The sequence below is a fragment of the Flavipsychrobacter sp. genome, assembly GCA_041392855.1.
GTDB lineage: Bacteria > Bacteroidota > Bacteroidia > Chitinophagales > Chitinophagaceae > UBA5543.
Genome location: JAWKLD010000001.1, coordinates 2,784,531 through 2,842,201, shown reverse-complemented (window position 1 = coordinate 2,842,201; position 57,671 = coordinate 2,784,531). Strand labels below are relative to the sequence as shown.

48 protein-coding genes and 1 riboswitch (2 of these 49 cut by a window edge) are annotated in these 57,671 nt (G+C 40.0%); of the genes, 21 read left to right on the top strand and 27 right to left on the bottom strand.

Translation table 11 applies throughout. The features are described from left to right. The 3 genes from R2800_13060 to R2800_13050 all read left to right on the top strand — a co-directional run. Nucleotides 1–253: the final stretch of a radical SAM protein gene (locus tag R2800_13060; protein MEZ5017981.1), read on the top strand. Its footprint begins 1,151 nt before the window's first position; 253 of the gene's 1,404 nt are visible here — the last part of the coding sequence; the start codon falls outside the window, past its left edge; the stop codon is at nucleotides 251–253. A gap of 213 nt (nucleotides 254–466) precedes the next feature. Next, a complete protein-coding gene (locus R2800_13055) occupies nucleotides 467–664 on the top strand; it encodes a hypothetical protein (protein MEZ5017980.1) in 198 nt (65 codons plus the stop codon). A gap of 267 nt (nucleotides 665–931) precedes the next feature. Next, nucleotides 932–1,897, top strand: coding sequence for a pirin-like C-terminal cupin domain-containing protein (locus R2800_13050; GenBank protein MEZ5017979.1), 966 nt, complete (start codon nucleotides 932–934; stop codon nucleotides 1,895–1,897). Between the two features lie 69 nt (nucleotides 1,898–1,966). Here the strand turns inward: R2800_13050 and R2800_13045 are convergent, their stop codons facing one another. The 4 genes from R2800_13045 to pheS all read right to left on the bottom strand — a co-directional run bounded on the left by R2800_13045 (nucleotide 1,967) and on the right by pheS (nucleotide 6,833). Further along, the gene (locus R2800_13045; protein ID MEZ5017978.1) at nucleotides 1,967–2,749 is read right to left on the bottom strand and encodes a hypothetical protein; all 783 of its coding nucleotides are present in this window, start codon (nucleotides 2,747–2,749) and stop codon (nucleotides 1,967–1,969) included. A 120-nt stretch (nucleotides 2,750–2,869) separates the two neighbouring features. After that, on the bottom strand, nucleotides 2,870–4,600 hold the full coding sequence (gene rho / locus R2800_13040; protein ID MEZ5017977.1) for a transcription termination factor Rho: 1,731 nt from the start codon (nucleotides 4,598–4,600) through the stop codon (nucleotides 2,870–2,872). Nucleotides 4,601–4,802: 202 nt separating this feature from the next. Further along, nucleotides 4,803–5,804: an NAD-dependent epimerase/dehydratase family protein gene (locus R2800_13035; GenBank protein ID MEZ5017976.1), complete on the bottom strand. Its 1,002-nt coding sequence runs from the start codon at nucleotides 5,802–5,804 to the stop codon at nucleotides 4,803–4,805. 3 nt (nucleotides 5,805–5,807) lie between these two features. After that, the gene (gene pheS / locus R2800_13030) at nucleotides 5,808–6,833 is read right to left on the bottom strand and encodes a phenylalanine--tRNA ligase subunit alpha (protein ID MEZ5017975.1); all 1,026 of its coding nucleotides are present in this window, start codon (nucleotides 6,831–6,833) and stop codon (nucleotides 5,808–5,810) included. A gap of 131 nt (nucleotides 6,834–6,964) precedes the next feature. Between pheS and R2800_13025 the strand changes: the two genes are divergently transcribed. From R2800_13025 to R2800_12995, 7 genes are all read left to right on the top strand, one after another. Then, nucleotides 6,965–8,755: a hypothetical protein gene (locus R2800_13025; protein ID MEZ5017974.1), complete on the top strand. Its 1,791-nt coding sequence runs from the start codon at nucleotides 6,965–6,967 to the stop codon at nucleotides 8,753–8,755. A gap of 115 nt (nucleotides 8,756–8,870) precedes the next feature. Then, nucleotides 8,871–11,273, top strand: a complete 2,403-nt coding sequence (locus tag R2800_13020) for a 3-hydroxyacyl-CoA dehydrogenase/enoyl-CoA hydratase family protein (protein MEZ5017973.1) — start codon at nucleotides 8,871–8,873, stop codon at nucleotides 11,271–11,273. A 1-nt stretch (nucleotide 11,274) separates the two neighbouring features. Then, on the top strand, nucleotides 11,275–12,063 hold the full coding sequence (locus tag R2800_13015; protein MEZ5017972.1) for a hypothetical protein: 789 nt from the start codon (nucleotides 11,275–11,277) through the stop codon (nucleotides 12,061–12,063). 25 nt (nucleotides 12,064–12,088) lie between these two features. After that, nucleotides 12,089–13,888: a tetratricopeptide repeat protein gene (locus R2800_13010; GenBank protein ID MEZ5017971.1), complete on the top strand. Its 1,800-nt coding sequence runs from the start codon at nucleotides 12,089–12,091 to the stop codon at nucleotides 13,886–13,888. 42 nt (nucleotides 13,889–13,930) lie between these two features. Further along, nucleotides 13,931–16,006 (top strand): ComEC/Rec2 family competence protein, encoded by a 2,076-nt coding sequence (locus R2800_13005; protein ID MEZ5017970.1) that lies wholly within the window; start codon nucleotides 13,931–13,933, stop codon nucleotides 16,004–16,006. Between the two features lie 61 nt (nucleotides 16,007–16,067). Further along, nucleotides 16,068–17,585 carry a bifunctional phosphoribosylaminoimidazolecarboxamide formyltransferase/IMP cyclohydrolase gene (gene purH, locus R2800_13000; GenBank protein MEZ5017969.1) on the top strand — a complete coding sequence of 506 codons (1,518 nt, stop codon included), beginning with the start codon at nucleotides 16,068–16,070 and terminating at the stop codon, nucleotides 17,583–17,585. Between the two features lie 20 nt (nucleotides 17,586–17,605). Next, nucleotides 17,606–18,184, top strand: a complete 579-nt coding sequence (locus tag R2800_12995) for a GNAT family protein (protein ID MEZ5017968.1) — start codon at nucleotides 17,606–17,608, stop codon at nucleotides 18,182–18,184. Here R2800_12995 and R2800_12990 read toward each other — a convergent pair. After that, nucleotides 18,177–19,127, bottom strand: coding sequence for a UDP-3-O-(3-hydroxymyristoyl)glucosamine N-acyltransferase (locus R2800_12990; protein MEZ5017967.1), 951 nt, complete (start codon nucleotides 19,125–19,127; stop codon nucleotides 18,177–18,179). The two genes, R2800_12995 and R2800_12990, sit on opposite strands and share 8 nt — an antisense overlap. 70 nt (nucleotides 19,128–19,197) lie before the next feature. On the opposite strand from R2800_12990, the gene R2800_12985 reads away from it, so the two are divergent. The 3 genes from R2800_12985 (at nucleotide 19,198) to R2800_12975 (ending at nucleotide 22,789) form a co-directional block, all read left to right on the top strand. Continuing rightward, complete coding sequence (locus R2800_12985; protein ID MEZ5017966.1) at nucleotides 19,198–20,031, top strand: aminotransferase class IV; 834 nt, start codon at nucleotides 19,198–19,200, stop codon at nucleotides 20,029–20,031. 52 nt (nucleotides 20,032–20,083) lie between these two features. Then, nucleotides 20,084–21,607, top strand: a complete 1,524-nt coding sequence (gene gltX / locus R2800_12980; protein MEZ5017965.1) for a glutamate--tRNA ligase — start codon at nucleotides 20,084–20,086, stop codon at nucleotides 21,605–21,607. A 111-nt stretch (nucleotides 21,608–21,718) separates the two neighbouring features. After that, nucleotides 21,719–22,789 (top strand): Omp28-related outer membrane protein, encoded by a 1,071-nt coding sequence (locus R2800_12975; GenBank protein ID MEZ5017964.1) that lies wholly within the window; start codon nucleotides 21,719–21,721, stop codon nucleotides 22,787–22,789. Between the two features lie 633 nt (nucleotides 22,790–23,422). Here R2800_12975 and R2800_12970 read toward each other — a convergent pair. The 10 genes from R2800_12970 to R2800_12925 all read right to left on the bottom strand — a co-directional run bounded on the left by R2800_12970 (nucleotide 23,423) and on the right by R2800_12925 (nucleotide 36,968). After that, nucleotides 23,423–24,160: a T9SS type A sorting domain-containing protein gene (locus R2800_12970; GenBank protein MEZ5017963.1), complete on the bottom strand. Its 738-nt coding sequence runs from the start codon at nucleotides 24,158–24,160 to the stop codon at nucleotides 23,423–23,425. Nucleotides 24,161–24,336: 176 nt separating this feature from the next. Continuing rightward, nucleotides 24,337–26,148: a cbb3-type cytochrome c oxidase subunit I gene (locus R2800_12965; GenBank protein MEZ5017962.1), complete on the bottom strand. Its 1,812-nt coding sequence runs from the start codon at nucleotides 26,146–26,148 to the stop codon at nucleotides 24,337–24,339. Nucleotides 26,149–26,190: 42 nt separating this feature from the next. After that, the gene (locus tag R2800_12960; GenBank protein ID MEZ5017961.1) at nucleotides 26,191–27,240 is read right to left on the bottom strand and encodes a cytochrome c oxidase subunit II; all 1,050 of its coding nucleotides are present in this window, start codon (nucleotides 27,238–27,240) and stop codon (nucleotides 26,191–26,193) included. Nucleotides 27,241–27,310: 70 nt separating this feature from the next. Then, nucleotides 27,311–28,525, bottom strand: a complete 1,215-nt coding sequence (locus tag R2800_12955; GenBank protein ID MEZ5017960.1) for a quinol:cytochrome C oxidoreductase — start codon at nucleotides 28,523–28,525, stop codon at nucleotides 27,311–27,313. Nucleotides 28,526–28,569: 44 nt separating this feature from the next. Further along, on the bottom strand, nucleotides 28,570–29,217 hold the full coding sequence (locus R2800_12950) for a cytochrome c (GenBank protein MEZ5017959.1): 648 nt from the start codon (nucleotides 29,215–29,217) through the stop codon (nucleotides 28,570–28,572). Between the two features lie 51 nt (nucleotides 29,218–29,268). Beyond that, complete coding sequence (locus R2800_12945) at nucleotides 29,269–29,853, bottom strand: DUF3341 domain-containing protein (protein MEZ5017958.1); 585 nt, start codon at nucleotides 29,851–29,853, stop codon at nucleotides 29,269–29,271. Nucleotides 29,854–29,892: 39 nt separating this feature from the next. Next, nucleotides 29,893–31,323 (bottom strand): NrfD/PsrC family molybdoenzyme membrane anchor subunit, encoded by a 1,431-nt coding sequence (nrfD, locus tag R2800_12940; GenBank protein ID MEZ5017957.1) that lies wholly within the window; start codon nucleotides 31,321–31,323, stop codon nucleotides 29,893–29,895. Between the two features lie 61 nt (nucleotides 31,324–31,384). Beyond that, nucleotides 31,385–34,603: a TAT-variant-translocated molybdopterin oxidoreductase gene (locus R2800_12935; protein MEZ5017956.1), complete on the bottom strand. Its 3,219-nt coding sequence runs from the start codon at nucleotides 34,601–34,603 to the stop codon at nucleotides 31,385–31,387. A gap of 54 nt (nucleotides 34,604–34,657) precedes the next feature. Further along, the gene (locus R2800_12930) at nucleotides 34,658–35,890 is read right to left on the bottom strand and encodes a c-type cytochrome (GenBank protein MEZ5017955.1); all 1,233 of its coding nucleotides are present in this window, start codon (nucleotides 35,888–35,890) and stop codon (nucleotides 34,658–34,660) included. A 289-nt stretch (nucleotides 35,891–36,179) separates the two neighbouring features. Then, nucleotides 36,180–36,968 carry an SDR family oxidoreductase gene (locus R2800_12925; GenBank protein MEZ5017954.1) on the bottom strand — a complete coding sequence of 263 codons (789 nt, stop codon included), beginning with the start codon at nucleotides 36,966–36,968 and terminating at the stop codon, nucleotides 36,180–36,182. Nucleotides 36,969–37,220: 252 nt separating this feature from the next. Between R2800_12925 and R2800_12920 the strand changes: the two genes are divergently transcribed. Together R2800_12920 and murA are read left to right on the top strand one after the other, a co-directional pair. Further along, complete coding sequence (locus R2800_12920; GenBank protein MEZ5017953.1) at nucleotides 37,221–37,871, top strand: DUF4290 domain-containing protein; 651 nt, start codon at nucleotides 37,221–37,223, stop codon at nucleotides 37,869–37,871. A gap of 2 nt (nucleotides 37,872–37,873) precedes the next feature. Further along, complete coding sequence (murA, locus tag R2800_12915; protein ID MEZ5017952.1) at nucleotides 37,874–39,181, top strand: UDP-N-acetylglucosamine 1-carboxyvinyltransferase; 1,308 nt, start codon at nucleotides 37,874–37,876, stop codon at nucleotides 39,179–39,181. On the opposite strand, the gene fabF is transcribed toward murA, so the two are convergent. The 7 genes from fabF to R2800_12880 form a co-directional block, all read right to left on the bottom strand. Then, entirely contained in the window at nucleotides 39,178–40,425 is a 1,248-nt protein-coding gene (fabF, locus tag R2800_12910) for a beta-ketoacyl-ACP synthase II (protein ID MEZ5017951.1), read from the bottom strand. The two genes, murA and fabF, sit on opposite strands and share 4 nt — an antisense overlap. Nucleotides 40,426–40,435: 10 nt before the next feature. Continuing rightward, nucleotides 40,436–40,993: a TetR/AcrR family transcriptional regulator gene (locus tag R2800_12905; GenBank protein ID MEZ5017950.1), complete on the bottom strand. Its 558-nt coding sequence runs from the start codon at nucleotides 40,991–40,993 to the stop codon at nucleotides 40,436–40,438. 81 nt (nucleotides 40,994–41,074) lie between these two features. Continuing rightward, nucleotides 41,075–42,070, bottom strand: a complete 996-nt coding sequence (locus R2800_12900; GenBank protein MEZ5017949.1) for a hypothetical protein — start codon at nucleotides 42,068–42,070, stop codon at nucleotides 41,075–41,077. A 127-nt stretch (nucleotides 42,071–42,197) separates the two neighbouring features. Further along, entirely contained in the window at nucleotides 42,198–43,601 is a 1,404-nt protein-coding gene (locus R2800_12895; protein MEZ5017948.1) for an MBL fold metallo-hydrolase, read from the bottom strand. A gap of 24 nt (nucleotides 43,602–43,625) precedes the next feature. Beyond that, nucleotides 43,626–44,309 (bottom strand): zinc metallopeptidase, encoded by a 684-nt coding sequence (locus tag R2800_12890; GenBank protein ID MEZ5017947.1) that lies wholly within the window; start codon nucleotides 44,307–44,309, stop codon nucleotides 43,626–43,628. Between the two features lie 166 nt (nucleotides 44,310–44,475). Then, nucleotides 44,476–46,698 carry a TonB-dependent receptor gene (locus tag R2800_12885; protein MEZ5017946.1) on the bottom strand — a complete coding sequence of 741 codons (2,223 nt, stop codon included), beginning with the start codon at nucleotides 46,696–46,698 and terminating at the stop codon, nucleotides 44,476–44,478. Between the two features lie 120 nt (nucleotides 46,699–46,818). Beyond that, nucleotides 46,819–46,913, bottom strand: a riboswitch (TPP riboswitch). Between the two features lie 28 nt (nucleotides 46,914–46,941). Then, nucleotides 46,942–47,274 carry a hypothetical protein gene (locus R2800_12880; protein MEZ5017945.1) on the bottom strand — a complete coding sequence of 111 codons (333 nt, stop codon included), beginning with the start codon at nucleotides 47,272–47,274 and terminating at the stop codon, nucleotides 46,942–46,944. A gap of 134 nt (nucleotides 47,275–47,408) precedes the next feature. On the opposite strand from R2800_12880, the gene R2800_12875 reads away from it, so the two are divergent. Beyond that, nucleotides 47,409–48,419, top strand: a complete 1,011-nt coding sequence (locus tag R2800_12875; protein ID MEZ5017944.1) for a MoxR family ATPase — start codon at nucleotides 47,409–47,411, stop codon at nucleotides 48,417–48,419. Between the two features lie 6 nt (nucleotides 48,420–48,425). Here the strand turns inward: R2800_12875 and R2800_12870 are convergent, their stop codons facing one another. Next, the gene (locus R2800_12870) at nucleotides 48,426–49,610 is read right to left on the bottom strand and encodes a hypothetical protein (GenBank protein ID MEZ5017943.1); all 1,185 of its coding nucleotides are present in this window, start codon (nucleotides 49,608–49,610) and stop codon (nucleotides 48,426–48,428) included. Nucleotides 49,611–49,708: 98 nt separating this feature from the next. Here R2800_12870 and serS point away from each other — a divergent pair, with 98 nt between their 5' ends. Continuing rightward, nucleotides 49,709–50,980, top strand: a complete 1,272-nt coding sequence (gene serS, locus R2800_12865) for a serine--tRNA ligase (protein MEZ5017942.1) — start codon at nucleotides 49,709–49,711, stop codon at nucleotides 50,978–50,980. A 15-nt stretch (nucleotides 50,981–50,995) separates the two neighbouring features. Beyond that, nucleotides 50,996–51,433, top strand: a complete 438-nt coding sequence (locus R2800_12860; protein ID MEZ5017941.1) for a DUF4293 domain-containing protein — start codon at nucleotides 50,996–50,998, stop codon at nucleotides 51,431–51,433. A 74-nt stretch (nucleotides 51,434–51,507) separates the two neighbouring features. Here the strand turns inward: R2800_12860 and R2800_12855 are convergent, their stop codons facing one another. Continuing rightward, on the bottom strand, nucleotides 51,508–52,356 hold the full coding sequence (locus R2800_12855) for a DUF2715 domain-containing protein (protein ID MEZ5017940.1): 849 nt from the start codon (nucleotides 52,354–52,356) through the stop codon (nucleotides 51,508–51,510). Between the two features lie 88 nt (nucleotides 52,357–52,444). Beyond that, nucleotides 52,445–53,737, bottom strand: coding sequence for an aminopeptidase P N-terminal domain-containing protein (locus R2800_12850; protein ID MEZ5017939.1), 1,293 nt, complete (start codon nucleotides 53,735–53,737; stop codon nucleotides 52,445–52,447). Between the two features lie 210 nt (nucleotides 53,738–53,947). On the opposite strand from R2800_12850, the gene R2800_12845 reads away from it, so the two are divergent. The 3 genes from R2800_12845 (at nucleotide 53,948) to R2800_12835 (ending at nucleotide 56,384) form a co-directional block, all read left to right on the top strand. Continuing rightward, entirely contained in the window at nucleotides 53,948–54,304 is a 357-nt protein-coding gene (locus R2800_12845) for a hypothetical protein (protein ID MEZ5017938.1), read from the top strand. Between the two features lie 693 nt (nucleotides 54,305–54,997). Then, on the top strand, nucleotides 54,998–55,762 hold the full coding sequence (locus tag R2800_12840; protein MEZ5017937.1) for a sensor histidine kinase: 765 nt from the start codon (nucleotides 54,998–55,000) through the stop codon (nucleotides 55,760–55,762). After that, entirely contained in the window at nucleotides 55,728–56,384 is a 657-nt protein-coding gene (locus tag R2800_12835; GenBank protein ID MEZ5017936.1) for a response regulator transcription factor, read from the top strand. The genes R2800_12840 and R2800_12835 overlap by 35 nt, the downstream gene beginning before the upstream one ends. A gap of 3 nt (nucleotides 56,385–56,387) precedes the next feature. Here the strand turns inward: R2800_12835 and ychF are convergent, their stop codons facing one another. After that, nucleotides 56,388–57,485, bottom strand: coding sequence for a redox-regulated ATPase YchF (ychF, locus tag R2800_12830; GenBank protein MEZ5017935.1), 1,098 nt, complete (start codon nucleotides 57,483–57,485; stop codon nucleotides 56,388–56,390). Between the two features lie 50 nt (nucleotides 57,486–57,535). After that, a protein-coding gene (locus R2800_12825) for a lysophospholipid acyltransferase family protein (protein ID MEZ5017934.1) crosses the window boundary here: on the bottom strand, nucleotides 57,536–57,671 show its 3' portion. Its footprint extends 608 nt past the window's final position; 136 of the gene's 744 nt are visible here — the last part of the coding sequence; the start codon falls outside the window, past its right edge; its stop codon occupies nucleotides 57,536–57,538.

Below are 57,671 nucleotides of genomic sequence, written 5' to 3'. Positions count from 1 at the left end.
GAACCAGCTCCTCTGCTGCCTGCCACAGATAAAAGCACCAGGACTTACCTACGACAATCTGTTCCGTATCATCATCATGAGGTTTATAGATGCTTATGATTTTGATGTGCGTGCCATAAAAAAATCTTGCGTGCATATAGTGAGCAAGAGTGGACAGATCATACCTTTTGAAACAATGAACCTTTTTTATAGAGATGAAAAAGAGGCCTATCTGAACCAATTAAAAGAAGGCTTTGAACCAATAAGAAAGTAAGCAATGGCATTCTTCGGTTTTTTGATGTTGCTGTTGAGTTTGTTTTTTATACTAGCTGGGATATTTCAACTAATAGCCGCTACAAAAGATAAAACCCTAATGAAAGGTGCAGCACATGCCTTACTTATAGGCGGAGTACTTTTACTATTGGGTGGCACATTATGCACTCAAGCACCTTATTAGCCGTTGCCTTTTTCGTATCTTCATATCACTATGAACAATTCCCTGTTTGCCATCGGTGTTGTGTTGTTAGTTATTGCTATTCTCATGATAATCGTAGGTGTTACCTTGCTACTCATCTCTATCAAGGTTAAAAACCTGCGGAAACCATCTGCTACCATTCTACTGATAGCAGGTATCAGCTTATTAGTAAGCTTTGGGCTTTGCTCTAGTGGCGGCCTTGGTTTATAAAAAACGAACTATGTTAGAAATTGGCATTATAACCTTAATCATCGCAGCTTTAGCTTTTTTCTTAAGCATAGTCATGCTCATAGCTGGCATATGGATAAAACGTGCTACCAAAATAGGGCTATATGTTATGGCAGGTTGTGGTCTATGCTTATTAGCCAGTTTCGCCTTTTGCTCCAGTGCTATGTACTAACACAAACTGCATTCATGTATAAACATCAGTTATGCTTCTATAAGAACCCTTATAGCTGAATATTGTAATTTCATGTTATGATGAGTAGACGCAAATTCATAAAAGGCTCGGCCATTATAGGGGCTAGTGTTGCTATGCCCTCTGTGTTGTTAGGACAATCAGGAATGTTCTCTTCGCGAACGAACAGGAAGATATATCGTGTGCTAAATGCCGACCGTGTGAATGTGGGAACTCTACCTGTTATGCGCGCCTTTGCAGGCAACCATCTGGATCATGTGTCTCCTTTTGTACTTTTCGACGAGTTTGGACCTATAGATGTAACTCCGGGACAAGATGCATTACGAGTAGATGCACACCCACATGCTGGGGTGATACCTACCACCTATTTTCTTTCAGGCAGTGGGCATCATAAGGATAGCTTGGACTATGATTTTCAAATAGGCACTGGAGAGTTTATGATGTTCAGCTCAGGGCGTGGAGCTATACACATGGAAGAGTCAGGACAAAAGCTGAAGGACGATGGCGGCAACTTACATGGGTTTCAGATATGGCTCAATATGCCTGCTCAGCATAAATATGATGACCCATCGACAATTGTGTACCGCGATCAACACATGCCCACACTAGTAGAGAAAGACTATACCGCCAAAGTAGTATTGGGCGAAATGAATGGTGCTAAATCTACCATAGAAACTTTCACACCCACATTCTACTACTATATCAAACTTAATCCGCAAGGACGTATCGACATACCAGTAGACCCAACACATAATGCCTTCGTCTACCATGTGAGTGGACAAGTAGAGATTGAAGACCAACACGAACTGAAACTACACCAAATAGCCTTATATCAGCGTGGAGGAAACAATATCAATATCTATAGTGAAACAGGAGCTGAAGTATTTGTTATGGGTGGGCAACCCCTGAACGAACCCGTGTTTGCCTACGGACCATTTGTGATGAATAACGAAGAGCAGATACACCGCGCCTATGCCGACTATAGCTCTGGTAAGATGGGCGACCCCAATGAAGTAAACCGCTAGTCTCGCATTACTTTTCGGTAGTCGGCAGAAAGTCTGCAAGGTCGCAGCCCTGTAGGTGTATGGGTTAGCCTACTTTATCCACAACACTCCCGAAAACTGGAATGGCTCACCATTGGCAGTGTATTGTACTTCGTATTTGCCAGTAGCAAAGTCTAGCGTGCCTGCTCCTACTACGTTGTAGTGTTCTCCGTGGTTGCTTATCACGCTTTGCTCTGGTAGGGTTATCTTTTGGGTAATGCAGTCTATTGTTATAGTTACCAGCTGGTCCATATCTGTAGTGGTGTACACATTAGCCCATGGTGCATTGGGGTATACTATTCCTTCTTCTAGCTTCAGGGCTTTGAGATATAGTGCATCACCTTTTTGGGCTATTCTATGGCTGCCAAGGTACAGCACTGTAGCCCCTTCTTCTTGGTGGGTATTGCTACTACTTTGCGGCAGAAAATTGAAGAACGTAGCGGCGCACTCTGTTGCCGTAAAGGGTACTATATGCACGTCAAAGGTTTTGACATCGATATTGTCTCCCGTGTAGCTATAAGCGGTTACTAGCTTCATACGGTGCTGGGCTATTGGTGCGTTTTTGGTAACTAGTAGTACCTCTCTATATAGTGGGTTGTTATCAGTTTGGCTAGTAGTATATATCTCATACTTCATATGCTGCCAAGGGTAGTCTTCTAGGTATACACTTATTGGTTTGGTGCCTTTGTCTTCTAGCACAGTTGGTATTACTAGGCTGTCGAAGGGTTTCATCGTTAGCACAGTATTTGCATTTGTGGTAGGGTTTTCTGTTGGCTTTTTGCAGCTGTATAGTAGCGTTGTGGCTAGTAGTAATATGGATAGGTAACGTGTCATAAGTACCTACAAGGTACTACTTTGTTACTAGTATTTCTCCTGCCTATTGTCATAGTAGGTGCATAAAAAAGCCACCCCAAATAGGAGTGGCTTTGTATATCGTACTCAATGAGTGTCGTATTATTTACCCATCTGTATCAAGAATTCTTCGTTATTTTCTGTACCACGCATTTGCTGACGAAGGAAATTCATCGCCTCATCTGTATGCATATCAGATATATGGTTACGCAAAATGATCATTTTATTCATCACCTCTTTTCCTAGTAACAGGTCGTCTCTACGGGTAGACGATGAGGTAATGTCTATAGCTGGGAAGATACGCTTGTTGGCAAGTCTGCGGTCAAGCATCAACTCCATGTTACCGGTACCCTTAAATTCTTCAAAGATTACCTCATCCATCTTGCTACCAGTTTCTATAAGAGCTGTAGCTAGTATAGTTAACGAGCCACCATTCTCTATCTTACGTGCAGCACCAAAGAATTGTTTTGGCTTCTGCATTGCATTGGCTTCCACACCACCACTTAGCACCTTACCACTTGACGGAGCTACTGTATTGTGTGCACGTGCCAAACGTGTGATCGAGTCTAATAGAATCACTACATCATGTCCTACTTCTACAAGGCGCTTTGCTTTTTGTAATGCTATGGTCGATACTTTTACGTGTTTCTCTGCAGGCTCATCAAAGGTTGAAGCGATAACCTCAGCGTTTACACTACGTTGCATATCGGTTACCTCTTCCGGTCTTTCATCTACCAGTACTATCATCAGGTAACACTCAGGGTGGTTGGCCGCTATGGCATTGGCCACCTCTTTTAGTAGCATGGTTTTACCTGTCTTAGGTTGTGCCACTATCAGTCCACGCTGCCCTTTACCTATTGGGGTAAAGAGATCCATAACACGGGTACCAAGATTGTTTTTATTAGTAAACAGATTCAGTTTCTCAAAAGGGAAAAGTGGTGTCAGGTAATCGAAAGGTACACGATCACGTATCTCATCCGGTAGTTTACCATTTATGGTCTCCACCTTTAGCAAGGCAAAATATTTCTCTCCCTCTTTCGGCGGGCGTATGCTACCCTTTACAGTATCACCAGTCTTAAGCCCAAATAGTTTTATTTGCGATGGTGATACATAGATATCATCTGGAGAACTCAAGTAGTTATAGTCACTACTACGTAGGAAACCATAACCATCTGGCATCATTTCTAATACCCCTTCACTACTCACCACCCCGTCAAACTCAGCGCTGAATCCTGATTGCTCACGCTCTCTGCGTCCACCATTGTTACGACCATTATTTTGGTTTCTTTGGTTTCTGCCTCTGTTGTTATCTCTATTGTCTCTGCCCTCTTCTCTATTGGGCTCTTTTGTAATTTCTTCTTTAGCTATAATATCTACTCCCTCTTCCTCTCCTTCGGCAGGCGGCATTATTATTCCTGAATCCTCCTCATCGTCTTCCTCTTCATCATTATCTGTAGCTACAGGTTTTGGGGTAGGCTTTGGTGTTGGTCTTTCTTCTGCTGTAGGTGCTTCTTCCTTCGGTGTTGCTTTGCGCGTACGGCGAGTTTTAGGCTTTTCGTCTTTAGCTTCCTCACCTGCTGCGTCCTCACTTTTCTCTTTAGCAGTATCTTCCTTTGGTGCTGTTTTAGCACTGGTTTTGCGGGTTCGTTTTGCTTTAGGCTTTTCGTCTTTAGCAGTAGGCTTTTCTGATTCGTTAAGTGCTTGTTGGTCCAGGATCTTATAAATAAGCTCTTGCTTGTCCAACTTCTTAACGTTTTTGATTTTCATTGTATTGGCTACGTCTACCAATTCCGGAACGAGCATGTCGTTCAGTTGTAAAATATCGTAAGGCATGTAAATGTCTTTTTCAAACAGGTGTTATAACGTTATCTCTTATACATCAATCCTTTATCACAGACACTCTTCTTGTTTTAGTTTGAATCAGTAAAAAAAGAATTGGGATTGTTTTTATTCAGTAAACTGAAAAATGAGAGGATGTGGATACCTCTTCTATTGCAAGGATACAAATGTTTTTGATAATAAACTAAAGTTTTTTCTATTCGTTAACTTTCTGTGCCTTGTAGGCCTCTGCCATTCTGCCAATAGTGTCTTCTATAGCAGTATACTGAAAATCAGGTATATACTGCGGCAACTTGGTGTTATTATAGTAGGTTTTACGCTGTGCTGTAGCAGCGGTTTCTTTAGTAATAGTATGTTGTTTCCCCGTAATAAATGCCTGTATTGCCTTCCACCTCCATACCAATTCTGTCATCCACCTACTGGCATGTATATGCGGCGGACGTACTCCTAGTTGTCTCGCCATTAGGGTGAATATCCTTTTATACGGGAAATTGCCTGCACTTAGTATAAAGCGTTCGTCCTGCACATCGCCTTCCATAAGTAAGTACATGGCTTTGACAACATCTTTCACATCTACAAAAGAGTTGACCCCATCAGTATAAAAAGGAAACTCTTGAGCCACCACTTTCAATAAGTTGGCAGACCCTACCTCCCAGTTGCCCTCACCCAATATCACACCAGGACACACGATATTGGCATGTAACCCTTCACCTACACCACGCCATACTTCTAGCTCTGCACGATGTTTACTATAGGCGTAGGTAGAGTTGTATTTACTCTCTTCCCACTGTTCTTCTTCGGTTATTTCTTTAGCTTCGGCATTTCTACCTAGTGCAGCTACAGAGCTGACATATACAATACGGCTGATGCCACGCTCTATACACTCGTTTACTATATGCTTAGTAGCTTCTATGTTGAAGTGTACCATGCGCTCTTTATCCTTAGGGGCAAAAGACACTATGGCAGCACAGTGATATACCTTACTAACACCCTCCATCACACGCTCCACGTCAAATATATCTAGCAGATCAGCCTGTTGCCAGTCTACACCTTTGAGTTCGCGGAGCTCATCGCTTGGTAAAGTGCTATTATATAATGCCCTTACCGAATGCCCTTGAGCAGATAGATGGCGCACCAAATGGCTACCTAAAAAACCACTTGCTCCTGTAATGAGTGTGATATGTGCATCGTCTACCAAAATCTATAAAGACTGAAATTGCTTGAGGAATCTTACGTCGTTCTGTGAATATAGTCGCAAATCATTCACCTGAAACTTGATCTGTGTGATACGCTCTACACCCATACCAAAGGCAAAACCTGTATATACCTCAGGGTCTATACCAAAGTTGCGTAGCATGTTGGGGTGTACCATACCACAACCTAGTATCTCTACCCAGCCAGTGTGCTTACACAAGCTGCAACCATCGCCACCACATACAGTACAAGAGATATCCATCTCTGCACTTGGCTCTGTGAATGGGAAATAAGATGGACGGAAACGAACTTTGGTTTTTTCACCAAAAAGCTCTGTTACGAAGTAGTAAAGTGTTTGCTTCAAGTCGGCAAACGATACATTTTTATCTACATACAGACCTTCTACCTGATGGAAGAAGCAGTGTGCACGAGCTGATATGGTTTCGTTTCTATATACACGCCCTGGGCATATTACACGTACGGGCAGTTCTTTCTCTTCTAATATTCTTGCCTGTACGCTTGAGGTATGGGTACGTAGCACCCAGTCTGGGTTTTGCTGCACATAGAATGTATCCTGCATATCACGTGCAGTATGGTCGGCAGGCATATTCAACGAGGTGAAGTTATGCCAGTCATCCTCTACTTCAGGCCCTGTAGCTACGCTAAAACCTATCTTTTCGAGTATGGATACGATCTCATTTTCTACAATACGCAACGGATGGCGTGTACCTAAAGCTTGTGGTGTACCTGGTAGGGTAATATCTACATTAGCAGCTTTCTTTCCACCACCACCTTGCAGATATTTAAACTCTTCAAACTTGGCCTCAGCAGCTTTCTTGAAGGTGTTAAGCATTTGCCCTGCTTCTTTCTTCATTTCCTTAGGCACATTCTTCATTTCACTGAATATCTCCTTCACAATACCCTTGGTACCTAGAAACTTGATACGATATTGCTCTAGCTCATCCGCGCTGGCGAGCATTGTTTCTTCTATCTCTGCTTTTAGTGCATTTATCTTTTCCTGTAGCGATTGCATAGCCGCAAAGATAGAGAAATGATGGATAGGTGGTATTTCAGTGCACTATTTAATTTGTGACAATAAAAGGACAGTAAAAGTATAATGAGGGATTAATACTAGACGTTTTATTGGAAATACTGATACCTATAATGCGCTCTAGAATTGCCTATATCCTATCTGTTGTTGTATTGCTATATACGTCTTTTTTCTTCTATCCTAAATGGACGCATGAAGATGTAGAGCGTGTTATTGAATATGACGTAACATCATACTACTGGTACCTACCTGCCGCATTTATATATGACGATATAGAAGGCGACAAGCCTCTACCCCCTAATGCTGTTAATGACCATAAAAGAGCCAAAAGCCAACTGGTGCACGATGTAGAGAGCAATCATTATATACCAAACTACAGTATAGGCATGGCTGTAATGTACCTGCCATTTTTCACAATTGCGCATATTTTATCAGTCCCTTTGGGCTATGCTGCCAACGGATTTTCAACCCCATATCAGCTAGCATTGCAACTGGGCAGTGTATTTATGGCATTGCTTGGTATGTGGTACTATAGAAAGCTTTTGCTAAGGCTTTATTCGGACAAGGTAACAGCAGTAATGCTACTACTATTAGTCGTAGGCACTAATTATCTAAACTATACCGCTATAGATGGCGCGCAAACACACAATTGGTTATTTACACTATATGCACTGCTACTGCTGAATACAGATAATTTTTACAAAACGCCTAAACGCAAGTATTCTTATAGAATTGGTGTATTGCTAGGGTTGATGATATTGATTCGCCCTACAGAAATCATTGCAATACTCATACCTATACTATGGGGAGTAGAGTCTCCATCTATAAAAGCTGCTCGAGAAAGATTACACTTCTTTGCACGGCATAAGAAACACTTGATAATAACAACTGTAGTTATCTTGTTATTAGGCAGTATACAGCTTGCATACTGGCAGTATACCACTGGAAAACTTTTAGTATACACATATGAAGAAAAGGGGTTTTCTTGGTTGGCACAACATGTATATAATTACGTTTTCAGTGCACGCAGTGGGTGGCTGTCCTACACACCCATGTTAGCACTTTCTTTTGTAGGCATAATACCGTTCCTCAAGTTTGGGAAAAACAAAATAGCTGTATTGCTCATTTTCATACTTAGTTTTTATATCACCACTGCATGGGATATATGGTGGTATGGAGGCTCAGGAGGTAGGGCAATGATACAAGTATATCCTGTTATATTACTTCCTTTTGCCTCATTACTATCTTATGCTTTCGAGAAAGCTACTATGTGGGTATTACTTCCGTTCTTATTGCTTTTTTCTTACATAAATATTTGGTTTACCTATCAGGCTCATACCAAAGATGGGCTGTACGATGCGACAGGAGGAATGACCAGTATGTATTACTGGCATGTAATAGGAAGGTACAACGTGCCTAAACACACAAAAATATACAAGGATATTGATGAATACTTTGATGGAATACCCAAGAACCTGACCTTAATTCATACTAACGATTTTGAACAAGATACTTTGGAAAACAATACACACGTAATAGATGGGGAACGGTCTTTGTACATAGATAGCAATAGAAAATATGCTGCACAGACAGCTATTTCATATACAAATACAGGTGCAGATTGGGTAAGAGCACAGCTAATTGCTAAACCCATTTTTACAGAATGGGAAGCATGGAAAATGATACAGTTTACCATTAGGTTTTCTAAAAATGAAAACCAGATAATAAAAAGCAAAATGATTAGACTAAACAGATATACTGAAGCCCAAGAAATAAGTACTATACATTTTGATGTAAAAATTCCCAAAGATGAGTTTGACACCATAGAAGTACTGCTATGGAACCCCTGTAGTATAGTTCCTGTTATTGTAGATAATATCAAGGTTTATACTTTTGAAGTATAACCACATTTGGCTTTTCTCTACTATAGCAACAGCCATTGTTAAGATTTGTAAAAGCATGAGGTTGGCGTCAATGTTTTTCAGTAAATTGTAGTAGTTATGTAAAGCACAGGTTTTTATGAATAGAGCCATCCAAAAAATAGCCATATTGGGTAGTGGGGTAATGGGTAGCCGTATCGCAGCGCATTTTGCAGGTATTGGCGTGCAGGTATTATTGCTGGACATTATCCCTCGAGAGCTATCTGAAACAGACAAAGCCAAAGGACTAACTGAAGAGCACCCTATATGGCGCAATAGTATTGTGAATAATGCTATGGCGGCAATGTTAAAATCTAAACCAAGTGCCGTATATACTAAAGACATTACGAAAAATATCACTACAGGCAACCTAACCGACGACTTACACAAAATAAGCGACTATGATTGGGTGATGGAGGTTGTTGTAGAGCGGCTAGACATCAAGCAAAAAGTATTTGAACAGATAGAGCAATATCGTAAACCGGGTACGTTGGTCACTTCCAACACATCGGGCATACCGATACATATGATGAGTGAAGGACGTAGCGAAGATTTCCGCAAACACTTCTGCGGGACGCACTTCTTCAACCCTCCTCGTTATCTAAGACTACTTGAGATCATTCCTGCACCCGATACAGACCCTAAGATCATCGACTTCCTTATGGAGTATGGTGATAAGCATTTGGGTAAAACAACTGTATTGTGTAAAGACACGCCTGCATTCATAGCCAACCGTGTGGGTGTATTCGGTTTCATGGCGGTATTTCATGCCATGCAGCAGCTGGACATGACGGTAGACCAGATAGACAAACTTACAGGCCCTGTGATGGGTAGACCTAAGTCTGCCACCTTCCGTACCGGCGATGTGGTAGGTTTGGACACATTGGTACACGTAGCAAAAGAGCTACCTAAGAATGTACCTAACGACGAGGCTAAGGACATCTTTAAGATGCCACCATTTCTAGATAAAATGGTGGAGAACAATTGGCTGGGCGATAAAACGGGACAAGGTTTCTACAAGAAGGTGAGAGGAGAAGGCGGTAAGTCTGAGATATTGACGCTAGACCTAAAGACGATGGAGTATGCTCCTAAGCAGAAAGTATTGTTTCCTACGCTAGAAGCTACTAAGCCCATCGACGACCTGAACCAAAGACTTAAAGCACTATACGCAGGTAAGGATAAAGCGGGTGAATTCTACCGCATATTCCACCACATGATATTTGCCTATGCCGGCAATCGTATCCCTGAAATAGCCGACGAGCTATACAAGATAGACGATGCACTGAAAGCAGGTTTCGGTTGGGAGATAGGCGCGTTTGAAAGCTGGGATGTATTAGGTGTAGCCAAAGTATTGGAGCAGATGGATGCCGCAGGTATCAAAGCTGCCGATTGGGTACGTGAGATGTTGGCAAAAGGTTTCACCACATTCTACAAAACAGAGAACGGACAGAAGAAGTATTACGACATCCCGAGCCAATCGTACAAGGCAATACCAGGTACCGAGTCCTATATTATACTAGAGCATTACAATGATAAAGTAGTATGGCAGAATTCTGCCTGCACACTATATGATATTGGTGATGATGTGGTAGCCCTAAGCTGGAACACTAAAATGAACAGCATAGGCGGTGAGGTATTGGCAGGTGTACAAAAGGCTGTAGCAATAGCCGAAGAGCAATATAAAGGTTTGGTCATTGCCAATGGCGGTGACAAGTTTAGTGCAGGGGCTAATGTGGGATTGATATTCATGTTTGCCGCAGAGCAAGAGTATGATGAGTTGGATATGGCAGTACGTCAATTCCAAAACACAACCATGCGTTTACGGTACAGCAGCATACCGGTGGTAGTAGCGCCTCATGGCATGGCATTAGGTGGTGGTTGTGAAATGTGTTTGCATGCAGATGCGGTACAAGCAGCGGCAGAGACTTATATCGGTCTTGTAGAGCTGGGCGTAGGGTTAATACCAGGTGGTGGTGGTACTAAAGAACTAACCCTACGTGCTGCCGACAGAAATATAAAAGAAGATGTAGAGCTCAACTATTTGCAACAACTATTCATCAATATAGGTACTGCTAAAGTAGCCACTTCCGCACATGAAGCATTTGACATGTCTATATTCCGCAAGGGTACAGACAGCATCTCTATGAACATGGACAGACGCATTGCCGATGCTAAACGAAAAGTGTTACACCTTCATGAGCTAGGTTATACACAACCTACACCTCGTACCGACATAAAAGTGCAAGGGCGTAGTGGACTGGGAGCACTCATGGCAGGTATACATGGCATGTGGCGCGGACAGTACATTAGCGACTATGATAAACTAATAGCAGAAAAACTAGCTTATGTAATGTGTGGTGGTGACCTATCACAGCCTACAATGGTAAGTGAACAATATTTACTGGATCTGGAAAGAGAGGCTTTTCTTAGTTTATGCGGGCAACGTAAAACATTAGAACGATTACAAAGTATATTGCAGACAGGAAAGCCCTTGAGGAATTAAGATGCGTTGTAGCAAAGCCATACTCATAATTATACTACTGCTTAGTAATTACATTATAAAAGCACAAACAATTGCTGAAGCAGAGCAACAGATGGCATCTTATCTACACGCCATGAACTTTTGGCGCTATGTTGATAGTGATTCTATTGATTTAGACACGGTAGATCAATACGATTCTATTATTGCTTATAACGAAAAACTTGGTAGCTACTTAACGAGCTTAATAAATACTCAACCAGAAATACTAACTGCTAAACTAGCAGTGCTGCAAGATGCTGGAATGGATATTGTGACTGCTCCTGACAGCAAAGTACGCTTGTACTCTTGGGACACCCAAATGGGCGGGACCATGAGAGACTATGCAAATATCATACAATATGCAACTCAAAATGGCACGAAAGCTTTTGAGGAAACAGAAGGAGGTGTATCTTTTTACAGCATATATCACATAAAGGCCCAATCTAAAAAAAACTATTACTTAGCTATTTATAATGCTCGCTTATCTACTAAATTAATAGAGGAGGGAGTTAAGGCCTATATAATTGAAGATAATGAGTTGAAACCAGCTAATATCTTTCATACTCCTTCAAAAACATACAATACAATTAGCTACAGCTACGATTTATATACTGCAATGAACGATGACGAAGTAGAAGGAACTGATATAGCATTGAGTGATGACTATAATAAACTATATATACCAATAATCGAAGGAGAACATATGACGAATCGCAGATTGGTATACGTTTTTGATGGAGAAAAATTTGTATTTGACAAGCATGCTAAATAAGGCAAAATCATATAAATGCATAATAATGCTATTGGGTATATTTTGGATGACTATACAAACATCCGTTGCCCAAGAGGAGGCATTAACCAAAGCACGTATACATGTACTTTCGCAAGAGTATAAAGAAGCAGAAAGTATTTACAAAAAGCTGTACAAGAAAAACCCGCTTAATAAAGAAATATACACGGAATATTTTCAGCTGCTATTGAAAACCAAAGAGTATAAACGTGCTGAAAAACTGGTTACTGAACAGCTTACTATACGCCCCAACCATTCACTAACTACTATTGACCTCGGACTACTTTATAAAGCACAAGGCAAAAAGAAAAAAGCAGAAGAGTTATTTGAACAAGCAATAACTGAGCTTACTGGTGACGACTTGCTCACCCAAGAAGTTGCTAAAGCCTTTTTAGCTATTAAAGAAAAGGAGCTGGCATTAAAAACCTACGAACGAGGAAAAGAGATGCTGCACAATAACTATATCTATAGCGGGCCTATAGCCAGACTGTATGCAGAAGCAGGCGATATGGAAAAGGCCGTATATACTATTATAGATGCAGGATCAGGCTATTATAGTGGTGGCATACAAGAGGTAAAAGCAAGCATTATGGACTTGCTGGAAGATGACCGTAAGAAGATAGTTAAAGCCCAAAAAGCGATTATTAAAAAAATAAACGAGCAGCCTGACAACCTAGACTATTCTGAGATATTGGTATGGCTATATACCCAAAAAGAAGACTGGGAGGGCGCCTATATTCAAATAAAAGCATTAGACCTAAGACTAAAGGATGGCGGTGAACGCATACTCAACTTTGCACGCTATGCCGTGAAGGAAAAAGAATATGAGTATGCAAGAAAAGCTTACGAAGAAGTGATTTCCAGAGGTGAAGATTACTCCTTTCATACCTCTGTAAAGAATGAATATCTGCTAATGCAGTTCAAAATGCTGGAGGAAAATCCTGACTATACAGAGGAGGACACCAAACAATTAAGTGCTCAATACGCATCTTTTCTACAGGAAAACCCTTTGTACATAGCACAACTTATATCGCTAGACTATGCCAAACTACTAGCACAGTATATTGATAGTGTGCATAAAGCCATACAGATACTCGAAGAAGCTATAGAGCACCCTAACTCTTCAAGACAATTTAAAGCACTGGCAAAACTTCAACTTGGCGACTATAAGATCCTTGTTGATGAAATATGGGAAGCATCTCTGCTTTATAGCCAAGTAGACAAAGCATTTAGAGAAGACATGCAAGGAGAAGAAGCCCGTTTTCGCAATGCCAAACTAGCCTATTACAGAGGTGATTTTGAATGGGCAGAAACACAACTATCCGTACTCAAAGCCTCTACTACAGAGCTAATAGCTAATGACGCATTATACCTATCTGTGCTCATTACCGAAAACATACCACCCGACAGTAATTATGTACCACTTAGGCGCTTTGCCTATGCCGACCTACTTCAGTTTCAAAACAAAGATGAGGAAGCAGCGGCTTTACTAGATAGTATCAATACCGCCTTCCCCGATCATCCACTAAAAGACGACATCCTTATGCAACGCGCTAATATTGCGCAAAAACATAGGCAATACAAAGAAGCGTTGGAGTACCTCACAACTATATACGAGCAACACGGCGATGATGTACTAGGAGATGATGCACTTTTTAAAATGGCAGACCTCTACGAAAACAAACTTGACAACAAAACCAAAGCTGCGGAGCTTTACGAGCAACTCATACTACAATACCCTGGCAGCACTTATGTACAAACAGCTCGTGATAAGGTGAAACAGATAGCACCCAACAAAAGTTCTTAAACTAAATATTTATTGTACTTTTTGTGGCTAATAACCTAACCGATGAAACGCTGGCCACTAAAAGAAAGTTACTTCTGGGAAAGAGCACCTTTCTTTCGTTTATTGCTACCATTAGTGGCAGGCACTGTCAGCTATAGTTATTTTTATAACACTGAGTATGCGTTAACCTTAAGCATCACCTTAGTTCTACTTATCAGCTTATATGGCATTAGCCTTTACCTTTCACAGCGTACAATAGTCAAGGCTGTCCAATTTTGTTTGGCGCAGCTAGCATTAATAACTATTGGTTGGCTATCCTTTTACCAAACAGATATAAAGAATAAAGCAGGATGGTTTGGCAACACTATTGACAAAGGGCAACAGTACGAAGTGCTTATAACCAATGCTGCCGAAGAGAAAAATAAAACATGGAAGTATGAGGTAGAAGTACTCCATGCTTTTCACAACAAAGAAAAACTCAATACTGTCGGGAAGGCTTTTTTATACGTTTATAAATACAGCGCACCTGCGTATAAAGAAGGAGACAAACTTCTACTACCCGACCGGTGGCAAAGGATAAAAAATAGTGGTAATCCATTCGAGTTTAACTACGAGCAGTTTTGCGCTAACAACAATATTTATTACCAACAGTTTTTGTCAGGAGAAGACATTGAGCTGCTAGAATTTGCCGATGAAAATTCTCTTAGTCCAATAAGGCAAATACACAATTGGTGTGTGGCACAACTGGAGACATATATCAGTGATAGAGCCACTTTAGGATTATTAGAAGCAATACTGGTAGGCGAGCGCAGCTCGCTGGACAGTACAACAACTCAAAATTATGCCAATACAGGTATTGTTCATGTCATTGCCATATCAGGTGCGCATATCTCTATTTTCTTTTTTCTGATACTATTTCTAATGAGTGGTATAAAGCATAGGAAATACCGTTGGGTAAAATACCTAATGGCATTACCGCTCATCTGGCTATATGTATTAGTAGCAGGGGCTCCAGCCTCCGCTGTAAGAGCAGCATCCATGTTTTCCATTCTCGGTATCGGCTTTGCTTTTCAAAAGCAACAAAATGGCATTAATCAACTTTTAGCAACAGCTTTTATTTTGTTATTGGTACAACCCTCATGGTTGTTTGCCGCTGGGTTTCAGTTATCTTTTCTAGCAGTCCTATCTATTTTCTTATTCTACAAGCCTATTTATAGATTATTCTCTGTACCCAATAAACCATTACGTACACTTTGGGGAATAATTGCAGCAAGTATATCAGCAGAGCTACTTATTGCACCACTGGTCATTTATTACTTCCATCTTTTCCCTGTGCAATTCATTATAGCCAATATTATAGCTTACTTCTTCATGAGTGCTATACTGATACTAGGCATGGCTATTATTGCCTTTAGCTCTTTACCTGTCGTAGCTGGTTTTCTTTCAACCATAACTGTGGCACTTGTTAGTTACTTTAATAAAGCTATTGAAGTACTAGCACCTCTTAACATTGAAGCTTTTCAGTATCTACAAATTAACGAACTTGAATTACTGCTGATCTATTTAGCAATTGCAGCATGTGCTTCCTTTATACTCAGAAAGAAAAAAACAGCGTTAATGCTGAGTATTGCCAGCACTCTAATATTAGTAGCTGTACTTATTTATCAGAGCAACAAGGCCTTGCAGCAAGAGCGACTAGTAGTATATAATATCAATAGAACAGGATACATAGAATACATTTCGGGTAAAAAGACCTATGTAGTGAATTGCAGCAAAGAGCTTTCTGAGCAAAGTGAATATTATGTATTAAGACCAGCACATACACATTGGCATGCTTGGAAGACTGGTGACAGCAGTCAAGAAAAATATTCGTTCACCATCAATAACCGAAACGTATTGATAGTAAATGATAAAAAACAAATACTACCGGACACTACTGTTCAGATACTTATCATCAACTACAATATAAAAGAAGCTGACCTTCAACATTTAATAAATAGATATGCCCCACAGCAGCTAGTTTTTAGCAGTATACTTACACGAAAAAAGGCTGCTATATGGGCCGAACAAAAAGAACTCTTACAGATACCTACCCATATAACAGGTGTAGATGGTGCATTTATATTAAGCAACAATTAAGGCTATTTGTAATAACCTTATTATCTTCGCGCCTCAATCCGTACTTATTAAACGTTTTTATATGAATCGCACGATTAAATCTGCATTAGTATCCGTATTCTACAAAGATGGTTTAGAGCCTATAGTTCGCAAACTACACGAGTTAGGAGTTACCCTATACTCTACAGGAGGCACTCAATCTTTTATAGAAGGCCTTGATATACCATGTGTTGCAGTAGAAAGTGTTACCAGCTACCCTTCTATTCTTGGAGGTCGTGTAAAAACGTTACACCCAAAAGTTTTTGGTGGCATTTTGGCTCGTAGAGACAATACGCAAGACCAAGAACATATTAATGAGTACGAAATTCCTCTATTCGATCTAGTGATCGTAGATCTTTATCCTTTTGAGGAAACAGTGAAAAACACAAGTGAAGAAGCAACTATCATTGAAAAGATAGATATAGGCGGTGTATCTCTGATACGTGCTGCAGGTAAAAACTATAAGGACGTTAATATCATTTCTTCTCGCAACCAGTATGATTACTTACTAAACCTACTCAATGAGAAGAGCGGTGAGACAAGTATAGAAGACCGTAGAAAAATGGCAGCTGAGGCATTCACTGAATGTGCGCATTATGACGTAGCCATTGCAGACTACTTCAACCAAACGGAAGAAAACGTTGCGGCATACCAACTTTCCATCAACAACAAAAACTCTTTAAGATACGGCGAGAACCCTCATCAAAATGCAGCCTTCTATGGTGCTATCGATGAGTTGTTTGACCAATTAAACGGTAAGGAGCTATCCTACAACAATCTTGTAGACGTAGATGCTGCCTGTGGCATTATAGCAGAATTTGCTAAGCCTACTTTTGCCGTTATCAAACACACAAACGTTTGCGGTATAGCAGAGCGTGATAACGTGTCAGATGCATGGGATGCTGCTTTAGCAGGCGATTCAGAAAGTGCATTTGGCGGCGTACTAGCTACCAACCAAACTATCAACAAAGAAGTAGCAGAAAAGATAAACGAGCTTTTCTTCGAAATTCTTATTGCACCAGCTTATGATACTGATGCTTTAGAGATACTAAAGAGCAAGAAAAATCGCATTCTACTCCTACAAAAAGAGCAGCACGTTCCTAAACGTGAATTCAAACGTATACTTAACGGTGTATTAGCTCAAGATAGCGATAGCACTAACTATGCAGAGTGGACAAACGCTGCTGACAGAGCTGCTACAGAACAAGAAAATGAAGACCTGCTATTTGCCAACATAGCTTGCAAGCACTTAAAATCAAATGCTATTGCATTAGTAAAAGGCAAGCAATTAATAGGTAAAGGCTGTGGCCAAACTAGTCGTATAGATGCACTAAGACAAGCAATAGAGAAAGCGAAGCAATTTGGCTTCTCACTTGAAGGGGCTGTTATGGCTTCTGATGCATTCTTCCCATTCGACGACTGTGCCCGCATGGCACATGAAGCAGGTATTACAGCAATTGTACAGCCAGGTGGTTCTATCAGAGATAAAGACACCATACAATACTGTAAAGACCACAATATGGCATTAGTAATGACGAAAACACGTCATTTTAAACACTAATTGCTTAAATTGAGCTTCTTATGGTGTCTATACTGATAGACGAAAATATATTATTACGCTCCTATGAACTGGATGATGCAGCTATGCTATTTAAAGCCGTAGATGCCTCACGTAGTCATTTACGCAAATGGCTGTCATGGGTAGATAGCACTACAAAGCCTGAACATTCCATTCAGTTCTTGCAACAATATATCAGTCACCAAAACAAGCAGGAAGCATTAGCGCTAGGTATCTTTCATAAACGTGAGATAATAGGCGGTATAGGTATGCACGCTTGGGATCATACCCTCAAAAAAGCACAAATAGGTTATTGGATCAGTAAAGAATATGAAGGGAAGGGCATTATATCAGCATGCCTACTTAGGTTTGTCGATTTCCTTTTCAATAAAGTAGGGCTGAATAAAATCGAGATCCAGTTTATACCGCAAAACGAACGTAGTGCAAAAGTAGCCGACAGGCTTGGTTGCAAGCTAGAAGGCGTAATACGTGACGGCACCATTGTAAATGGCAGATTTGAAGACCTTGTAATTACAGGCCTACTCAAAAAAGAATGGAAAAAACTCCCTGAAAATCCAAAGAAAGAATTTAAAGCTACTTAGTCAAGGCCATCAGCTTTTCCCATATTTCAGGTAATCTCTTAGTGAAGTTGAGTTCTCTCATCTTAGTTCTGGCTTCATCTACCGGACTACCAAAATAGTTTTTACCCCCCTCTATACTCTGCGGAACACCACTTTGCGCATATACTATAGCTCCCTTACCTATAGTTAGGTCCTTACTTACACCTACTTGTCCCCATAGTATCACTTCATCTTCTATTATTGCCTTACCTCCTACACCTACCTGTGCTGCAAATAGACAGTTTTTGCCTATCACAGCGCCATGCCCAATATGTATATGATTATCAAACTTTGTACCCTGTCCTATAATAGTATCTCCACTCACTCCCTTATCTATAGTGCAGCCTGCTCCTATTTCTACGTCACTATGTATGATCACTCTACCACAACTTTCCATTTTGTCATACTGCACATTACGTTCTTTTCTACGTTTAAAATAAAAAGCATCCGCTCCAATAATAGTACCTGCATGTATGATAACGTTATCGCCTATCACACTATGGTCATATATAGTCACATTTGGATGAATAATACAGTTTTTACCAATTGTAACATGATTACCTACAAACACATTGGGCTGCAAAATGGTTCCTTCTCCTATTTGTGCTGTATCGCTTATCATTTTGTTAGCCTGCTCAAAAGGCCTGAAATGCGTCACTATTTTGACATAGGCGCTAAAAGGGTCGTCATGAATAAGTAAAGTTTTACCCTCAGGGCAGTCTACTTCTTTATTTATTATTATAATTGTAGCTGCAGAAGTTAAACATGCATTAAAATATTTTTCAAAGTCTACGAAAGATACATCTCCATGAGTAACTTTATGTATCTCGTTAATGCCTGTAGCCGTATTTGCCGTATTGCCTATAAGCTTAGCACCGATAAAGTCAGCGATCCATTGTACCGAAACAGGTTGTTCGAAAATCATAGAAGAATGTTTGGAGTAAAAATACAATGATTGTTTGAAGTAACTAGAAAATTTAAGAAACCCAGTAGTATTGAGATATGTCAATGTAAATGGGCAGATAGTAAAAGAGACTTCTGCTAAAGTTCCTTATAACAACCGTGCTTTCAGGTTTGGCTATGGTGTGTTTGAAACTATGCTTTTCAGAGGTGGTGTTATCCAGCTTAAAGAATACCATTGGAAAAGACTATTTGGTGCCGTAGAGCAGCTAGAGCTTATTATGCCGGAAATAATGGATGCTAACTGGCTGGAAGCAGAGATAAAAAAGACCGTAAAGAAAAATAAACTAGAAAAGCTCTGTAGAGTACGCCTGCAAATATATGCCGGGCAAGGAGGCTTATACGATGGCCATAATGCTTGGACAGAGTTTGTAATAGTGGTTACACCTGAAAAGGAGCAGATAACAGAACTCAACGAAACAGGTGTAAGATTATCAATAGCTGAAGGATTGCAAAAAAGTAATGACTCTCTTGCCAATCTTAAATCTTGTAGCGCCCTCATTTATTCTATAGCAGCAAGACAAGCCGACAAAAAAGGATTTGACGATGCTCTTATTTGCAATATCAGTGGAAACATTATTGAATCTACAATAGCTAACATCTTTTGGATCAAAGGAGATACTATTTATACACCACCACTTAGCGAAGGCTGTATTGCAGGTGTTATGCGACAATACTTGCTCGAGCAACTTCCAATGGCTGGTATCAACATAAAAGAAGAGCCGCTTACAAGAGCACAACTTAAAGCTGCGGACGGTATCTTTCTTACCAATGCTATACGCAAAATAAAATGGGTAAGTACTATTGATGATATGACCTTTAAGAAGGACAAAGTAAAGGCGCTGCACGACAAAATTTTCACTCAATAAATAGCTTCATTAAAGATTGGCTAAAAAGCGATAAAACTTACTTTTGCAGTCTATGACTAACGAAGTAAGAGTAAGATTTGCGCCTAGCCCAACCGGAGGCCTACACTTAGGCGGTGTACGTACCGTTCTATACAATTACCTTTTTGCTAAACACAATAATGGCAAATTCATATTACGTATTGAAGATACCGACCAAACCAGGTTTGTAGAAGGTGCCGAAGATTATATTTTCAATTGTTTGGACTGGTGTGGTCTAACTCCCGATGAAAGTGTAAGACATGGCGGAGATTACGGCCCTTATAAGCAGAGTGAAAGAAAAGAGATATACAGACCATATGCTGAGCAGCTTATAGCAGAGGGGAATGCATATTATGCTTTTGACACGCCAGAAGAGCTTGAGGCTATGCGCAACAAGCTACGCAGTAAAGAAAATCCAAACCCTCAATACGATAGACATACTCGCATGCAAATGCGTAACTCACTTTCTTTACCAAAAGAGGAAGTAAATGAACTAATAAAAAATGGCACACCTCATGTCGTTCGTATAAAAGTTCCGGAGAACGAAACCGTACGTTTTACCGATATGATTCGTGGAGACATAGCTCATGATACTAATGTGGTAGATGATAAAGTAATTCTGAAGGGTGATGGCATGCCTACTTATCACCTAGCCGTTGTTGTAGATGATTACTTAATGAAAATAACGCACGCTTTTAGGGGAGAAGAATGGCTGCCAAGTGCTCCAATACATATCCTTTTATGGAAATACTTAGGCTGGGAAGATGCTATGCCTAAATGGGCGCATTTACCATTGATCTTAAAACCCGATGGTAATGGCAAGTTAAGTAAAAGAGATGGTGAAAGACTAGGATTCCCTGTGTTTGCTATGAACTGGGGCAGCAAGGAAAAGGGGGACTTTTCTGAAGGTTTTAAAGAGAAAGGGTTTTTACCGGAAGCTTTTGTGAATATACTAGCAGTGTTGGGTTGGAACGATGGGACAGAACAAGAGCTTTTCTCTATGGAAGAACTTATAGAGAAATTCAGTACAGACCGTATTCATAAAGGCGGTGCTAAATTTGACTATGAAAAAGCCAAATGGTATAACCAACAATATATATTAAAGTCAGACAATCATATATTGGCTCAACTGGTAAAGCCTTACTTTGTAGAGCAAGGTATAACGGTAGATGAGGACTATCTAACAAAAGTAGTAGCATTGGTAAAAGAACGCTGCCACTTGTTGACCGACTTTTGGCAACAAGCCCATTTCTTCTTCAAAAATCCGGAAACAGTTGACGTAGAAACTATTAAGAGCAAATGGAGTGATGATCACACCAACTTTTTTAATAGCTGGCTAGCGCAAATAGACAATATAAAACAGTGGGATGCTGGTAGTATTGAAGAGAACTTTAGTGAAATGGCTACATCCTTGAATATTAAGAAAGGCAGTTTAATGCTACCATTACGTATAATGCTAGTAGGAGGTAAATATGGACCTGGTGTATTTGAGATAGCTGAATATATTGGCCTAGAGGCTACAAAAGGTAGAATAGAGGCTACTATAAGCAATTTATAAATATCAAAGAAAAACTTATAAAACCTAAAATAAAATTGGCTATATCGTTAAAATATTATTATATTTGGTAACTACGATAACATTAATTGTCAAATTCTTAAAACTTAAAGAATGAAAAAATTACTTCTACTTTTATTAGCTGGTGCTACATTATCTAGCGCTGATGCACAAACTCCTGAGAAGAAGAATGTATCTATGATCGGTAAAATGACTGCTACATGGTGTGGTCCTTGCGGATCTTGGGGTTGGACATTATATAATGATGTGATTACTGCTGGTGCTAACAATGCATTCCCTGTTTCTTACTACTCTTCTAGTAGCTCAAGCTGGGATAACACTGATTTCTACAACCAAACTGCTGCAAACTTTGCAGGTGTAATTGGTGGTAGCGGTTACCCTACTTTCTCTGTTAACTTCTTTGACCACAGTAAAGCTAACACTTCTGGTGGTAGCGTTAATACTGCTGGTACTAAAACTGACGTGAATGCTGCTGTTGCTACTCACGCTGCTGCGCCTGTTGTTGCTGCAACTGGCATGACTTACAAGATCACTGGTAACGATGTTGAAGTAGTTACTAAAACTATGTTCTACGCTGCTGCTAGTGGTACTTACAAAGTAGCTGTATACTTAGTTGAAGATGATGCACAACACATCCAAGCTGGTCAAACAGGTACTGTAGGTCACCACAACGTATTAAGAGCTAGCATGTCTTCTACTACATGGGGTGAGCAAATCGCTACTGGTACTATTGCTGCTAACAGCGATTACAGCAAAACTTTCAACTTCACTGTTACTGATACTAAATGGGACAAAACTAAGTTGAAGCCAATTGCTATCATCTACAAAGTTAACGGTACTAAGCATGACTATGTAAACGGAACTGAGCACTACTCATTCCCTACTTCAGTTGCTACTGTAAACAACGTACAAAACGTAGCAGTTTATCCAAACCCTGCTACTACTCAAGCTACAATATCTTTTGACGCTGCTAAAGCTACTACAGCTTCAGTTATCGTTACAGATGCTATGGGTCGTCAAGTTTACAACTCTGGTTCTCTTAACGTATCTAACGGTAGAACTATCCACACTATCAACACTGCTAACATCGCAGCTGGTATCTACAACGTTACTATTGCTAGCGAAGAGGGTACTTCTACTCAACGTTTGTCAGTTACTAAGTAATTCTCCTACTAGGATACTTACTTTAAGTATATAAATTATAAATAAAGCCTAGCGTAATCGCTAGGCTTTATTTATTTTGATTATTATCTATTCACCAATTCCATTTCTCTCCAATTTTAAGTCTCCAACAACACAAACTAGCCTTCTTTTCTTACCTATATGGAGCAGAGGCGACTTAAGGAATATAAGTCACTTACTAGAGGGAATAAGAAAACTTAAATTGATAGATATATATCCCCTCTCAACGCAAACAATACTATCTAATTATAGCATCAACCCATAAGCATTCCTTATGCTCAGCTTAGCAACACAAAAGGGCTAGAAAAGATCCCCAAGGGCTATTAAAAACATAATCTTCTTACCCAAGGAAGCCTATTTTATTGGCAATAACTGTTGATAGCCTAACCTACTATTTATACAAGTTGGTTAAAGCTTAAGTATTCTTTAGCTCAAGGAAGTTTTATTAGCTAGGGAAAAAGAGAGTATAGAAAAGACGTGCTTTTAGATTATATGAATAATAAGCAGTAGCTCTCAAAACACTGAAGATAAAACAGACTAAAGACGTTAACTGATAAGCAATAAAAAAGGCTTAGAAAAAATCTAAGCCTTTAAAATATATTCAAACAACTAAGATTACATATGTGTAAATCTACGAGTTGTAACGATATTACCGTTGCTATCAGAAAGTCTGATAAAATATACACCTGTTGGTATTTTTTCAATGTTTAGTTTAGCTTCAGAGCTATTAGACGAAACATTGTAAGAAGCCATCTTTCTACCTACAAGGTTATAAATAGATACGTTTTCAATGTTTTTATACTTACCAAATTGTACGTTAATAACGTTGTTAGCTGGGTTTGGATAGATATTCACTCTATCACTGGCTTGGTTAATATTACCGACACTAGTAGTCCACTTAGAGAAGATGAACGTTACATTTTTATTGTATGTACCACCCTTCTCTTTCATGTTTACAGTGATGTAGTAAGTACCAGGTATTATAGTACTAGCATCATAATCTGCCAACTGAACGTGGAAGTCGCCCTTTACATTTGGCGCATAGTCGTTAGATGTAAACGTAGAACCATTCAGTAATTGGTTGTTACTATTTTGTCTGCAAAGAGCATTATCACAAATACCAAGATTCATACCACCACTCCAAGAAGCTGGGAAATCGTGTGCAACTACCTTCCATTCAATTTGAATGTTAGCGCCTGTTTTATTAGTGATGTTATTATGTAGATCTAGATTTTTGTAAACAGTACCGCGCACAGTATCACCTCCCTCTGTCTCAAAAGACTGTGCTTGAGCTGTAGAAATTCCTACAAATAAACTAGCAGAAACTAGTAAAGAGTATATGTATGGCTTCATAGACATGATTTGTATGCAATATAACGAAAAAATACTTTTAAATCAAATAGAAAATTAACCTAACAAAAACATGACAATAGTATTGATAATCAGCTTTGTAAGGTCGATATTATACGCACTAAAAAGGCTACATAAAATGTAGCCTTTTTGTTTATTGAGAATGTTATAAATGAATATTAATGCGCTTCTTCACCGTCTTTTAAAGGAACTGTTTGAGCGATGAAATCGTTTCCATTGCCATCATCCTTGTAGTCATAAGCCCAACGGTGAACAGTTGGTATCTCTCCTTCCCAGTTACCATGACCAGGGTTAATAGGAGTCGTCCATTCCAATGTAGGAGAACCCCATGGGTTTTGAACAGTAACCTTACGTCCTCTCCATATACTTGCGAAGAAGTTAACAACGAATAGTAGTTGTGCAAAGAATACCACAATTACCACTATACTTATAAATCCGTTCAGGCTATCAAACTGTTTGAATGATTCCCAAGCGCTATAATCGTAATAACGACGTGGCATACCAGCGATACCTTCGTAGTGCATTGGCCAGAAAATCAAGTAAGCACCAATGAACGTTATAAAGAAGTGGATGTAACCCAACGTCTTATTCATAAACCTACCAAACATCTTAGGGAACCAGTGATAAATACCGGCAAACATACCAAAGAAGGCAGATACACCCATTACAATGTGGAAGTGGGCCACAACAAAGTAAGTATCGTGTAGGTGGATATCTAGAGCAGAGTTACCTAAGAAGATACCTGTAAGACCACCTGAGATGAATAACGAAACGAAACCTAGAGAGAACAACATTGGGTTAGTGAAACGGATGTTACCTCTCCAAATAGTTGTTAACCAGTTAAATACCTTAACTGCTGATGGTACGGCGATTAATAACGTAAGTAGTACGAATATAGACCCTAAGAAAGGACTCATACCTGTTACGAACATGTGGTGCGCCCATACCAAGAAGGCAAGTACTGTAATACCGATCAATGATATGATCATCGCCAAGTAACCGAAAATAGGCTTACGTGAGTGGTTAGATAATATCTCTGACGCCATACCCATACCAGGAAGCATAATGATGTATACCTCTGGGTGACCTAAGAACCAGAATAAGTGTTGGTAAAGAATTGCAGAACCACCTACATGTGGTAGCGCTTTACCAGCAATGAATATTTCTGATAAGTAGAAGCTTGTTCCGAAATTACGGTCAAATATAAGTAGTACGAAACCTGATAATAATACAGGGAAAGATAATACACCTAATACCGCTGTGAAGAACAATGCCCATATAGTAAGTGGCATACGAGTCATCGTCATACCCTTAGTACGCATATTAAGGATAGTAGAGATATAGTTAAGACCACCTAGTAATGACGAAACTACGAATAGTGCCATACTAGTCAACCATAGATCCATACCTAAGCCAGAACCTAAAGAAGCTTCTTTCAATGCACTCAATGGAGGATATGTTGTCCATCCACCTGATGCAGGACCAGTTTGAACAAATAGAGAAACAAACATTAAAATACTAGCTAAGAAGAAGAACCAGTAAGATAACATGTTCATGAATGGCGACGCCATATCACGTGCTCCAATTTGAAGTGGAATGAGCAGGTTGGCGAATGTACCACTCAAACCTGCCGTCAATACAAAGAATACTAATATAGTACCGTGCATTGTTACCAATGCATAATAAAATTCTGGATCTAGTTTTCCGCCTTTAGCCCACTCGCCAAGGAAGCTTTCCATAATAGGGAAAGTTTGCTCAGGGAAACCTAATTGCAAACGGAAGAATACAGACATTAATGCGCCTATTACAGCCCATATAATACCAGTTACAAGAAATTGCTTAGCAATAATCTTGTGATCTTGGCTAAAGATATACTTCGTGATGAAGTGCTGCTCATGGTGGTCATGACCATGATCATGCGCATCGTGTGTGTGCGCTGTATTAGTTCCTTGAATGATAACGTCGCTCATTTTTTACACTTTTTTTGGTCTTAGCTTGTTTTTTTGACCGATTTACTTCATCGTTATTGCGTTAACACTATCAGTTTTTTCTTCTGTAGCTTCAGTTGCAGGTTCTTCAGCAACCTCAGCGCTATTTAATGCTTTATAGCTTTTTTGCTCTGCCATCCAAGCATCATATTCTTCTTGCGTATGCACTATCACAATACCCCTCATAGAGTAGTGTCCTTTACCACACATTTGGTCGCAAGAGATCTCGTAAACGAAATCAGGATTATTAGTCATGCTCTTCATTTCCTCTGTTGTATACTGAGGAGTGAACCACATTGTTGTAATAATACCAGGTACCGCGTCCATCTTAAGACGGAAATGAGGTAAACCAACATCATGTATTACGTCCCTTGAACCTATAATTAGTTTTACCGGCTTACCTTTTATAAGGTGAAGCTCATTTTGTATCACTACATCATCATCATTGCTCTTATCTTCCCAGTCTAAACCTAGAATATTATCAGCATCGTTGATGTTTCTAAAGTCTCTTTTCCCTAAAACACCATCAGCACCAGGGTAACGCATTATCCAGTTGAATTGCTTACCAACAACCTCAACTACTTGTGCATCCTTAGGAGCTTCATCAGTCATTGTCATCCAGTTCTTCAAACCAAAAGCCACAAGAATTGCCATTGCAATAGCAGGGATAGTAGTCCATACTAGCTCTAGCTTGTTGTTGTGCGGGTAGAAGAAAGAAGTATTACGTTTCTCACTGCTTTGGTATTTCCATGCAAACCAGAATAGAATAGCCTGAGTTACAAAGAATACGATACCTGTTACCCAAAGTGTCATCTTAAGCATGTTATCATACTGAACACCATGCTCTGATGCTGAAACAGGAAGCATTTTGTCAATCAACATTTCATGACATTCCCAAATACCCCAAAGGCCAAGGAAGAAAAAGGCTACCAACAATATCGCTATGATACGGTTGGTTCTATGCTTTACATTTTCCTCACCGCGAAGAACAGCTGTTAATTCGCTTGCTTGCGCTATTTGGTATATGATAATGAATACCAGCGCTACCAATAATGTTAAAATAAGTCCCGACATAGTCAGTTTATCTTGTATTTACTTATTAATGTTATTCAATTTCTACGCTCCGCTTAAATACACTTCAGTATTAACTTTCGTGTATTACAGCTTCTTTCAGCAATGGGTTATTCAGTGGTACTAGATTATGCTTAGCAAGTGAACGTGTCACACTAAATATCAATATACCTATGAAACCTGCAAACACACCTAATTCATACCAGTTCAAATGCCAGTTTTTACCTAATGGGCCAGGCATTGTCATTATATAAAAGTCTAACCAGTGACCGAAAATGACAATCATTGCCATAAACGTCAATGTGAAATAGTTACGTTTACTCGGACGAGACATCAAAATGATGATCGGCATACAGAAGTTGATGATGAATACAGAGTACCATATCAAGCTGTAAGGTCCTTGTTGACGGATCTTGAAGTAAGTAGTCTCCTCAGGAATGTTACCGTACCATATCAACATGTACTGTGCAAACCATACATAAGTCCAGAATACACTAAATGCAAAGATAAATTTACCTAGATCGTGTATGTGCTCTTTATTAACTATAGATAATTGACCATTGTTCTTCAACATTACAACGAATAAGAAGATAATAGCCATACCACTTACGAAGGCACTAGCGAAGGTATACCAGCTAAACATTGTAGAATACCAGTGCGCATCTATACTCATGATCCACATCCAAGGAGCAGTACTCATTTGTGTTAGTGCGTATACTAATAAGAAACCTGCACCCCACTTAAGTGTAGTGAAATATATTTTAGTGCTATTAGTCGGCGCTTTTTCCATTGATAGAGAAAGCGTTCTAAACTTAATTCCGAAGTAAGACCAAAGACCAATTGTTACTACCGTAAAGATGGTAAACATTGTTGGGTTCAAAAATGAAGACTTACCTTCTAAAATTGCATCACCTTCAGGGTGTACCCAGTGATATATAGGGTTATGGCCATGTACATCAAGACCAAAAGCGATGAAAAGTAGTATAACAGCTGCGATAATACCGAATACCCATACATTGGCACCAATAGCCTCAGGTACTCTTTTGTAAGCAACTATCCATCCACCGTGCGCCAAAGACGCCGCAGCTTGAATGAAGACACTTGCTACTGTTATCAATAAGAAGAATACACTGTTGTGCAACAACACTGTCCAAAAACGTGTTTTGTCAACATGGAGTGCGCTATCGGCTGGCAAAAGAGCGCCAATAAGTAGTACCAAAACACCTACTACCATTAGTATGATGCTGGTATTTCTTAATCTTGCCGGTATCTCAAAACGTTCGTTCATTGTAATATTATTAGAAGTACGCTTACTAATTGCTAATGTTAAAATTAATGTTCCGCATGTTCATCATGAGCCTCTTGACTCATAGCTGTCATTGCTTCTTCTTTCTTACCTAAAGTGAATGGGTTACCACCATCTTCTGCTTGTACACTTTTGATGTAAGCAATAACCATCCAACGTTGTTTCTGGTCAAGTTGGCTAGCATACGAGCCCATCATGTTTTTACCAAACTTGATAGCTGCATACATAGTACCCACTTTCATATCCTTATACTTAGCATCTTTCAAGTTGGCTGGCATAGAGGCAAACTTACCGCTAGTGTATAAAGGACCTTGACCATCTAATTTATTACCATGACAAATACCACAGTAAATATTATACAAACGGCCACCTTCTGCTACTTCATCAGGAGTAAAACGTAGGCTCGTAGTATACGATTTGTACGCTTCTTCATCTCCTTCAACCAAATGGTCTGGCAACTCATTGCCTCTTGCTACTGTACCCATTACTGGCGGACGGCTAGTTTGGCTATCCGTAAAGTTTGGATTCTCGGTGTAAGCATCATAAGCACGTGAGTAGGTCATATCCGGTGCATATATCTTACCGGGATTACGACGAGTATCATCGCTGCTACAAGCCGTAAGACCTAGACCTATCACTAAAGTCGCAATTACTATGCTTTTGGTCTTATTCATAAATAATTTAATATTCAATGTTCAACAACTAAGGTTACCTAATGCTAACTACTAGGTTGCCGGATTTAATTTTTCGTATTCTTCTTCTTTATCAAAACGTCCGTACCACCACTCGCTCTCTGCATATTGTACTGATGTTTCCATAGCACCAGTAGACTTCAAGAAGTTGATAGCTTCTTCGCCTGCATCATCGTCACTTATTTCCAACGCTACAACAAACAAATCATCAGTTTGGCGTGGGTGGAAAACGTGCTTCTTAACACCTGGCATTATCTGATTCAAATAACAGAATGTCAATACCATACCTACAGCAGCAAATAATACTGTAAGCTCGAACGTAATAGGAATAAATGCAGGTAATGAGAAGTGAGGTTTACCGGCAAAATTGATTGGCCAGTCGCTCAAAAATATCCATGACATAAAACCTACTGCTGTACAAGTACCAGTGATACCGTATATAAAACCAGCAACGTGTAGGTCTGTATCTTTTTGACCAAGCGCCTTATCCAACCCGTGAACAGGGAAAGGTGTATACACATCATGTAGTTTGAAACCACTGTTGCGCACCTTATCTATTGCGGGAAACAATACCGCCTCATCATCGTAACACCCTACTGCAAATTTCTTTATAGCCATTGTTTAAATAATTCTTTATTACTTAAAAGCTGTTTATTATTAATGATGGTTTTGTTCTTCAACAAATTGCTCAATACTCTTCTCATCTTCTTTCGCCATTTCTCTCTTATAGTTGTCACCTGAAGTTTTCAATACGAACTTGATCTCAGCAACTGCAATAACAGGGAAGTATTTAGCAAATAAGAAGTAACATGTAAAGAACAAACCAAATGTACCTAGGTAGAAACCTAACTCCGGCCATGTTGGGCTGTAGTAAGTCCAGCTACCTGGTAAGTAATCACGATACAATGAAGTAACGATAATTACAAAACGTTCAAACCACATACCTATGTTCACAATGATAGACATGAAGAACGTGAATGGAATATTACGACGTAGCTTCTTGAACCAGAACAACTGTGGAGAAACCACGTTACAAGTCATCATCGCCCAATAGCTCCACCAATATGGTCCAAAGATTCTCCAGTGGAATGCAGATTGCTCATACTGAACGCCACTATACCATGCTATGAATAGCTCTGTTAGGTATGCCACACCAACAATAGAACCTGTAAGTACAATTACTTTGTTCATTGCTTCAATGTGACCGATAGTGATATATTCTTCAAGACCTAAGATCTTACGAGTAATAATTAATAGTGTTTGTACCATCGCGAAACCAGAGAAGATCGCACCCGCAACGAAGTATGGCGGGAAGATGGTAGTGTGCCAACCAGGTATTACTGATGTAGCAAAGTCAAACGATACGATAGTGTGTACTGAAAGTACTAGCGGTGTACTCAAACCTGCCAATACAAGTGCTAATGCTTCTTGACGTTGCCAGTTTTTTGCAGTACCAGTCCAGCCAAAAGAAGCTAAACCATACATACGCTTACGGAACTTAGTTTTAGCGCGGTCACGTACTGTTGCAAAGTCAGGTATTAGACCAGAGTACCAGAATAGTAATGATACCGTGAAGTATGTAGAGATCGCAAATACGTCCCAAAGTAGTGCCGAGTTAAAGTTAGGCCATAGAGGACCACGACCATTCGGGTAAGGCAGTACAAAGAAACCATCCCATACACGGCCCATGTGGAATATCGGGAACTGACCAGCACACATTACGGCAAATATTGTCATTGCCTCTGCAGCTCTGTTCACCCCAGTACGCCAACCTTGACGGAATAGTAGTAGGATTGCCGAAATTAGTGTACCAGCATGACCGATACCAACCCACCATACGAAGTTGGTGATATCCCATCCCCAACCTACAGTGCGGTTAATACCCCAAACACCAATACCATAGTAAACCTCCCAGAACACTGAGAAAATACCGAAACCGAGGAGAATCAATGAGAAGAAGAAACCAACATACCACATACGACCCGGTTTTTTCTCAATCGGGCTGATGATATCTTCGGTTACTTGGCTATAGGTTTTATTCCCATCTACCAGTGGTTCTCTTACAGACGATTCGTACTTTAAATGCATAGCACGTTATTAGAATAGTTCTTTTAATTTATTTATTTGCTAGGCTCACCTTATAGTATTCTTAGAATACTATAGGGTTCATCATTTTATCTTTGTCCTCATTACCAGCTATTATCTCATCCGTATTACGGATCTTAGATAAGTAGTTGATGTTTGGTAATGTATGTAGTGGCTCTAATACATAGAACACACGCTCTTCTTGGTTCTTTCTTCTTAGTTTGTATATCTCACTATTCTTATCATTCACGTTACCAAATACAATACTATCAGAAGGACAAGCTTGCTGACAAGCAGTTCTAGCCTCACCATCTTTCATTGGGCGACCAGCTTTCTTAGCAGTTAGCTTAGCATCTTGTAAACGCTGTACACAGAAGCTACATTTCTCCATCACACCACGGCTACGAACAGTCACGTCTGGGTTCAATACCATACGAGTTAGGTCATCGTTCATACCATCACGACGGTAGTCTTCATACAAGTTGTCATCGAAGCAGTCTGCACCATTCCAGTCCATCCAGTTGAAGTGACGTACTTTGTAAGGACAGTTGTTCGCGCAATATTTAGTACCGATACAACGGTTATAAGCCATTTGGTTCAAACCTTCACTACTATGGTTGGTTGCCGATACCGGACAAACGTTCTCACAAGGAGCGTTGTCACAGTGCTGACACATCATAGGCTGGAATACAGTCTGTACGCTATCCGGATCTTCAGGCTGTCCGCTGAAGTAACGGTCGATACGTATCCAGTGCATCTCCTGCGCTTTCAATACGTGTGTTTTACCTACTACAGAAACGTTGTTCTCTGCTTGGCAACCCATCACACAAGCACCACAACCAATACAGCTACTCAAGTCGATAGACATACCCCAGTGGATACCAGGAGACTCATATACAGGGTATAATGTTCCGTTTTTACGGAAATCATCTTCCCAATACGCAGCTGGTTTGTGCGCCATAGGAGCTTTACTATGTTCAGGTTTAGCACCATGCGCGTCTCCGCCGTGTGCTGCACCATGCTCATCATGCTCCCAAGGTAATGTGGTATAGTGTGCTAGCTCTTCCTTACGCTCATTCAACAGCGCTTTAGGATCTTTACTGAACTCATCTAGTGTATATTCATGAATGATCGGACGACCTTCATAACTATGGTGAGTTTGTGTAATAGCTACACGATAAGTTTTTTCTGTTTTCTCAATTGTTGCTTTCGATGCATAATCGAATGTAGTACCGTTATACGCAACGAATGGATAAGCATTCTTACCACCTATTTCGTCACCAAACTTATCTACACCGCTACGAGCAGCCATACCTACACCCTCACTTCTACCATATCCTACTGCTATAGCAATAACATCATTATTCATACCCGGCACTACAACTATTGGTAGCTCTACTGACTTACCATTAGCTTCTACCTTCACTACTAGCTTCTTATCTACTACCTCTGTGATAGAAGTAAGCTCGGCATCCATGTTTTTAGCTCTCTCCGGAGATACACATACATAGTTGTCCCAAGTAGCTTTAGTGATCGGATCAGGCATTTCTTGCAACCAAGGGTTGTTACTCCATGCACCACCTTGACCAATAGATATCTTAGGATATACTACTAGTTCAACACCGTCTACAGCTTTTCTTGAAGAGATATTGCTAATTGCTGCATCTACATTTCCACTAAAGCTTGCAGCTCCCATTGCCATATCGCCTGCTGGCTCTACAACACCATCTTGTAATGCTTTATCAAAGTTGCTTTGACCACCTAGTTTGTTAGTCCACCATGCTTTCCAAAGATCTCCGTAAGACTCAGAAGAACCTGCCCATGTAAGCAAGCTGTCTTGGAAGGCACGTGTCTTAAATAATGGTGCAATACCTGGCTGCATCAAGCTATAGTAACCTGTTTTCGGCTCAGCATCACCCCAGCTCTCTAAGAAATTATGATCAGGAACAATGTACTTACAAGCTGAAGCTGTTTCGTCCATACGATCTGCAAATGAAATCGATACAGGAACTTTCTTCAAGCCAGCAGCAAACTGCTCACTATTGTAATAATCATATACAGGGTTTACACCTTGCATCATCAAAGCACCTACTTTACCTGCATTCATCGCTTCAGTAAGCGCTACCATGTCAGAGTCGATACCTTGTTTGTAGTTACTAGTTACTGCCCAGTTAACTATAGTTCCATTAGCACCTACTTTGTCGTTAATAGCATTAACAACAGTTTGTATGTGCACATCGTTTGAACCACAAACAACTAGACCATTACCTTTCTTAAGGTCAGCAGCAGCATTAGCAACGAGCTTGTTTAGATTATCGCTAGCTAAAGCCGGAGCTGCACCATTTACTACAGCATTATATAACGCAACAGCTACAGCACCCATTTGAGATGGTTTGCAAGTAGCTCTTTTATCAGCCGCAGCACCTGTGATAGTGTGCGTAGCTTCTACTTGGTAGTGCTTCGACATTGTCGGGTTAGCAGCACTTACCTTACGGCCTTTAGCGTATTGTTTAGTAAACTCAACAGGAGCCAACCAAGTGCCTAAGAAATCAGCACCAAGACCCACTATTGTTTTTGCTTTGTTGAAATGATATGAAGGCAATGTACGCTTACCATAGCAAGCCTCATTAGCCAATAACATACCTGAATACGAAATAGCATCATAAGTGATGTGCTTCGCGTTAGGATATGCAGCGATAAAACGTTTAACAGCCTCTTTAGTAGTAGGGCTTAATATTGTTGAGGTCAGTATATAGGCCTCACCGCTATTATTTTGCAAGCCTTCTTTGATGCTACGGTCAATAGCCTCAAATGTAGCTTCTTTCCCATCCGCGTATGGCTTACGCAAACGTGCTTTATCATAAAGATTCAACACAGACGCTTGCACTCTTGCAGAGGTAGCACCCTCAGTTATAGAAGACAACTCGTTACCTTCTAGTTTTATAGGACGTCCATCACGTGTTTTAATAACTACAGGGCAATAATCGCCACCATCAACAAATGTTGATGCATAGTAATTAGGAACACCAGGAACGATTTCTTCAGGCTTAATAGCGTAAGGGATCACCTTACGTACTGGCATCTCACAGCTAGCAGCCAATGCAGCAGCAGCGGTACTGAAGCCTAAGAACTTTAAAAAGTCGCGACGAGGAGTATTGGCACCTAATAAATCATCGCTAAGGTCTAGAGGCAATTCCTCTTTAAACTCATTATCGACAACCTCTTTGTGTGCTGCAGTAGCCTGCAGTTCTTCCAAACCCTTCCAATATTTTTTCTGACTCATATTGTTCAACTCGGTATGTTAAGTTTCCGAATATATTTAACTGATTATCAAGAATTAGTAGTGACACTTTTGACACTCTGTTCCACCAATATCATTAACTGTTACACTTGTACGCTCTCCAGACTTCATCTCTTCATGATACTTCTCGTAGATAGAGTAGTAATCATTCTCTGCAAACTTCACCTCTGTTTGACGGTGGCAGTTGATACACCAACCCATTGTCAATGGAGCGAATTGCTTCACCTCATCCATATCTTGTATCGGGCCGTGACAACGTTGACAAGCCACCTTACCTACAGCTACGTGCTGAGAGTGGTTGAAGTAAACGTGATCTGGTAGATTGTGAATCTTAGTCCACTTTATTGGTGTTGCTAAGATGTTACCTTCAGCATCTGTTTTGTAAGTTTTAGTTGCAGGATCCCAACCAGCATGTTTGTATAGCTTTTGGATCTCAGCAGTACCGTCAACCTCTTCTCCTTCTGCAGTAAATAATGGATATGTATCTGCACCTGTGTATTCTTTGATCTGCTTGTGACAGTTCATACACACATTTGTAGATGGTACCATAGCATGCTTACTCTTTTCAGCACCTGCGTGGCAATATTGACAGTTAATTTGGTTGATACCAGCGTGTACTTTGTGCGAGTAGAAGATAGGCTGCTCTGGCATATAACCTTTCTGACGACCTAGACCCAATGCACCGTTCACTAAAGTATAACCTACACCGATGAACAGTAGTACTAAAGCAATTGCAATGAATACTTTGTTACGGTAGAATGGAATTTCTTTTTGTACAGGAATGCCTTCTTTCTCATGAGCAACACGACGCAAGCCGCTGTTGACACGCCAAAGAATGATCATCAATAACAACAGCACTACTGTTATCATTGAATACAACCATGTATTGTCGCTAGCAGGTGCAGCAGCAGTAGTGTCACCAGGTCCTGGCTCAGGCCCTGCAGGCTTAACACTGTTTACATAAACAACAATGGCATCGATATCTTCGTGAGACAACTCTGGGAAACCAGTCATCGCTGTTTTTCCCCAAGTATTGAAGACATCGTTAGCATATTTATCGCCACTAGCGATAACCTTAGCTGAATTGTTTACCCAATCGTATAACCACTCTTTGCTTGGCACACGTCCGTCCACACCTTGCAAGGCAGGACCAGTGGCATCGTTAAGCGGATGGTGACATGTGGCACATTTCGACTGAAATAGTGCTTTACCATCAGGCTGGGCTACAGCAGATACACTACACGCAAATAACGCTATAATTAGCGCCATTGTACTGTGAGCAATTTTCCGTAAAGTCGGCTTAATTGTTTTTGACACAGGAATAAATTTGAAAATTAACGTTCCTTTTAGACAAAGCGTTGACAAAACTACAACAACAAGACGAAAGTTAATAGCCATTTGCAAAAAAATGTTTTTCAATACTGTAGCAGGTTTCAAAGGATATTTGAATTTAAAAAATGTATCAATGTCATTTCAGTGTCATGAAAGCAGGGCGTTTTTTAACCCTCTATTAATCCACTGTTCATATTAGTTAATCAACGCTATATGGCTCAACGCTTTATATAGAGCCTGTTCTACCACCATCAACAGGTATACTTACCCCATTTACATAGGCAGCTGCAGGGGTTGCCAAAAAGGCCACTACGGCAGCTACTTCTTCAGGCTTACCAAAGCGTTTGGCAGGTATTTCTGCCAACATATTTTTTTCAACCTCATCTGTTTCTACGCCTGTTTTAGCAGCTTTATTATCGATTATTGATGATAAGCGCCCTGTAAGTGTTGCACCTGGCAAAACATTGTTCACCGTTATGCCAAATGGCGCCAACTCGTTAGACATGGTTTTAGACCATGAAGCAACAGCTCCTCTTATTGTATTCGAAACTCCTAACCCCTTCAATGGGATCTTAACAGAAGTAGAAATGATATTAATGATCCTTCCATACTCTGCGGCTTTCATACTTTCCATTACTGCGGTTGTCAGTATATGATTGCAAATAAGGTGCTGTTCAAAAGCTGCATAGAATGAGGCTACTTCTGCCGCAGCTATCATACCTGCAGGAGGTCCACCACTGTTGTTGATAAGGATATGTATTGGATTTTGAGCCACAAAATCTGTAGCTACCTGTTTCACCTCATCGGGCTTTGAAAAGTCTGCTACTAAATAACTGTGTTGCTGCCCATCATTTGCCGGCAAAGCGGCAACGGCTTCTTTCAGCTTTGTTTCATTACGGGCTATCAGTACACAATCGGCACCCAAACTAGCCAGCTCTCTTGCACAGGCAAACCCAATACCTTGTGTACTGCCTGCTATCAATGCTCTTTTACCTTTAAGACTCAATGCTAACATCACGTTTTTTTTGATGAGCGAATATAGTAAAGCAAATTAAACTGCCCTAACCTCCATTTATTTAAAATGGCCGAAATAAGGTTTATTATTTGCTTTATTCTTTAATGCCTATATTTGTAGATAGTAGTGCGCGTAGCCTCGGTAATATTTCTATCCCGTCTCTTTCTAGAAAGACTTACCACTAAGATCATCCTGATATAAATACGCCACTTACTGAATACTTTTTTACTCAAGATTTTACATAATTCTTATATGGAATATAATACTACGCGCAGCCAAATGCTGATGCCTGAATATGGTAGAAACGTGCAGCGAATGATAGAGCACTTGATGACTATCGAAGATCGTGATAAAAGACTTAAAAGCGCTGCAGCTATTGTGGAGCTAATGGGTACACTAAACCCCTCTTTAAAAACCGTTGAAGACTATGAGCACAAGTTGTGGGATCACTTATACTTAATTACAGACTTCAAACTAGATGTAGAAGGGCCTTACCCTAAGCCATCAAAAGAGCAGATGATGCGTAAGCCCGACCCTATTCCTTACCCTCAAAGCAAAATATCTCATCGCCACTTCGGTAAAAACCTAAAGCAATTCATTGCTTTAGCTATGGAAGAGCAAGACGATGAAAAAAGGCAAAGCATGACCCAGCAAATAGGCTATTACATGAAGCTTGCCTATATCAACTGGCATAGAGAGCCTGTACACGACGACATGATCAAAAATGAATTGTCGGTACTTACAAAAGGCAAACTCATTTATGAACCTGGAGGGTATAAAGTATACTTTGACAACAATAGGAACAATTACAAAAACCGTCGCAACAATAATAACAACAAAGGTGGTGGACGTAACTATGGTGGCAAAAACAAAAAGTATAACAAAAACAGAAATAATAGATAAGCATGAGTGCTTTTGAAATAATAGGAGGCAATACACTTAGCGGGACAATAACACCTCAAGGTGCAAAGAACGAGGCACTACAAGTGCTATGTGCAGCATTGCTTACCAAAGAACCTATTACTTACACCAATGTACCTGATATACATGATGTAAATACGTTAATTGATGTTTTAGCAGACATTGGTGTTACTGTTAGCAGACCTGCTCCTAATACGGTCGTACTTGAAGCTAGCAACATTAATGGCGACTACTTTAGCGACCCCAGCTTTAAAGATAAAGCAGGAAGGCTACGTGGTGCTGTAATGCTGGCTGGCCCTATGTTGGCAAGAAATAAAAAAGCTCACATCCCTCAACCCGGTGGCGATAAGATAGGTAGACGAAGATTGGATACACATATACACGGCTTTGAAAAGTTGGGTGTAAAAGCTAGTTACGATGTAGAGCAAAACCTCTTTACACTAGATGGCAGCTCTACGCATGGCAATACGATCTTACTTGCAGAACCATCTGTAACAGGTACTGCCAATATTATCATGGCAGCTGTCCTCACTGAAGGAGTTACGACCATATACAATGCCGCTTGTGAGCCATATCTACAACAGCTTTGCCGTATGCTCAACAACATGGGCGCAAAGATAGATGGCATAGGCTCTAACATGTTGAAAATTGAAGGGGTATCCTCCCTTAGTGGCTGTGAACACAGAATGCTTGCAGACATGATCGAAGTTGGTTCTTTCATCGGCCTTGCCGCTATGACACAGAGCGAACTAACTATTAAAGATGCGGATGTTGAGCATTTGGGTATTATCCCCGAAACCTTTGAGACATTAGGCATACAACTGGAAATAAAAGGCAACGACATCTATATCCCCAAGCAGGAGTCTTACCGTATTAAAACCTTTATCGACGGTTCTGTTCTGACCATATACGACCACCCTTGGCCTGGCTTTACTCCCGATCTTATCAGTATAGTTTTAGTAGTAGCCACACAAGCAAAAGGCACCGTATTAGTACATCAAAAAATGTTTGAAAGCCGCTTGTTCTTCGTCGATAAATTAATCGATATGGGCGCACAGATAGTACTATGCGACCCACACCGTGCTGTAGTTATTGGCCTAAACAGACAGGTTCCGTTAAGAGGCATTACGATGGTATCGCCTGATATACGTGCAGGTGTTGCTTTGTTAATTGCTGCGCTTTCGGCCAAGGGCAAAAGCACGATACAAAACATCATGCAAATAGACCGTGGCTACGAACGTATTGATGAACGTTTAAATGCATTAGGAGCTAACATAAAAAGGGTAGACTAGCCTTCCCATTTTTTAAAAACCAACATAGCATTATGACCTCCGAAACCTGATGTATTATTCAGGCAAATTTTTATGTCTTTTGTTTGCGCTTTGTTGGCAATAATGTTGATGTTAGCAGGAATATGCTCATCTGCATCCTCCAAGTTTATTGTTGGAGGTATAATACCTTCTTGCAATGCTTTTACACAAGCAATGGTCTCAATAGCACCCGCTGCTCCTAAGAGGTGACCCGTCATCGACTTTGTTGCACTTACATCCAGAACCTTATCAGAGCCTGCCAATATTTTTGCCATAGCATTCAGCTCACTGGCATCTCCTACTGATGTAGAAGTGGCATGCGCGTTTACATAATCAATATCCTGTATGGTTACCCCCGCGTCTTCCATTGCCAGTTTCATAGCACGATATGCACCATCTCCCTCAGGGTGCGTAGCAGTAAGATGATAGGCATCAGATGTCATTGCAGCTCCTATTATTTCACCCAGTATCGGTGCGTTACGAGCCATAGCATGTTCATACTCTTCTAATATCAGCGCTCCAGCACCCTCTCCTAATACAAAGCCATCCCTATTTTTATCAAAAGGTCTTGATGCTCCTGTAGGGTTTTCGTTATTAGTAGACAACGCTTTCATAGAACTAAAACCACCTACTGAAGATACCGTCACTGCAGCTTCCGAGCCACCTGTTACCATTACATCTGCTTTATTCCAACGTATGTAATTGAAGGCATCCATTATGGCATTATTAGAAGCCGTACATGCAGATACTGTCGCAAAATTCACTCCTTGAAAACCATATTTTATAGAGATCAAACCGGGAGCAATATTGATGATCATTTTAGGTACTAAAAAAGGATTGAAACGTGGTGTGCCATCACCTTGGGCAAACTCCATCATTTCATGCTCTAACGTACTAATACCTCCATTACCCGATGCCCAAATAACACCTACACGCTCTTTATTAAAATCGCTCTCTAACAGTTTTGACTGCTCAACTGCCTGTGTTGCCGTTACCAAAGCAAACTGAGTAAACCTGTCATATTTCCTAGCATCCGAACGAGAGAAATGTGCTAATGGATCAAAGTCTTTTACTTCGCATGCAAACCTTGTTTTAAACTTCTCTGCATCAAATTGTGTGATCGGTCCTGCACCGCTTTTACCACTGATCAGTGCATCCCAATAGTCTGCTACATTATGTGCTAATGGGTTTACTGTACCCATACCTGTTATTACTACTCTTCTCATTATTTTTCTTTTACGGGTTTGTCAGCCCTTCTATTACTGCTTGTTCAATTTTATTGTAGTCTTCTTGACCTGTTACCCTTGCTACTTGCAAGGCAGCTATCATATTAGTTATTATTAATAATGCCTTGGTTCTTGGTTTTTCTTTGAAAAAAAACGCTCCACTATTTCGTCCCTCTTTAAGTATATTTTTTACCGCCGTTAGTATCTCATCCATTACCAACTTCAGCTCTTGGCTCACTTGCTCATCAAGAGTATTATAGTCTGTTATCATAGCACCTACCAAACATATTTTATGCTCTTCACTACTACTCTTATAGATATCAAAAAATGCCCTCAACTTTTCTGTAGCAGTAGCTTGTCGATGGTCTTCCATCAATTCATCAAATTTCACCCTTGTATCTCTTAATACTTGTGCCGCAAGCATCGATTTTTTAGGGAAATGATAATGCACTGCAGCATTTTTGATAGACAACTTACCCGAGATATCTTGATAACTAAAAGCATTGTAACCTTTATCTCTTATCAGCAGTTCTCCTAAGCGTAGAATTTCTTCTTTTGTATCAGACATATACAAATTTACTTACTAATAAGTAAGTAAACAAACTATAAATATAGGGTAGTTGATACTACCCTATAAATCAATAAGTTATTAAAATAATATTGCTGTATTATTATTAGCAAAGAAATAAGTGAAACGTGGCATAAGCATCCAAGAACGGCCAAGACCATCAGGTTTTACATCACGCTCAACCACTGGTACAGAACCTGATAGATCGAACTTATATGAGCCATAACGACCTAGGCGGATGTAGATATTAGTTTGCAAGTTGACCGTTAAGCCGCTTGAACCATTTATTTCTCTTACATAACCCGCACGGTCTGTATATAGATCATTAGCTAAGTGATAAAATGCCAAACCACCACCTGAAATACCTGCACGCTTACCACCGTAATGTCCTTCCAATCTAGCCATTAGGTCTCCTTGACGGTGCAGCTTACTAGATACAGTATAATCGTTTCTGCTATAGCTTAGATCGTTTATAGGATCAGAAGCCTGATAACCATTCTCATTGTATCTATATACTGGTTGTTGGTAACCCACAGCAGCGGTAAAATATTGTTTCCAAGTAGCACTAACACCAAGAATAGCATCTGTACTTCCCAAACTGTTTTGGTAAGACATAGGTAGTGAACGAGTTTGACCATCATTAAGGTCAGCTGTAGTTAGTCCTATTTTTGTACCTAATGTAGTTTGTATCAACCAATCCTGTATACCTGGGAACATATGTGTGTAAGAAATAGACAGATCGCCAACACCCCATGCATCCCAAAGCTCACCTTTAGCAGAATAGATAGGTAGCTTTACATCAAAGTAACCTTCAGTAGTCCAACCTTTAAGCGGTATCCTTACTTCTACTTGTGGGATATTCAATACAATATCTCTTTCGCCTTTGGCAAAAGTATGCCCAAGACTAAAATGCCCACGCATGTTTTCATTGTCTTCATCACCGATCATCAATGCCGGCGAATTGCGTAGTGCACCCAGCGTAGACATGCCCGGATCAGAATCGCCCTGAGCCATAACATTTACGCTACCTGCCATAGTCATAGCAAGAGATAAGCATATTGCAGAAATATATCTCATGTTCAATTTTTAATAGATGTGTCTCAAATATACTTTTATAAACGTAAAAATGCATATAGATCGACCACTTTTTTAAACAAAAAGCCCCTTAAATAAGGGGCTTTTTACTGTTTATCTTGTCTTGTTGCTATGCTTGTTCTGCTTTAGGTACTACTATTGGCATTCCTTTTACCTCTTTTATCTGCCCAAAACCTCCCAAGACGTTACGCACATTACTATATCCTTGACGTTTTAATAACGATGCTGCTATTACGGAACGATAACCTCCCGCACAATGCACATACAGATTATTATCTTCATCTATTAACGCAATATTCAAAGGATCTATGAGTGTGTCTAATGGTGCATTTTGCGCTCCTTTTACATGACCAGCTTCAAACTCACTAGGTTTACGCACATCTATTACCTCTAATTTATTATCATGAGGAATGTCCATTGCTAATTCATCTGCCTCAATATCTATGATCATATCTATCTCTTCTCCTGCACTTCTCCAAGCATCAATACCACCATCAAGATAGCCTACCACCTTATCCAATCCAACTCTTGCTAATCTGGTAACAGACTCCTCCTCTTTTCCTTTGTCAGCTACTATCATTATTGGCTGATCGAAAGGCAATAAACTACCTGCCCACTCTGCAAACCTTCCCTCTAAACCTATGCTGATAGACCCTGGTACAAACTGTAAAGTAAAGTCTGTAGCCTTACGTGTGTCTACCACCCATACATTGTTGTTCTGCTGTTCTTTAAACTCATTGACAGAGAATGGCTTTAATGCTTTATTCATCACCTCATCCAAGCTTTCATACCCTTCGCTGTTGATCTTAGCATTGATAGGGAAATAAGCTGGCGGTGGTGTCAGCCCTTCTGTTACTACGCTGATAAACTCCTCCTTGGTCATATCCTGCAATGCATAGTTTGTCTCCTTTTGTGCACCAATGGTACTAAAGGTTTCTGAACCTAAATTTTTACCACAAGCGGAACCTGGCCCATGTGCAGGATATACAATTGTACTATCTGCTAGTTGCTTCACTTTATTATGAAGAGAATCATATAGTAATCCCGCTTGTTCTTCCTGACTCATATTGCCACTAAACAAGTCGGGGCGGCCAACATCACCTACAAACAAAGTATCTCCTGTAAATACACTATGCTCGTTACCTGCCTCGTCGTGCAATAAATAGCAAGTGCTTTCTAGTGTATGCCCCGGCGTATGAATGGCTTTCATTTTTAGCTTACCAATAGTAAACTCTTCTCCATCTTCAGCTATATGTACTTTAAACTTTGTACTTGTTTGCGGACCATAGACTATAGGTGCGCCCGTTTTTTTAGCAAGTTCCAAATGACCACTAACAAAGTCGGCATGAAAATGTGTTTCAAATATATATTTGATCTTCACACCTAAGTCTTCTGCTTTTTTAATGTAGGTATCTACATCACGCAAAGGATCTATAATAGCTGCCTCTCCATCGTGGGCAATAAAATATGCCGCTTCACTAAGGCAATTGGTATATAATTGTTCTACTATCATTATCTATTTCTTATATAAAAATGTTTAGTCTCTACGACCTAAAAATATCATTACAAAATATAGCAGGTTGGCTACCGACGCTAGCGCAGCTACCAGATAAGTACGTGCCGCCCATTTCAAAGCATCTTCTGCCTTATCATGCTCTGCACCTGATGTCAAGTGGGTATTATTCATCCATTTCAAAGCTCTGTTGCTCGCGTCATATTCTACAGGTAAGGTTATTAATGAGAAGATCGTAGTTACAGAGAATAAGATGATGCCTATCAAGAGTAGCATCTGATTGCCCCTACCAAAAAACAAACCTAAACCTGCAAATATCACCCACTGAGCCAATGAGCTACTTACCTGCACTATAGGCACTAGCTTACTACGCAGTTGCAACATACTATACGCAGTAGCATGCTGTACAGCATGCCCACACTCATGTGCCGCCACAGCTGCTGCTGATACATTACGCCCATTGTATACATCAGGGCTTAGGTTCACTGTCTTATCAGCAGGATTATAGTGGTCTGATAAAAAACCGTTTGATGTGGTGACTTGCACATCATATATGCCATTCTCCCTGAGCATCCGCTCCGCCACTTCTCTACCGCTCAAGCCTGCACTTAGCGGCACTTGACCATATTCTCTAAACTTGCTCTTCAACCTATTGCTCACATACATACCTATGAACATGAACAACATTGATATAAATATATATCCCATCGTCTATTTGTATTATTTGTACATAATACTCTATCAAAATGCTTACCAATGTAAAATTGGCAGGCAGCAAAGGTAAATATTCACTTTTACCTGCCCTTTATGCAGCTATAAACAAAAACGCTACCTATAAAAGGCAGCGTTTTAACAATTAAACTTAAAACAGTCTTTAGAACTTCATACTGACACCTAACAGCCAGTTGAAGCCTGCTTGAGGATAATAATAGTTGACAGTTGTATTAGCACCGCCATATCTATAGCTATAAGTATAGCCGTTGCTTTCATATTTATTATCCAATATATTATTCAACATCAGGTTCAAGCCCAACTCACGAATCACGCTGGTACGGATAGTGTAACGTACTCTAGCATCTAATAAACCATAAGAGCCTACGCTTCTATCATCATTACTCGTGTTATCCAAATATTGCTTGCCAATGTATCTTGACAATAGGTCTAGTTCCAAACTTTGCTTCTTCAAAACACGTTTCAAAGGCATAAATGTCACCCCACCTGCAGTAATAAAGTTGGGAGAAAAAGCAATATCTGTGTTACTATGAGCAATAGCTACTTGATTACCACTTGGGTCGTCGTAGTTATCATAGTATTCTATAAAATTCTGGATCTTGTTTTGAGACAAAGTAGCATTTGCAAATAGCTTCAACCAGCTCTTAGCCAACACTGCACCTTGTAGTTCTATACCCATTCTATAGCTATTAGCCACATTGGTACGTGTATAAGCACCTACATCATTTATCTGCCCTGTAAGAACCAATTGGTCTTTGTACATCATGTAAAAGTAGTTGGCACTAACATTCCATTTGCTTCTATTCAACTCATAACCTGCTTCTATATCATACAATTGTTCTGCTTTAGGCAGAGTTTTTACTCCCGCTTCAAAGTCATTTCTATTCGGTTCTTTATTAGCCACTGCTATTGAAGCGTAGAAACGTTGCTTTTGTATCATATCGTTGCGTAACAGATAAGAAACACCCGCCTTTGGATTAAAGAAGTTGTAACTAACCGAAGGGCTCAATGTAGGGTTGTCTCTAAAACCGCTGATGTCATACTGCACATTTCTATACTGTAGATCGGCAAACAATATCAACTTATCCTTGATGGTATGTTGTGCCTTGGCATATACATTCGCATCATTCTTCTGTGCGTTATTCAAGTACCATCTATAGTTATTAGGCACATTGTTCATTGCCCAAGTGATATGGCCATAGTGATCACCTTCATAACGATTCCAACCACCACCAAAAGTTAGTTGTGTATTTTTCTTATCGTACAATAGAGAGAAAACACCACCATAGTAATAGTTATCTAGCCACAGCTGACGGATCAGATCTGTAGACGTAATAGTATCATTCTTAGCTGTGATAAAATCAGGCAAGCCGTATTTACTATACGATTGACCTAAGCGATACTCCTCATAATACCCTTTGCCTCGGGTTAAGAAACCCGCTACGTGACCTGTAAGGTGTTTGGAGAACTTATGATCTAGGAACAACTGATAATAATCTTGTTGGTAATTATCAGTTTGGTTATCGTAATAAGAGCCATCTGCTTTTACACCCAGTTCGTTATATGTTCTGTTGGTTGATAAGGAGTCCTGTGGCACACCATTCCAAGCTTGCTGTGTTTTTTCCTTACCCGTCATTACCATAAAACGCAAAGAAGTCTTGTCACTTGCTTGCCAGCCTGCAATAAACTGTAAGGATTTCATATCACTAGCAGAACGATCGATATAGCCGTCTGAAGATATTTTTGATAGGCGAACATCAAAAGAAAGTCCACTTTTTAACAAACCCGTTCCTGCACGCAACGTATGCCTTCTTGTATTGAAAGAACCGATACTGTTTATGATCTCTGCACCTGCTTTTTCGAACTGCTCCAGATTGCTGATACTCATGGTAGCGCCAAAAGCTCCTGAGCCGTTAGTGGACGTTCCCACCCCGCGCTGCAATTGTATAGAACCTGTAGAAGAAGCAATATCTGTAAAGTTGACAAAGAAAGTACCCTGACTTTCTGCATCATTCACAGGAATACCGTTTAGTGTTACATTGATACGTGTACCATCTGTACCACGCACCCTAAGACCTGTATACCCCACACCCGCACCTGCATCTGACGTAACTACCGTAGATGGTGTGTATTGCAACAAATAAGGAACGTCTTGACCATTGTTGGCCTTCTGTATATCCTCTTTGTTCAGCTCCGTTTTTGCAAACGGGGAGTTTGATGTTGCTCTGAGTGAGCGAACTTCAATAGGTTGTAATTCTTGTTGTTTGAAAAGTGTACTGGTGTCTTCGTTTTTTGTTTGCGCATGTACACCTACCGCTGTTACGGCTAACAGTGAAGTCAGCAGGTATTTTTGATTTAATCGCATAGCATAAAAATTCATTCGTTAAATAAATGAGGGGGCTTATGCTTTACCGCTATTTATACCAATCATGAACAGCGCAGGCCTTAACGCTACTACATAAGTAGGTACAAACAGAGGTATGATCGTGCTGATTTAAATTATCCCTAACCAACATTACTCGGTCTAGGTTCAGCGGGTATGATCTCAGCCTTAAATATTAGGCACCCCGTTATCCTTTTTGGATGCTGCAAAGGTAGTGAAGACCTTTTACTGTTCAAAGTATTCTATAACACATTCTTTCAAGAGTCTTTCTTGACTAAAAAACTCTTCAGCCTCTACATCTTTGGTTTTGCTGAAATGTGGCCACCCCTCATCATCTAGTCCCGTCATTTCAAAATAACCTCTTCTAGTTAAAAGTGAACATACCGCGACATGCATCAAATCTTGCTTTTGTTCCTTAGTATATTTTTTCTCAGTAGGCCACCTTCCCAATTCGTTGATACCTATCAGGTATAATATGCCTTCCATGTCAGGGGTCTTACCAAAGCGTTCTCTTAGCAAGAACTCTACATCTATCCAGCGTTGTTCAAAATTTTCCATAACTCGTCTGATCAAGCAAAAGTAGTCGAATTTGGTTTAACGGAGTTTTAACAGCGGGAATAAATTGTACATGATAATTTTGAAGCAGATAGTATAGTTTCATTTTTTGTAATTTGACATCTGATATAACTAATATGGAAACACCTACTTCTACATCGGTAGATATTCGTGAATTAAATGAACGCATCCATCAGCATAGCGCTTTTATAGAGCTATTGAACATGGAGCTGGGCAAAGCTGTTGTTGGGCAGAAACAAATGGTGGAAAGATTGATGATCGGCATGCTGGCCAATGGCCACGTGTTGCTTGAAGGTGTACCCGGCTTGGCGAAAACACTAGCTATTAAATCATTAGCCTCTGCTATACATGCCAATTTTGCCAGAATACAGTTCACACCAGACCTATTACCTGCCGATGTATTGGGTACTATGATATACAACCCTCAAGAGCACAAGTTTGAAGTACGTAAAGGACCTATCTTCTCCAACTTCATATTGGCCGATGAGATCAACCGTGCCCCTGCCAAAGTACAAAGTGCCTTACTGGAGGCAATGCAAGAGCGTCAGGTAACCATTGGTGATAGTACTTACAAATTGGCAGAGCCTTTCCTTGTACTGGCTACACAAAACCCCATAGAACAAGAGGGTACTTACGAATTACCAGAAGCGCAAGTAGACCGTTTTATGCTGAAAGTGGTGATCACCTATCCTGAGCAGGAAGAAGAAAGACATATTATCCGTACCAACCTGAACCCAGGTGGTATGGCCAAGATAAACCAAGTGGTTAGCCCCGAGGAGATATTGAAGGCTCGTAGCCTGGTACGTGAAGTATATATGGATGAGAAAATTGAGCAATACATATTAGATATTGTATTTGCCACTCGTTTTCCAGAGAAATACAACCTCAACAAACTGAAACCACTTATTGCCTATGGTGGTTCTCCACGTGCTAGTATCAACTTAGCATTGGCAGCTAAGGCTTATGCCTTTATCAAACGCCGTGGTTATGTAATACCTGAAGATGTACGTGCCGTGTGTCACGATGTGATGCGCCACCGTATAGGTATTACTTACGAAGCGGAGGCGGAGAATATCACCAGCGTGCAAATACTCAATGAAATTCTTAATGTGGTAGAAGTGCCTTAGTAGGATCTAGGCTTCATACTTTATATGTGGTGGTAGTTTATCGTGCCATCTAATTATAGATACACATGCTTTTTTAAGAAACTCATTTAATAACGGCAAATCATCTATTGAGCATTCTTTTGCATCACTTCTATAATTGAGTTTAGCATGCACTATTGAATTTCTAGTACTATAGAGAACACTTCCAATGTATTCTGTAAGTTTTTGTAATATTTCTTTATTACTCGAATAGCTTAAATCAGCCACTTTATGATGAATATGCTTAGACGCCCTTTTTTCTATCTCATCAGGTATATAGTTTAACAGGCTCACTATATCAATAGCTTGTAAAAGGATAGTTTTTGCAAGCTCTTTATCGCTTTGTGATATTTTGTAATTATCTGCTATTGAAAAAATAGCATCCAAGTCCTTACTATTAGCAGCTTTATATCTTAAGCTATCTACTTTTTTTGATAAATTATCATATGCTAATAGTTTAGAAGCAATTACAGAGTAATATTCAATTATTTTATAAAAATATAAGAACTTGATCTCATCGTCAGATGATTCTAATGCTTTACGAAATAAGTCCATCCCTTCACTATACCCTGTTATTGATTCAATTTTTACGGTTTTTTTTTCAACTTCCTCATAATCTTCAAATAAACCGCTATCACTTATAGATGTAAAACCAATATACACATTGCATAAATGTGATAATTCAAATAAAAAGGATTTCAGGACTTTCATTTCTTCCGATTCAGATAAACGTATCTCAGCTCTCTGATATTCAATCTCAATAGCTACATATGCAGAACACGGAAGAGCATATTTATCATATAAGTCTAACTTAGTGGCTGCAACACCTATTAAAAAAGGGTTTTCTACTAACCTAACAGTATAACCGTCTTTATGTTCTAAGCAAAAATTTATTTCACTCATCAACACTTCTATAGGTTTTTCATAACAGACAACTGGCATCTGTGTGAACCTAGGAGATTCAACCCTCTCACTTGACATATTTATATCATATTCTCCAATATATTTAATTAATATACTAGCCGAAATGAAAATATCATCTCTTGGGAAAAATATGTGTACGCTCTCTGATTCTGTACTTATATCCTCTATACCTATGTCATATTTATCTGTTGGATTTATCTTTTTAAATAACTCTTCAATATTTTCTATATCCTTTTTCGTTGGTTTCATGATTTAGCATTTATTTCATTACTCAAAATACCACATTTCTTACTTAGCATCTATATACTCCATAGTGTTGACTATATTTGCCCCAACAAATAAGAATTATGCTGCCGATACAATTATTTAGGGAACAAAAAGACCTAATACTAGCGGGATTAGAAAAGAAGAACTTTAAAGAACCCGAACTGGTGGATGCCATTATATCGCTTGATGAGCAAGTGCGTGCTGTAAAAGCTGAGAATGACAATCTACTGGCTGCTATCAACTCCGCATCCAAAAGTATTGGTATGCACATGGCTAAGGGAGAAAAAGAAGAGGCAGAGCAGAAAAAAGCAGAAGTAGCCCAGCATAAAGAGCAAACTAAAGAACTGGCACATAAGCTTTCCGAGCTAGAAAATGAGCTGCATGAAACGATAGTAAAGCTACCTAACCTACCTCATAGCAGTGTACCTTTTGGTAAAACACCAGAGGACAATGAAGTAGTACGCGAAGGTGGCGCTCAACCACAGCTCCCTGAAAATGCAAAACCTCATTGGGAGTTGATGGAACAATACAATCTCGTTGATTTTGAACTGGGTAATAAAATAACCGGTAGTGGCTTCCCTGTATATATAGGGCAAGGTGCAAGATTGCAGCGTGCACTTATCAACTACTTCCTCAATTATAATATTGATGCAGGGTACAAAGAGTACTACCCACCATATATGGTGAACGAAGCGAGTGCATACGGTACTGGTCAGCTACCAGATAAAGAAGGACAGATGTATCATGTAACTGCCGATGAGCTTTTCCTGATACCTACTGCCGAAGTACCATTGACCAATGTGTATAGAGATGTGATCGTACCAGAGCAAGAACTACCTGTGATGATGACGGGCTTTACACCTTGCTTCCGCAGAGAGGCAGGCTCTTATGGTAAAGATGTACGCGGGCTGAACCGTGTGCACCAGTTTGATAAAGTAGAGATCGTACAAATAGTAAAACCTGAAACTAGCTACGATGTATTGGAAGGCATGGTAGCCCATGTAGAAAAATTATTACAATCGCTGGGACTACAATACCGCATACTACGCCTTTGTGGTGGTGATATGAGTTTCACCGCTGCTATTACTTACGACTTTGAAGTATACAGCGCAGCTCAGGAGCGTTGGCTGGAAGTAAGCTCTGTATCTAACTTCGAAAACTTCCAAACCAACAGGATGAAGATCCGCTACAAAGACGACAAGAAAAAAACACACCTGTTGCACTCGCTCAATGGTAGCTCTCTGGCACTGCCTCGTATTATGGCTTGCCTGCTAGAAAACAACCAAACAGCTGATGGCATTAAGGTACCTGAAGTATTACAACCCTTCTTAGGAAAGGATATGATCAACTAAAAAGAACAACTACTCATGATACAAAGAATACAAAGCGTATGGCTATTGTTAGCCGCCTTAGTTAATGCAGGATTATTTTACTTGTCTTACTACAAAGCAATATTCCTTACTAATGGTGAGGAAACGGTGAAATACTTACGCGCTACCAGCTATTTACCTTCTTTAGTTGTACTAATCGTTATTACAATACTGCCTTTGGTAACTATCTTTAGGTTCAAGGATAGAAAAAAGCAAAGCCGCATGGCGGTATTGAGCATGATCGCGTCAATAGGGTTTCATGCATTAGCTATTATGCGCATTGGCAACATTAACAATAGCGAGCCTTTACCATCCGACGGTAGCTACCAAATAGGATTCTTTTTGCCTACCATTGCTATCATCTTTTTACTACTAGCTATAAAAGGCATTAGAAAAGATGAGAAGCTAGTGAAATCTCTAGACCGCTTGAGATAAAAAGTAAAACCTCATTATACTAAACGGGGCTGCCATTGGCAGCCCCGTTTTATTTGTATGCAGTTATTTATTGTTTAGTTCAAATCCATTGACAAGCCTACATTGAAACCAAAGTTGCTGAACGGATAGGCAAAACTTATATCATTGCCACCAGTGTTAGAATTACGCTTATAGGTAGTAACACGTGCTGATGGTAACACCTGCCCTATAACATTAGCTCCTCCTTGTGTTAATGAAGTCAGCTCTCTCTCTTTTGCGTAAACCGACATAGACTGTAATGCCAACTCTCCGAACACTCTTACTTTCTCTACCACTTTAAGGCTAGCGCCCAAAGCACCAGAGTAGCCTATGCTAAACATGGTTTTGGTTTCATAAGCACCTTCATATTTAGTTTTAGCAGTAGAAGCTATATGCGTGTGTGTTTGCGTAAATGTTTCTTTTATCCTTACACTGATAGGCAATACTATACCTGCTCTGGTATAGATATAGGCCTTTTGTCCCTTGCTGCGCAACACTAGCGATGGTGCTGCTAGTATCGGCGTAGCCGCTTTCAAATTTTGTACTTGAGTAATATTGATACCTGCCTGAGTGCTACTCGGGAAGGTAATGCTGGAAGTATGCTCCTTAGTACCGGCACCAATGATCACGTTCACCTCCAAGCCTATGTTCTTGGTAAAGAAATACCCTGCCCCTATAGATACAGGCACAGATGGCGCAAAAGATATTTTCTTAGCTTCAAAGGTGGCTGGTGTTGTACTGCCACTTACATACTGCGCCTTACCACTGTAAGGAATGCCTGATTCGGTAACTGCCTGCCCCGCATGAGGGAATGCGTAACCCACACCGGCTTTAAGATAAAACTCCTGTGCTTGAAGGGTCATAGTTGTTGCTAACAACAAGAAAGAGGTAAATAGTTTTTTCATTTTTATTATTTAAGCCGCAAATATAAACGCATTAGGCGTTACATACCCTGCAACGCCTAATAATTCATTATTCAATAACTAAGAGTTATTATTTCTTCTTCATATACGCTTCTATCTCCTCTACAGTAATAGGGAAATCTTTGAACAGATCAATATGACCATTTCTTGTTAGCCATATGTTGTTCTCTATACGAATACCCATTTGCTCTTCTTCTATATACAAGCCCGGCTCTACGGTAAACAACATGCCTGCTTTTACAGGCTCTGTTCTTGTGCCTAGGTCGTGCACATCAATACCCATATGGTGAGAGATACCGTGATATAGATATTTGCGATAAGCAGGATTAGCTGGGTCTTGGTTTTTGATATCCGCTCTAGTGATCAACCCTAGCTTCAGGCATTGCTTCTCTGTATACTTACCTACTTTATCTGTATAGTCTACTACCGATATACCTGGTTTCAAAATGCTCTTTGCATAGTTGTGGGTATTTAGTACGGCATTATATACTTCTTTCTGGCGATCAGTAAACTTACCATTTACAGGTATGGTACGGGTCATATCCGATGCGTAGTTGCCATACAAAGCACCAAAGTCCATCAGTACCAGGTCGCCATCATTACATTTTTGATTGCGCTCTACATAGTGCAGCACTCTGGCGCTATCGCCCGATGCTATGATACAATCGTATGCATGACGGGTAGCACGGTTACGCAAAAACTCATGTGTTACCTCTGCTTCTATCTCATACTCCATCACACCCGGCTCTATAAACTTCATTACTCTTAAGAAGGCCTTGCGGGTAATGTCTATCGCTTTTTTTACTACTTCTATCTCCGCAGCGGTTTTTATACCACGTAGCTCTTTCATAATAGGAGCCGCACGCATATAGTTGTGTAGTGGGTAGCGCGCCATCAGGTCTTTGGCAAACAATAGGTCTGTTCTCAATACCGATGTATCCAGTCTGTCATTCTCGTTACTGTTCACATATACATTATCGGCATGGTGCATCATTACATGTAGCATAGCGTCTATGCTATCCAGCCACTGTATGTTTTTGATGCCCGATATTTTTGTAGCCTCATCTTGGCGCAGTTTGTGGCCTTCCCATTTTTCCAAATGTTCGTTAGGACGTAGCAGTACCAACACCTCGCGCGCACTTTGATCTGGATTGTCGGGATATAATATCACCATCGACTTCTCTTGTATGATACCCGATAGCCATACCACATCAGAGTTAGGCTGATAGGTATAAAGTGCATCTCCGTTGGTCGTCAATAAGGGGTTGCCCGGAAAAATTGCAATGGAGTTGGGCTTCATCTTTTTGATAAAACGCTTACGGTTATCGGTGTACAACTTGGAAGGAATTGGTAAATATTTCATCTCGTAGTCTTTAAAATTTAAGAATGGTGAAGATAAGGAGTATTCTACAAAACAAAATCCCTCTGTTTATCACCACTCATACAAAAAATAAAACTATTCAAAGGGGGTGTTTTAACGGTAGGTGACAAATTTCTTCCTTATATCTTTAGGCTGTTACATATATATAATACTCTACACCATACATTTATTAACTTCAAAAACTTTTAAACTATGCCTACAATTGGTGGAGAGATCACTGTGTCTGATGCAAACTCACACATTAACGCTTTTATCAGCAGCTATTTTACTCCCGGAGACTTCCCAGTAAAATCTTTTATTTTCGATGCTGGCTTACTAAAGAGCTATTTAGACAATAACCCAAGTATCGTGAACATGAAATTTATGCTAGCAGAGAAAGAATTTTTAGTAGATGGTAACACTAAAGTAATGCCTACAATGGTTCTTGTGGGTTATGACTCTAGTGGTAACTACGTTAAATTATCTAATGGTAAAGTTCTTAATAGTGCCGAACCATGTCCAACAATGTGCCCTACAGTAGGAGCAGCAGCAAATGATAATATCAGCTAATGTCTGCTTGGTGGATTAGAATAATATCCTATACATTAATATTGCTTTTAGCAGTTATTATATGCCTTATCCGGTTTAAAAAGCTGGATAAGGCTTCTAAGTATTTTGCAATCGCATTATATCTTAATTTCATTGTCGAAATTATTGCAGTTTGGGCTGCCTTAGAATTTCAACAAAATAACATCATTTATAACATACATAGTCCCATTAACTTATTTCTTACGTCTCTATACTTTAATACTATAGTTGATAGTTTTAAAAAAAGGAATATTGGTATAATAATCGGGGCATCGGGCCTAGTTGCTGCATTAATTAATAGCATTTTCTACCAAAGCATCTGGATACTCAATACGTACTTCATCGCTATTCAAGCTATACTAGTTGTCTTCATGTGTTTGTACTACTATTATGACTTTTTAAAAAGTGATACCTACACAAAAAAGCTACCTATACACTTTTGGTTTACTAGTATCTTATTAACATACTGGAGTTTTACCTTATTTCATTGGATATTAGGTTATAGTACATATTTATCCAATAAAGGGTTATCTATTCTCACTTATTACATCATATTTATTATCAATCTTTCCAGTTACATAGGCTTTACTATATTGTTCTATAAATACAATAATTTTAAGCCTAGTGGGGGAGACTAATTCATTTATCGTTTTGTTATTTGGCTCATTACTGTTTATGCTATTTGCCATCTTCGTTATTCTGTACATCGTAGTACAGAAGCGCAAGCAAGTACGCCATATATTGGAGAAGGAGCGCATGAAGCACCAGTTTAGCAGCGAGCTACTACAAAGTAAGCTAGAGGTGCAAGAGCAAACCTCTCAAAACCTATCGGAAGAGATACACGACAACGTGGGGCAGTTGCTTAGTCTAGCCAAAATAAACATCCACAACATAGAAAAACACGCAGAGAACGACAGGGCTAAAAACCATGCTGAAAAAAGTAAAGAGCTGCTCACCAAAGCCATAAGCGACCTGCGCACCATTAGCCATACCCTTAATGGAAACTATGTGCTACAGATGGGGTTGGCAGAAAGCATACAAAAAGAAGTGGGCTATGTATCGTCTGCTAAAGAAATAAATTGTAATTTCAATATCAACGGCGAGCAATACTCGCTGGGAGAGGATAAGGAGTTACTTATATTCCGGATAATACAAGAGTCGATAGCGAATGCTATCAAACACGGAGACCCTGAGAACATCACTGTAGCTTTAGACTATCAACCAGAAACGCTCTTAGTTACAATTACAGATGATGGTAGTGGTTTTGAAACAGATGTGAAGAAAGAAGGCAGCGGTATTGGGCTCAACAATATAAAGGTGAGAACAGAGCTGCTGAGGGGAAAAGTAGACATATCTTCTACACAGAATAAAGGAACTGTAATAACGTTAAGCATACCATTCATTCATGAAAAAAACAATACGAGTAGCCTTAGCCGATGATCATTCTCTTTTTCGTAAGGGACTAATTGAGATACTATCCAGCTTCGACGAAGTAGAAGTACTCTTTGAAGCTAAAAACGGGAAGCTTTTCATTGAGCAGCTATCAAAAATGCCTGCCAAAGAGCGCCCCGACGTTTGTATACTAGACATCAACATGCCTGTGATGAGTGGCTACGATACCGCCAGGCATATACGCAACTACTATCCTAAACTAAAGGTTCTAGCCCTATCTATGTATGGTGAGGAAGACATCATCATCAAAATGATAAACTGTGGTGCCAATGGCTATATCCTAAAAGACACTGAGCCCGAAGAACTATTGAATGCCATTAAAGGCGTGCATAGTGCCGGTGTATACCACTCAGACCTTGTGAGCAACAAAGTGCTGCGCGAGGCCAAGCTTACGGAAGAGGACGATGTGGTCTTTACGGAAAAAGAACTTCGTTTTCTAAACTACTGCTGCTCTGAGATGACCTATAAGGAAATAGCAGAGGAGATGGGCATCAGCCACCGTACTGTAGATGGCTATAGAGATAACCTCTTCTCAAAATTAAACCTGCACTCGCGTACAGGTTTAGTATTATATGCTATAAAAACAGGCGTAGTAGCCGTTTATAAATAGAGGTTATACATTGAAGCGGAAGTGCATTACATCTCCGTCTTTCACTACATATTCTTTACCTTCTATGCGTAGCTTACCATTTTCGCGGCAGGCTGCTTCGCTACCTAATGCCACAAAGTCGTCATAGGCAATGGTCTCTGCTTTAATGAAGCCCTTCTCAAAGTCGCTATGGATAACACCCGCAGCTTGTGGTGCCTTCCAGCCCACATGTATGGTCCATGCACGCACTTCTTGTACACCTGCTGTGAAGTAGGTGATCAGGTTCAATAACTTATATGCTGCTTTGATAAGTCTGTTCAAACCCGGCTCAGTCAACCCATACTCACCTAAGAATAGTTCTTTATCCTCATCACTATCCATTTCAGATATCTGTGCTTCAATGGTGTTGTTCATTACGATCACCTCAGCACCTTCTTCAGTAGCTACTTTTATCAATGCCTCCGAAAACTTGTTACCTGTCAAGATAGAAGCCTCATCCACATTAGCTACATACAATACAGGCTTGCTCGTTAGCAAAAACAGATCTGCTACTTCTTCCAGTTCAGCACTATCCAAGTCCAGCCCACGCATATTCTTACCTTCTGATAGATGGTCGTAGCATTTCTTCAACACCTCGTAAGAACGTTTTGCCTTAGGGTCGTTCTTAGCCAGCTTTTGCATACGCTGCATTTTCTTCTCCACGCTCTCCATGTCTTTAAACTGCAACTCTGTGTCTATGATCTCTTTATCACCTACAGGGTTTATCTCTCCCTCTTCGCGTAGTACATTCTCATCTTCAAAACAACGGATAACGTGTACAATAGCATCTACCTCACGTATATTGGCCAAGAATTTATTTCCCAAACCTTCTCCCTTACTTGCCCCTTTTACCAAGCCTGCGATATCTACAAACTCTATAGTAGTAGGTAGTACACGGTCAGGGTTTACCAGCTCTGCCAGTTTATCAATACGCTCATCCGGTACGTCTACCATACCTACATTAGGTTCAATAGTACAAAAACGATAGTTGGATGCCTGTGCTTGGGCATTATTACTTACCGCATTAAACAAGGTTGATTTACCAACATTTGGAAGACCGACGATACCTACTTGAAGTGCCATATTAAAGAAAAAAATTTGCGCAAAGGTAACTCGTATTTACGACTTATCCTTTACGAATTGCCATTGTACGCAATAAGGGTGGTTTCCATCCTTTTATATACCTCATTTTTTAAGGCTGGGAGGTCGTTTAGTGTTAACCCTTCCACAGCTACGGGCTCTAGAAACACTACTCTGTTTCGGCCAGGC

What these genes read in the sequence shown, in the direction of transcription:
- serS (MEZ5017942.1), top strand. Translation starts at nt 49,709, where the DNA reads ATGCTGCCGATACAATTATTTAGGGAACAAAAAGACCTAATACTAGCG.
- R2800_12975 (MEZ5017964.1), top strand. Translation starts at nt 21,719, where the DNA reads ATGAAAAAATTACTTCTACTTTTATTAGCTGGTGCTACATTATCTAGC.
- R2800_13005 (MEZ5017970.1), top strand. Translation starts at nt 13,931, where the DNA reads ATGAAACGCTGGCCACTAAAAGAAAGTTACTTCTGGGAAAGAGCACCT.
- R2800_12965 (MEZ5017962.1), bottom strand. Translation starts at nt 26,148, where the DNA reads ATGAGCGACGTTATCATTCAAGGAACTAATACAGCGCACACACACGAT.
- R2800_12860 (MEZ5017941.1), top strand. Translation starts at nt 50,996, where the DNA reads ATGATACAAAGAATACAAAGCGTATGGCTATTGTTAGCCGCCTTAGTT.
- R2800_12880 (MEZ5017945.1), bottom strand. Translation starts at nt 47,274, where the DNA reads ATGGAAAATTTTGAACAACGCTGGATAGATGTAGAGTTCTTGCTAAGA.
- R2800_12840 (MEZ5017937.1), top strand. Translation starts at nt 54,998, where the DNA reads ATGCTATTTGCCATCTTCGTTATTCTGTACATCGTAGTACAGAAGCGC.
- R2800_13020 (MEZ5017973.1), top strand. Translation starts at nt 8,871, where the DNA reads ATGAATAGAGCCATCCAAAAAATAGCCATATTGGGTAGTGGGGTAATG.
- R2800_12970 (MEZ5017963.1), bottom strand. Translation starts at nt 24,160, where the DNA reads ATGAAGCCATACATATACTCTTTACTAGTTTCTGCTAGTTTATTTGTA.
- R2800_12925 (MEZ5017954.1), bottom strand. Translation starts at nt 36,968, where the DNA reads ATGTTAGCATTGAGTCTTAAAGGTAAAAGAGCATTGATAGCAGGCAGT.
- R2800_13015 (MEZ5017972.1), top strand. Translation starts at nt 11,275, where the DNA reads ATGCGTTGTAGCAAAGCCATACTCATAATTATACTACTGCTTAGTAAT.
- R2800_12875 (MEZ5017944.1), top strand. Translation starts at nt 47,409, where the DNA reads ATGGAAACACCTACTTCTACATCGGTAGATATTCGTGAATTAAATGAA.
- R2800_12935 (MEZ5017956.1), bottom strand. Translation starts at nt 34,603, where the DNA reads ATGAGTCAGAAAAAATATTGGAAGGGTTTGGAAGAACTGCAGGCTACT.
- pheS (MEZ5017975.1), bottom strand. Translation starts at nt 6,833, where the DNA reads ATGCAATCGCTACAGGAAAAGATAAATGCACTAAAAGCAGAGATAGAA.
- gltX (MEZ5017965.1), top strand. Translation starts at nt 20,084, where the DNA reads ATGACTAACGAAGTAAGAGTAAGATTTGCGCCTAGCCCAACCGGAGGC.
- nrfD (MEZ5017957.1), bottom strand. Translation starts at nt 31,323, where the DNA reads ATGCATTTAAAGTACGAATCGTCTGTAAGAGAACCACTGGTAGATGGG.
- R2800_12950 (MEZ5017959.1), bottom strand. Translation starts at nt 29,217, where the DNA reads ATGAATAAGACCAAAAGCATAGTAATTGCGACTTTAGTGATAGGTCTA.
- R2800_12850 (MEZ5017939.1), bottom strand. Translation starts at nt 53,737, where the DNA reads ATGAAATATTTACCAATTCCTTCCAAGTTGTACACCGATAACCGTAAG.
- R2800_12870 (MEZ5017943.1), bottom strand. Translation starts at nt 49,610, where the DNA reads ATGAAACCAACGAAAAAGGATATAGAAAATATTGAAGAGTTATTTAAA.
- R2800_12905 (MEZ5017950.1), bottom strand. Translation starts at nt 40,993, where the DNA reads ATGTCTGATACAAAAGAAGAAATTCTACGCTTAGGAGAACTGCTGATA.
- ychF (MEZ5017935.1), bottom strand. Translation starts at nt 57,485, where the DNA reads ATGGCACTTCAAGTAGGTATCGTCGGTCTTCCAAATGTTGGTAAATCA.
- R2800_12930 (MEZ5017955.1), bottom strand. Translation starts at nt 35,890, where the DNA reads ATGGCGCTAATTATAGCGTTATTTGCGTGTAGTGTATCTGCTGTAGCC.
- R2800_12855 (MEZ5017940.1), bottom strand. Translation starts at nt 52,356, where the DNA reads ATGAAAAAACTATTTACCTCTTTCTTGTTGTTAGCAACAACTATGACC.
- purH (MEZ5017969.1), top strand. Translation starts at nt 16,068, where the DNA reads ATGAATCGCACGATTAAATCTGCATTAGTATCCGTATTCTACAAAGAT.
- R2800_13010 (MEZ5017971.1), top strand. Translation starts at nt 12,089, where the DNA reads ATGCTATTGGGTATATTTTGGATGACTATACAAACATCCGTTGCCCAA.
- murA (MEZ5017952.1), top strand. Translation starts at nt 37,874, where the DNA reads ATGAGTGCTTTTGAAATAATAGGAGGCAATACACTTAGCGGGACAATA.
- R2800_13025 (MEZ5017974.1), top strand. Translation starts at nt 6,965, where the DNA reads ATGCGCTCTAGAATTGCCTATATCCTATCTGTTGTTGTATTGCTATAT.
- R2800_12990 (MEZ5017967.1), bottom strand. Translation starts at nt 19,127, where the DNA reads ATGATTTTCGAACAACCTGTTTCGGTACAATGGATCGCTGACTTTATC.
- R2800_12900 (MEZ5017949.1), bottom strand. Translation starts at nt 42,070, where the DNA reads ATGAGATATATTTCTGCAATATGCTTATCTCTTGCTATGACTATGGCA.
- R2800_12885 (MEZ5017946.1), bottom strand. Translation starts at nt 46,698, where the DNA reads ATGCGATTAAATCAAAAATACCTGCTGACTTCACTGTTAGCCGTAACA.
- R2800_13050 (MEZ5017979.1), top strand. Translation starts at nt 932, where the DNA reads ATGATGAGTAGACGCAAATTCATAAAAGGCTCGGCCATTATAGGGGCT.
- R2800_12955 (MEZ5017960.1), bottom strand. Translation starts at nt 28,525, where the DNA reads ATGAACGAACGTTTTGAGATACCGGCAAGATTAAGAAATACCAGCATC.
- R2800_12895 (MEZ5017948.1), bottom strand. Translation starts at nt 43,601, where the DNA reads ATGATAGTAGAACAATTATATACCAATTGCCTTAGTGAAGCGGCATAT.
- R2800_12945 (MEZ5017958.1), bottom strand. Translation starts at nt 29,853, where the DNA reads ATGGCTATAAAGAAATTTGCAGTAGGGTGTTACGATGATGAGGCGGTA.
- R2800_13055 (MEZ5017980.1), top strand. Translation starts at nt 467, where the DNA reads ATGAACAATTCCCTGTTTGCCATCGGTGTTGTGTTGTTAGTTATTGCT.
- rho (MEZ5017977.1), bottom strand. Translation starts at nt 4,600, where the DNA reads ATGCCTTACGATATTTTACAACTGAACGACATGCTCGTTCCGGAATTG.
- R2800_12890 (MEZ5017947.1), bottom strand. Translation starts at nt 44,309, where the DNA reads ATGGGATATATATTTATATCAATGTTGTTCATGTTCATAGGTATGTAT.
- R2800_12835 (MEZ5017936.1), top strand. Translation starts at nt 55,728, where the DNA reads ATGAAAAAAACAATACGAGTAGCCTTAGCCGATGATCATTCTCTTTTT.
- R2800_12845 (MEZ5017938.1), top strand. Translation starts at nt 53,948, where the DNA reads ATGCCTACAATTGGTGGAGAGATCACTGTGTCTGATGCAAACTCACAC.
- R2800_13045 (MEZ5017978.1), bottom strand. Translation starts at nt 2,749, where the DNA reads ATGACACGTTACCTATCCATATTACTACTAGCCACAACGCTACTATAC.
- R2800_12920 (MEZ5017953.1), top strand. Translation starts at nt 37,221, where the DNA reads ATGGAATATAATACTACGCGCAGCCAAATGCTGATGCCTGAATATGGT.
- R2800_12995 (MEZ5017968.1), top strand. Translation starts at nt 17,606, where the DNA reads ATGGTGTCTATACTGATAGACGAAAATATATTATTACGCTCCTATGAA.
- fabF (MEZ5017951.1), bottom strand. Translation starts at nt 40,425, where the DNA reads ATGAGAAGAGTAGTAATAACAGGTATGGGTACAGTAAACCCATTAGCA.
- R2800_12960 (MEZ5017961.1), bottom strand. Translation starts at nt 27,240, where the DNA reads ATGTCGGGACTTATTTTAACATTATTGGTAGCGCTGGTATTCATTATC.